At 72.7% G+C, this 46,582-nt stretch carries 35 protein-coding genes and 1 pseudogene; 10 read left to right on the plus strand and 26 right to left on the minus strand.

Annotation, left to right across the window (positions count from 1 at the left end; translation table 11 throughout):
* Positions 1-331: 331 nt before the first annotated feature.
* From D7231_RS32590 to thyX, 3 genes are all read right to left on the minus strand, one after another.
* Entirely contained in the window at positions 332-2,017 is a 1,686-nt protein-coding gene (locus tag D7231_RS32590) for a ribonuclease J (RefSeq protein WP_120759609.1), read from the minus strand.
* Between the two features lie 179 nt (positions 2,018-2,196).
* A complete protein-coding gene (gene dapA, locus D7231_RS32595) occupies positions 2,197-3,099 on the minus strand; it encodes a 4-hydroxy-tetrahydrodipicolinate synthase (RefSeq protein WP_120759675.1) in 903 nt (300 codons plus the stop codon).
* Between the two features lie 205 nt (positions 3,100-3,304).
* The gene (gene thyX / locus D7231_RS32600) at positions 3,305-4,066 is read right to left on the minus strand and encodes an FAD-dependent thymidylate synthase (RefSeq protein ID WP_120759611.1); all 762 of its coding nucleotides are present in this window, start codon (positions 4,064-4,066) and stop codon (positions 3,305-3,307) included.
* Between the two features lie 224 nt (positions 4,067-4,290).
* On the opposite strand from thyX, the gene D7231_RS32605 reads away from it, so the two are divergent.
* Entirely contained in the window at positions 4,291-4,533 is a 243-nt protein-coding gene (locus D7231_RS32605) for a hypothetical protein (RefSeq protein WP_120759614.1), read from the plus strand.
* A 125-nt stretch (positions 4,534-4,658) separates the two neighbouring features.
* Positions 4,659-5,228: a hypothetical protein gene (locus D7231_RS32610; RefSeq protein ID WP_120759617.1), complete on the plus strand. Its 570-nt coding sequence runs from the start codon at positions 4,659-4,661 to the stop codon at positions 5,226-5,228.
* Positions 5,229-5,249: 21 nt separating this feature from the next.
* Here D7231_RS32610 and D7231_RS32615 read toward each other — a convergent pair whose 3' ends face one another.
* From D7231_RS32615 to eccD, 6 genes are all read right to left on the minus strand, one after another.
* Positions 5,250-5,708 carry a tetratricopeptide repeat protein gene (locus D7231_RS32615; RefSeq protein ID WP_120759620.1) on the minus strand — a complete coding sequence of 153 codons (459 nt, stop codon included), beginning with the start codon at positions 5,706-5,708 and terminating at the stop codon, positions 5,250-5,252.
* Between the two features lie 5 nt (positions 5,709-5,713).
* Positions 5,714-6,466: a 4-hydroxy-tetrahydrodipicolinate reductase gene (dapB, locus tag D7231_RS32620; RefSeq protein ID WP_120759622.1), complete on the minus strand. Its 753-nt coding sequence runs from the start codon at positions 6,464-6,466 to the stop codon at positions 5,714-5,716.
* A 51-nt stretch (positions 6,467-6,517) separates the two neighbouring features.
* Positions 6,518-7,897 carry a M16 family metallopeptidase gene (locus tag D7231_RS32625; protein WP_120759624.1) on the minus strand — a complete coding sequence of 460 codons (1,380 nt, stop codon included), beginning with the start codon at positions 7,895-7,897 and terminating at the stop codon, positions 6,518-6,520.
* A complete protein-coding gene (locus D7231_RS32630; RefSeq protein WP_120759626.1) occupies positions 7,894-10,119 on the minus strand; it encodes a polyribonucleotide nucleotidyltransferase in 2,226 nt (741 codons plus the stop codon). The genes D7231_RS32625 and D7231_RS32630 overlap by 4 nt, the downstream gene beginning before the upstream one ends.
* A gap of 265 nt (positions 10,120-10,384) precedes the next feature.
* Positions 10,385-10,672 carry a 30S ribosomal protein S15 gene (gene rpsO / locus D7231_RS32635; RefSeq protein ID WP_045934183.1) on the minus strand — a complete coding sequence of 96 codons (288 nt, stop codon included), beginning with the start codon at positions 10,670-10,672 and terminating at the stop codon, positions 10,385-10,387.
* Positions 10,673-11,109: 437 nt separating this feature from the next.
* On the minus strand, positions 11,110-12,564 hold the full coding sequence (eccD, locus tag D7231_RS32640; RefSeq protein ID WP_120759628.1) for a type VII secretion integral membrane protein EccD: 1,455 nt from the start codon (positions 12,562-12,564) through the stop codon (positions 11,110-11,112).
* 241 nt (positions 12,565-12,805) lie between these two features.
* Here eccD and eccCa point away from each other — a divergent pair, with 241 nt between their 5' ends.
* A complete protein-coding gene (eccCa, locus tag D7231_RS32645; protein ID WP_120759630.1) occupies positions 12,806-16,762 on the plus strand; it encodes a type VII secretion protein EccCa in 3,957 nt (1,318 codons plus the stop codon).
* A 180-nt stretch (positions 16,763-16,942) separates the two neighbouring features.
* Positions 16,943-17,173 carry a DUF397 domain-containing protein gene (locus tag D7231_RS32650; RefSeq protein WP_120759633.1) on the plus strand — a complete coding sequence of 77 codons (231 nt, stop codon included), beginning with the start codon at positions 16,943-16,945 and terminating at the stop codon, positions 17,171-17,173.
* Between the two features lie 120 nt (positions 17,174-17,293).
* Here D7231_RS32650 and D7231_RS32655 read toward each other — a convergent pair whose 3' ends face one another.
* The 4 genes from D7231_RS32655 to eccB all read right to left on the minus strand — a co-directional run bounded on the left by D7231_RS32655 (position 17,294) and on the right by eccB (position 21,594).
* The gene (locus tag D7231_RS32655; protein ID WP_120759636.1) at positions 17,294-17,602 is read right to left on the minus strand and encodes a WXG100 family type VII secretion target; all 309 of its coding nucleotides are present in this window, start codon (positions 17,600-17,602) and stop codon (positions 17,294-17,296) included.
* Between the two features lie 81 nt (positions 17,603-17,683).
* On the minus strand, positions 17,684-18,073 hold the full coding sequence (locus D7231_RS32660) for a WXG100 family type VII secretion target (protein WP_120759638.1): 390 nt from the start codon (positions 18,071-18,073) through the stop codon (positions 17,684-17,686).
* 270 nt (positions 18,074-18,343) lie between these two features.
* Positions 18,344-19,783, minus strand: coding sequence for a type VII secretion-associated serine protease mycosin (mycP, locus tag D7231_RS32665; RefSeq protein WP_158673864.1), 1,440 nt, complete (start codon positions 19,781-19,783; stop codon positions 18,344-18,346).
* Between the two features lie 203 nt (positions 19,784-19,986).
* Entirely contained in the window at positions 19,987-21,594 is a 1,608-nt protein-coding gene (gene eccB / locus D7231_RS32670; protein WP_120759642.1) for a type VII secretion protein EccB, read from the minus strand.
* A 181-nt stretch (positions 21,595-21,775) separates the two neighbouring features.
* On the opposite strand from eccB, the gene eccE reads away from it, so the two are divergent.
* The 3 genes from eccE (at position 21,776) to D7231_RS32685 (ending at position 27,401) form a co-directional block, all read left to right on the plus strand.
* Positions 21,776-23,056 (plus strand): type VII secretion protein EccE, encoded by a 1,281-nt coding sequence (gene eccE, locus D7231_RS32675; RefSeq protein WP_120759644.1) that lies wholly within the window; start codon positions 21,776-21,778, stop codon positions 23,054-23,056.
* The gene (locus D7231_RS32680; protein WP_120759646.1) at positions 23,056-23,820 is read left to right on the plus strand and encodes a hypothetical protein; all 765 of its coding nucleotides are present in this window, start codon (positions 23,056-23,058) and stop codon (positions 23,818-23,820) included. The genes eccE and D7231_RS32680 overlap by 1 nt, the downstream gene beginning before the upstream one ends.
* Before the next feature lie 347 nt (positions 23,821-24,167).
* Positions 24,168-27,401 carry an SCO5717 family growth-regulating ATPase gene (locus D7231_RS32685; RefSeq protein WP_242000042.1) on the plus strand — a complete coding sequence of 1,078 codons (3,234 nt, stop codon included), beginning with the start codon at positions 24,168-24,170 and terminating at the stop codon, positions 27,399-27,401.
* A gap of 86 nt (positions 27,402-27,487) precedes the next feature.
* Here D7231_RS32685 and D7231_RS32690 read toward each other — a convergent pair whose 3' ends face one another.
* From D7231_RS32690 to rimP, 9 genes are all read right to left on the minus strand, one after another.
* Entirely contained in the window at positions 27,488-28,453 is a 966-nt protein-coding gene (locus D7231_RS32690) for a bifunctional riboflavin kinase/FAD synthetase (protein ID WP_120759648.1), read from the minus strand.
* Between the two features lie 51 nt (positions 28,454-28,504).
* Entirely contained in the window at positions 28,505-32,677 is a 4,173-nt protein-coding gene (locus tag D7231_RS32695; RefSeq protein WP_120759650.1) for a S1 family serine peptidase, read from the minus strand.
* Positions 32,678-33,080: 403 nt separating this feature from the next.
* Positions 33,081-33,983 carry a tRNA pseudouridine(55) synthase TruB gene (gene truB / locus D7231_RS32700; RefSeq protein ID WP_120759652.1) on the minus strand — a complete coding sequence of 301 codons (903 nt, stop codon included), beginning with the start codon at positions 33,981-33,983 and terminating at the stop codon, positions 33,081-33,083.
* Complete coding sequence (rbfA, locus tag D7231_RS32705; protein ID WP_120759654.1) at positions 33,980-34,435, minus strand: 30S ribosome-binding factor RbfA; 456 nt, start codon at positions 34,433-34,435, stop codon at positions 33,980-33,982. Before rbfA ends, truB begins: the two co-directional genes overlap by 4 nt.
* Positions 34,436-34,486: 51 nt before the next feature.
* Positions 34,487-34,783, minus strand: coding sequence for a DUF503 domain-containing protein (locus tag D7231_RS32710; RefSeq protein ID WP_030369830.1), 297 nt, complete (start codon positions 34,781-34,783; stop codon positions 34,487-34,489).
* A 198-nt stretch (positions 34,784-34,981) separates the two neighbouring features.
* Entirely contained in the window at positions 34,982-38,026 is a 3,045-nt protein-coding gene (infB, locus tag D7231_RS32715) for a translation initiation factor IF-2 (protein ID WP_120759656.1), read from the minus strand.
* Positions 38,027-38,222: 196 nt separating this feature from the next.
* On the minus strand, positions 38,223-38,504 hold the full coding sequence (locus tag D7231_RS32720) for a YlxR family protein (RefSeq protein WP_106676846.1): 282 nt from the start codon (positions 38,502-38,504) through the stop codon (positions 38,223-38,225).
* 118 nt (positions 38,505-38,622) lie between these two features.
* Entirely contained in the window at positions 38,623-39,624 is a 1,002-nt protein-coding gene (nusA, locus tag D7231_RS32725) for a transcription termination factor NusA (RefSeq protein ID WP_120759658.1), read from the minus strand.
* Positions 39,625-39,626: 2 nt separating this feature from the next.
* A complete protein-coding gene (rimP, locus tag D7231_RS32730) occupies positions 39,627-40,172 on the minus strand; it encodes a ribosome maturation factor RimP (protein WP_120759660.1) in 546 nt (181 codons plus the stop codon).
* Between the two features lie 169 nt (positions 40,173-40,341).
* On the opposite strand from rimP, the gene D7231_RS32735 reads away from it, so the two are divergent.
* The 3 genes from D7231_RS32735 to D7231_RS32745 are packed head-to-tail and all read left to right on the plus strand — an operon-like array spanning position 40,342 to position 42,499.
* Entirely contained in the window at positions 40,342-41,046 is a 705-nt protein-coding gene (locus tag D7231_RS32735; protein ID WP_120759662.1) for a hypothetical protein, read from the plus strand.
* Positions 41,043-41,540, plus strand: a complete 498-nt coding sequence (locus D7231_RS32740; protein WP_120759664.1) for a ferritin-like domain-containing protein — start codon at positions 41,043-41,045, stop codon at positions 41,538-41,540. The genes D7231_RS32735 and D7231_RS32740 overlap by 4 nt, the downstream gene beginning before the upstream one ends.
* A gap of 29 nt (positions 41,541-41,569) precedes the next feature.
* Positions 41,570-42,499 carry an aminoglycoside phosphotransferase family protein gene (locus tag D7231_RS32745; protein WP_120759666.1) on the plus strand — a complete coding sequence of 310 codons (930 nt, stop codon included), beginning with the start codon at positions 41,570-41,572 and terminating at the stop codon, positions 42,497-42,499.
* 314 nt (positions 42,500-42,813) lie between these two features.
* Here D7231_RS32745 and D7231_RS32750 read toward each other — a convergent pair whose 3' ends face one another.
* The 4 genes and pseudogenes from D7231_RS32750 to D7231_RS32765 all read right to left on the minus strand — a co-directional run.
* Positions 42,814-44,511 carry a proline--tRNA ligase gene (locus D7231_RS32750; RefSeq protein ID WP_120759669.1) on the minus strand — a complete coding sequence of 566 codons (1,698 nt, stop codon included), beginning with the start codon at positions 44,509-44,511 and terminating at the stop codon, positions 42,814-42,816.
* A 210-nt stretch (positions 44,512-44,721) separates the two neighbouring features.
* Complete coding sequence (locus tag D7231_RS32755; protein WP_120759671.1) at positions 44,722-45,255, minus strand: GNAT family N-acetyltransferase; 534 nt, start codon at positions 45,253-45,255, stop codon at positions 44,722-44,724.
* Between the two features lie 45 nt (positions 45,256-45,300).
* Complete coding sequence (locus D7231_RS32760) at positions 45,301-46,146, minus strand: GNAT family N-acetyltransferase (protein ID WP_120759673.1); 846 nt, start codon at positions 46,144-46,146, stop codon at positions 45,301-45,303.
* 236 nt (positions 46,147-46,382) lie between these two features.
* Positions 46,383-46,582 (minus strand): annotated as a pseudogene (locus D7231_RS32765) (flavodoxin-dependent (E)-4-hydroxy-3-methylbut-2-enyl-diphosphate synthase); the annotation flags it as partial.

The following is a 46,582-nucleotide window of genomic DNA, read 5'->3' on the forward strand; positions in this document are numbered from 1 at the left end:
TCCTTTGTACTCACCCTCTCGGGCTTTCCTCCGGGCGCTTCCCTTCGTTGTTTCCAACCTTACCAGATCCGTTTTCCGGTCCGTTTCCGGTCCGAATTCCGTTTCCGGCCCCCTGTTGGAGCGGGGTTTCGCCTTTCAGCTTTCGCTTTCCGGCGGTGATCCCGACTTTATCAGATCTCTCTGGTCGGAATTTCCACCGGCCCGGAACGATCCTTCACGTTCGTCACGAACGTTTGGGCGTTCCCGCCGCGGTGGAGCCGTAAACCTACTGGACGGCCGCGCCCGGATGCAAATCGGCAGCGGGGCGGCCGTCCGTTCGGTTGACGAAGCGTCAGACCTCGACGACGACAGGGAGGATCATCGGGCGCCGGCGGTAGGTGTCGGAGACCCACTTGCCCATCGTCCGGCGGACGAGCTGCTGGAGCTGGTGCGGCTCCACGACCCCGTCGGACGCGGACTTGCCGATCGCGTCCTCGATCTTCGGAACGACCGCCGAGAACGCGGAGTCTTCGATGCCCGAGCCCCGTGCCTGGATCTGCGGCCCGCTCACCACCTTGCCCGTCGTGCTGTCGACCACGATGAACACGGAGATGATGCCCTCGTCGCCGAGGATGCGGCGGTCCTTCAGCGAGGTCTCCGTGACGTCGCCGACCGAGAGGCCGTCCACGTACACGTAACCCGCCTGGACCTTGCCGACGATCTTCGCCGCGCCGTCGACCAGGTCGACCACGACGCCGTCCTCGGCGATCACGATGTGGTTCTTCGGGACACCCGTGAGCGCACCGAGCTCCGCATTGGCCCGCAGGTGGCGCCACTCGCCGTGCACCGGCATGAGGTTCTTGGGCTTGCAGATGTTGTAGAAGTACAGCAGCTCGCCCGCGGAGGCGTGGCCCGATACGTGGACCCGCGCGTTGCCCTTGTGGACGACGTTCGCGCCCCAGCGGGTCAGACCGTTGATCACGCGGTAGACCGCGTTCTCGTTGCCCGGGATGAGCGACGAGGCCAGGATGACGGTGTCGCCCTGGACGATCCGGATCTGGTGATCGCGGTTGGCCATCCGGGACAGGGCCGCCATCGGCTCGCCCTGGGAGCCCGTGCACACCAGCACGACCTCGTCGTCCGGCAGGTCGTCCAGCGTCTTCACGTCCACGACGAGGCCCGCGGGGATCCGCAGGTAGCCCAGGTCGCGGGCGATGCCCATGTTGCGGACCATCGAGCGGCCGACGAAGGCGACGCGGCGCCCGTACTCGTGGGCGGCGTCGAGGATCTGCTGGATGCGGTGCACGTGGCTGGCGAAGCTCGCCACGATGATGCGCTTCTGCGCGTTCGCGAACACCTGGCGCAGGACGCCGGAGATCTCGCGCTCGGGCGGCACGAAGCCGGGGACCTCGGCGTTCGTGGAGTCCACGAGCAGCAGGTCGATGCCCTCCTCGCCCAGCTTGGCGAAGGCCGGCAGGTCGGTGAGGCGACGGTCCAGCGGAAGCTGGTCCATCTTGAAGTCACCGGTGTGCACGGCCATGCCGGCGGGGGTGCGGATGGCGACAGCCAGCGCGTCCGGGATGGAGTGGTTGACCGCGATGAACTCGCAGTCGAAGGGGCCCAGGCGCTCGCGGTCGCCCTCGGCGACCTCGAGGGTGTACGGGCGGATGCGGTGCTCCTGGAGCTTGGCCTCGATGAGGGCCAGGGTCAGCTTGGAGCCGATCAGCGGGATGTCCGGCTTCTCGCGGAGCAGGTAGGGGACACCGCCGATGTGGTCCTCGTGACCGTGCGTGAGCACGATGCCGTCGATGTCGTCGAGGCGATCACGGATGGACGAGAAATCGGGCAGGATCAGGTCGATTCCGGGCTGCTCCTCCTCGGGGAAGAGCACTCCGCAGTCGACGATCAGCAGGCGGCCGCCGTATTCGAAGACCGTCATGTTGCGGCCGATCTCCCCCAGGCCGCCGAGCGGCGTGACGCGCAGGCCGCCCTCGGGCAGCTTCGGCGGGGGACCGAGTTCAGGATGCGGGTGGCTCAAAAGACTCTCCTCACCACGCACGCCACATGCCCTCAGGGCACATGGCGCGCGCGACCTTCGTGCACTTGCAGTTGTTTTCGGTCTTCAGTTGTGAAGTCCTGTGTGAAGTCCTGGCGTATTCAGTTGTGAAGTTCTTGGGCGGTCCGGTCCGGCGCGGGGGCCGGTCCGCCGGGGCGCCGTCAGCCGAGCTGGACGCCGCCCGCCGTGAGGTCGCGCTTGAGCTGCTCGGTCTCCTGCTCGGTGAGCTCGACGAGCGGCAGCCGCACGGGGCCCGCGGGCAGTCCCTGGAGGGCCAGGGCGGCCTTGGTCGTCATGACGCCCTGGGTGCGGAACAGGCCGGTGAAGACCGGGAGCAGCTTCTGGTGGATCGCCGTGGCCTTGGCGTTGTCTCCGGACAGGAAGGCGTCGGTCATCGCGCGCAGGTCCCCGGCGACGAAGTGACCCGCGACGGAGACGAAGCCGGCGGCGCCGACGGCGAGCTGCGGCAGGTTCAGCATGTCGTCGCCCGAGTACCAGGCGAGGCCCGAGCGGGCGATGGCCCAGCTCGTCGCGGACAGATCGCCCTTGGCGTCCTTGTTGGCGACGATGCGGGGGTGCTCCGCCAGCCGGACGAGCGTCTCGGTCTCGATGGGGACGCCGCTGCGGCCGGGGATGTCGTAAACCATCACCGGGAGGCCGGTCGCGTCGGCGACGGCCGTGAAGTGCCGGACCAGGCCCTCCTGCGGGGGCTTGTTGTAGTACGGCGTGACGACGAGGAGGCCGTGGGCGCCCGCCTTCTCGGCGGCGCGGGCCAGCTCGGCGCTGTGGTGGGTGTGGTTGGTGCCGGCTCCGGCGATCACGTGGGCGCGGTCTCCGACCGCCTCGACCACAGCCCGTACGAGCTGGGCTTTCTCCGCATCGCTGGTGGTAGGGGACTCGCCGGTGGTGCCGTTGACGATCAGGCCGTCATTGCCGGCGTCCACGAGGTGGGTGGCGAGCCGCTGCGCGCCGTCGAGGTCGAGAGCACCGTCAGCGGTGAAGGGCGTGACCATGGCGGTCAGGACCCGCCCGAAGGGCGTCTGCGGTGTGGAGGTCGGAGCCATGAGGGCCACGCTACTCGTTGCTCACCGTGAGGTGCCCCCTCGGGGAGTGCCAAAGGGATCCCGGCACTGCCTGCTCGGGGGTTCAAGCAGTGCCGGGTCCGTCTTTTCAGACTAGATTAAAGCCACGAAAAGCCGCAATACGGACACCTAAGCTACCGGCCCGTACGGCTTCCCTCTCCCGCCGGGGGTGGACAACCCCCTCCCGTCAGGGGGCGACGCGGCCGTTCTTGTTGAACGCGGCGTACGTGAGCGGCATGAGCTTCGCCCACTCCGCCTCCATCTTCTCGCCGACCATCTCGATCTCGCGCTGCGGGAAGGAGGGCACGGCCGCCTGCTCGTGCTGGGTGCGCAGGCCGAGGAAGTGCATCAGCGAGCGCGCGTTGCACGTGGCGTACATGGACGAGAACAGGCCGACCGGCAGCACCGAGCGCGCGACCTCGCGGGCCACGCCGGCGGCCAGCATCTCCTGGTAGGCCTCGTAGGCCTCGCGGTAGGTGTTCTCCATGACGCGCGTGGTGAGCTCGTGCTGCGCGTCGGTGCCCTCGACGAAGACGTACTTGCCGGGGCGGCCCTCCTGGACGAGCTTGCGCTCGGCGTCCGGAACGTAGAAGACGGGCTGCAGCTCGCGGTAGCGGCCGGACTCCTCGTTGTACGACCAGCCCACGCGGTGGCGCATGAACTCGCGGAAGACGAAGATCGGCGCGCTGATGAAGAACGTCATCGAGTTGTGCTCGAAGGGGCTGCCGTGGCGGTCCCGCATCAGGTAGTTGATCAGCCCCTTGGACCGCTCCGGGTCCTTGGTGATCTCTTCCAGGGACTGCTCGCCGGCGGTGGAGACACGGGCCGCCCACAGCACGTCGGAGTCGGCCGCGCTGTGCTTGACCAGCTCGACGGTCACATCGCCGCGGAACGTCGGCTCGGCGTCCTTGGCGGTCTCGGTGGCGGTCTCGGTGGGGCTGTCGGTCACCGGCGGGGTCCTTCCAGTTGCAGTGCTCGGGCGGCGACCAGCCTACGGGCCACCACTGACAGCCGGTCCGCAAGCGGCCCCCTTACGGCCCCGCCGCGGCGGGGGGAAGCTGCTCACTGGTTGAGATTTTTCACAGAAGTCGCCGAAAACGGGCACCTGGCGCCGTCTTTGATCGTCCCTATGTACGACAGCACGTTTTCGAGGTTCCTAGGAGAGCCCCCATCATGTTCCGCCGGCGAGAGCCCGTGCCGTTCGCCTTCGTCGCCGAGGCCGAGCGCTACCGCAGCAACGTCACGCCGCCGCCCCGAGAACGCGCGAGCCGCTCGCAGATAGCCGGCCGTGTGCTCGTGGGTCTGACGGTGGCGACGGGGCTGGTCGGAGCGCTGCTGTTCGGGATGCCGTCGCTGCAGCCCAGCGTGCAGGACACGCACCAGTCGCAGCGTTCCGAGGCCTCGGACGGCCGCTGACCGGCAGGTGACCACCGAGGGTGGGATCCGGCGCACCGACCCTGGTGTGCCCGGGTCCCGCCCTTTTCTATAGCCTCACCGGGCACAGCCATTCGAGCGTGCGTGCTGATGAGTGAGGAAACGTCGTGCCCCTGCCCTTTCTGACCGCCGACCGCGACGTCGAGGAGCTCGCGCCCGCCACCGCCGCGGCCGTCACGCCCGCCGGGTACGACGAGGCCCCTGCCCGCTGGCAGCGCCCGTACCGGCCCGGTCCGTGGCGCGTGGGCGTCACCGCGCTGTTGCTGCTGCTCGCCTCGTACGTCCTCTTCGCCGCGATGATCATCGCGGTGGCCGGGTCGCTGCCCGTGGCGGGCGTCTGTGTGGCCGTCGCCGTCCTGGTGATCGTGACGGCCGTCCGCCTCGTGCGGGTCGGCGTGTGGGTGGGCGAGGGCGGGTTGCGGCACGTACGGCTGCTGTCCGCGAAGACGGTGCCCTGGGCCGACGTGACGGCCGTGCGCACCGTGCGGCAGCCCGTGCGGTGGCTGGGTCTCCCCCGCACCGTGCAGGGGCGGGCGGTCGTCGTGGAGCGCGCGGGCGGTGCGCCGCTGGCGACGCTCGTCACCAGCCACGGGGCGGACTTCCTCGGCCGGCCCCAGGCCTTCGACATGGCGTGCGACGCGGTGGAGGGCTGGGCGGCGGACTTCCGCCGCGCCTAGGCCCTCCCTCCTGCGGAAGGGCTACGCGTCCACCCGTACGGGCTTGCCGTCGTGGAGGGCGATCGCCCGCTGCATGGCCTTGCGGGCGCGGGGGGTGTCCCGGGCGTCGTGGTAGGCGACGGCCAGCCGGAACCAGGCGCGCCAGTCGGACGGGGCGTCCTCGGTCTCGGCCTTGCGCTTGGCGAAGACCGCGTCCGCGGAGTCCCGGTCGATGCGGCCGCCCGGCGTCCGTACCAGCTCGTCCACCGGCAGGCCGCCCTCGGCGTCCAGCTCGCGCGCCAGGCGGTTGGCGTCGCGCGCGAACTTGGTGGTCTGGTAGAGGAACCAGGCTCCGATGAACGGCAGGACCAGCACCGCCACGCCGAAGGTGATGGTGACGGCGGTGCCCTGCTGGAGGAGCATCACCCCGCGGCTGCCGACCAGGACGAAGTAGACGACCAGGACGGCGGCCAGGGCGAAGTAGACGATTTTGGCGCGCACGGTACTCAGCCCAGGTCCAGGAAGTGTTCCAGGCCGAACGTCAGGCCCGGGGTCGCGACGACGCGCCGTGCGCCGAGCAGGATGCCCGGCATGAAGCAGCTGTGGTGCAGCGAGTCGTGCCGGATGGTGAGCGTCTCGCCGGTGTCGCCGAACAGCACCTCCTGGTGGGCCAGGAGGCCGCGGAGCCGCACCGCGTGCACGGGCACGCCGTCGACGTCGGCGCCCCGTGCGCCCTCCAGGGCCGTCGTGGTGGCGTCGGGCTGCGGGGGGCAGCCCGCCTCGCGCCGTGCGGCCGCGATGAGCTGCGCGGTGCGGGTGGCCGTGCCCGAGGGGGCGTCGGCCTTGTTCGGGTGGTGCAGCTCGACGACCTCGGCGGACTCGAAGAAACGCGCCGCCTGCCGGGCGAAGGTCATGGTCAGGACGGCCCCGATGGAGAAGTTCGGGGCGATGAGCACGCCGGTGTCGGGGGACGCCTCCAGCCAGGAGTTCAGCCGCGCGAGGCGCTCCTCGGTCCAGCCGGTGGTGCCGACGACGCCGTGGATGCCGTTGCGGACGCAGAACTCCAGGTTCTCCATGACCGAGTCGGGGTGCGTCAGCTCGACCGCGACCTGGGCTCCCGCCTCGGTCAGCGTCTCCAGCTTGTCGCCCCGGCCCAGCGCGGCCACCAGCTCCATGTCGTCGGCGGCCTCGACGGCCCGTACGGCCTCGGAGCCGATCCGGCCCCCCGCGCCGATGACCGCCACGCGCAGCTTGCTCATCGTCCCTGCTTCCTTCGAACCGATCGCCCAGCCGATTATCAGCCCGGCAACTTAAGAAACGGCCTCGTGCAGGCGTGCGGCCTGCTTGTCCTTCAGCGGGCCGATGACGGACAGCGAAGGACGCTGTCCCAGTACATCGCGGGCCACCTCGCGGACCTCGTCCGGGGTGACGGCCGCGATGCGCGCCAGCATGTCGTCGACCGACATCTGGTCGCCCCAGCACAGCTCGCTCTTGCCGATGCGGTTCATGAGCGCACCGGTGTCCTCCAGGCCGAGGACGGTGGAGCCCGCGAGCTGCCCCACGGCGCGGCTGATCTCCTCGTCCGGCAGGCCCTCCGACGCGACCTTGTCGAGCTCGTCGCGGCAGATCTTCAGCACGTCGTGGACCTGGCTCGGGCGGCAGCCGGCGTAGACGCCGAAGAGGCCGCAGTCGGCGTAGCCCGAGGTGTAGGAGTAGACGGAGTAGGCGAGGCCGCGCTTCTCCCGGACCTCCTGGAAGAGCCGGGAGCTCATGCCGCCGCCGAGGGCGGTGTTGAGCACGCCGAGCGCCCAGCGGCGGTCGTCCGTGCGCGCCAGGCCGGGCATGCCGAGGACGACGTGCGCCTGCTCGGTCTTGCGGCCGAGCACCTCCACGCGGCCGGCGGTGCGGATCGTACGGGCGCCGGAGCGCGGGGCGACGGGCGTCGCGTCCGTACGGTGCAGGGCGCCGGCCCGGTCGAAGGCGGCGCGGACCTGGCGGACGACCTTGGCGTGGTCGACGTTGCCCGCGGCGGCCACGACCAGGCGCGTGGGGTCGTAGTGCTTCTTGTAGAAGCGGGCGATCTGGTCGCGGGTGAGGGCGTTGATGGTGTCGACCGTGCCGAGCACGGGGCGGCCGAGGGGAGTGTCGCCCAGCATGGTGTGCGCGAACAGGTCGTGCACGCAGTCGCCGGGGTCGTCCTCCGTCATCGCGATCTCTTCGAGGATCACGCCGCGCTCGGCGTCGACGTCCGCCGCGTCGATCAGCGAGCCCGTGAGCATGTCGCAGACGACGTCGATGGCCAGCGGCAGGTCGGTGTCGAGCACGCGCGCGTAGTAGCACGTGTACTCCTTGGCCGTGAACGCGTTCATCTCGCCGCCGACGGCGTCGATGGCCGAGGAGATGTCCAGCGCGCTGCGCTTGGCCGTGCCCTTGAAGAGCAGGTGCTCCAGGTAGTGGGTGGCGCCGTTCAGGGCCGGGGTCTCGTCGCGGGAGCCGACGTTGGCCCAGATGCCGAAGGTCGCGGAGCGCACGGACGGCAGGGTCTCGGTGACGATGCGCAGGCCGCCCGGGAGGGTGGTGCGGCGGACCGTGCCGATGCCGTTCTCGCCCTTGAGAAGCGTTTGGGTACGGGCGACGGCCCGCCCCTCCGAGGAGGTGCGGGCCGTCTTCCGTGTACTACGGGACGTCACTTGGCGGACTCGTCCTTGGTCTCGTCGGCCTTGTCGCCGTCCTCGCCCTCGATGACCGGGATCAGCGAGAGCTTGCCGCGCTGGTCGATCTCGGCGATCTCGACCTGGACCTTCTGGCCCACGCCGAGCACGTCCTCGACGTTCTCCACGCGCTTGCCGCCGGCGAGCTTACGGATCTGCGAGATGTGCAGCAGGCCGTCCTTGCCCGGCATGAGGGAGACGAAGGCACCGAAGGTGGTGGTCTTGACGACCGTACCCAGGTAGCGCTCGCCGACCTCCGGCATGGTCGGGTTGGCGATGCCGTTGATCGTGGCGCGGGCGGCCTCGGCGGCCGGGCCGTCGGCGGCACCGATGTAGATGGTGCCGTCGTCCTCGATCGTGATCTCGGCGCCGGTGTCCTCCTGGATCTGGTTGATCATCTTGCCCTTGGGGCCGATGACCTCACCGATCTTGTCCACGGGGATCTTGACGGTGATGATCCGCGGGGCGTTCGGGGACATCTCGTCCGGCGTGTCGATGGCCTCCATCATCACGTCGAGGATGTGGAGACGGGCGTCGCGGGCCTGCTTGAGGGCCGCGGCCAGGACGGAGGCCGGGATGCCGTCCAGCTTGGTGTCGAGCTGGAGCGCGGTGACGAACTCCTTCGTGCCGGCGACCTTGAAGTCCATGTCACCGAACGCGTCCTCCGCACCGAGGATGTCGGTGAGGGCGACGTAGTGCGTCTTGCCGTCGATCTCCTCGGAGATCAGGCCCATGGCGATGCCGGCGACGGGGGCCTTCAGGGGCACACCGGCGTTCAGCAGCGACATGGTGGAGGCGCAGACCGAGCCCATGGAGGTCGAGCCGTTGGAGCCGAGCGCCTCGGAGACCTGGCGGATGGCGTACGGGAACTCCTCGCGCGTCGGCAGGACGGGCACGATGGCCCGCTCGGCCAGGGCGCCGTGGCCGATCTCGCGGCGCTTCGGCGAACCGACGCGGCCGGTCTCACCGACGGAGTACGGCGGGAAGTTGTAGTTGTGCATGTAGCGCTTGCGGGTCACCGGGGAGAGGGTGTCCAGCTGCTGCTCCATGCGGAGCATGTTGAGGGTGGTGACGCCCAGGATCTGGGTCTCGCCACGCTCGAACAGGGCGGAGCCGTGGACGCGCGGGATGGCCTCGACCTCGGCGGCGAGCGTACGGATGTCCGTAACGCCGCGGCCGTCGATGCGCTTCTTCTCCTTGATGACGCGCTCACGGACCAGGGACTTGGTCAGCGAGCGGTACGCCGCGGAGATCTCCTTCTCGCGGCCCTCGAACTCCGGCAGGAGCTTCTCGGCGGCGATCTCCTTGACGCGGTCGATCTCGGTCTCGCGCTCCTGCTTGCCGGCGATGGTGAGCGCCTTGGCGAGCTCGCCGCGGACGGCCTTGGTCAGGGCGGCCAGGACGTCGTCCTGGTAGTCCAGGAAGACCGGGAACTCGCCCTCGGGCTTGGCGGCCTTGGAGGCGAGCTCGGACTGGGCGCGGCACAGCACCTTGATGAAGGGCTTCGCGGCCTCGAGACCGGCGGCGACGACCTCCTCGGTGGGGGCGTCGGCGCCGTCCTTGACCAGCTGGATGGTCTTCTCGGTGGCCTCGGCCTCGACCATCATGATCGCGACGTCGCCGTCCTCCAGGACGCGGCCGGCCACGACCATGTCGAAGACGGCGTCCTCGAGCTCGGTGTGGGTCGGGAACGCGACCCACTGGCCCTTGATCAGGGCGACGCGGGTGGCGCCGATCGGACCGGAGAAGGGCAGGCCCGCGAGCTGCGTGGAGCAGGAGGCGGCGTTGATGGCGACCACGTCGTAGAGGTGGTCGGGGTTGAGCGCCATGACCGTCTCGACGATCTGGATCTCGTTGCGCAGGCCCTTCTTGAAGGAGGGGCGCAGCGGGCGGTCGATCAGGCGGCAGGTGAGGACGGCGTCCTCGGAGGGCCGGCCCTCACGGCGGAAGAAGGAGCCGGGGATCTTGCCGGCCGCGTACATCCGCTCCTCGACGTCCACCGTCAGGGGGAAGAAGTCGAGCTGGTCCTTGGGCTTCTTGGAAGCGGTGGTCGCCGACATCACCATGGTGTCGTCGTCCAGGTACGCCACGGCGGAACCGGCGGCCTGCTTGGCCAGGCGGCCCGTCTCGAAGCGGATGGTGCGGGTGCCGAAGGCGCCGTTGTCGATGACGGCCTCGGCGTAGTGGGTCTCGTTCTCCACCAGGGATATCTCCTCGTCTGCGTCCCGGCCCGTGTGGCGGGGACGGTGGCGGAGGAGCGTCTGTGCTGGCCGGTCTTCGATCGAAGCACCCGGATTTCCCTGATCCGGGGGCCACTACCGAGGACCGGCGGCGAGCGGAGCGCTCCTCCTCGTACGGTTCGGCACTAATGCCGTCGTGGAAACCAGACTACAAAGGTTCTGCTGTCCACGAGATACGCAAAGGGAGCGGCTCCCAGATGGTGGGAACCGCTCCCTTCACGGTGTCTTACTTGGCGCCGGCGGCACCGCGGCGGATGCCGAGGCGCTCGACCAGGGCGCGGAAGCGCGTGATGTCCTTCTTGGCCAGGTACTGCAGCAGGCGGCGACGCTGGCCGACCAGGAGCAGCAGACCACGACGGGAGTGGTGGTCGTGCTTGTGCTGCTTGAGGTGCTCGGTCAGGTCCGAGATGCGGCGGGTCAGCATGGCGACCTGGACCTCGGGGGAGCCGGTGTCGCCCTCCTTGGTGGCGAACTCGGCCATGATCTGCTTCTTCGTAGCGGCGTCGAGCGACACGCGGTACTCCTTCTGAGTGTCTTTTGGCCACCGAGTGCCCCTGGTCTCTTACTCAGGGGAGCTTCCGTTACTCGGGAGGCGGGGTCCGCTGGGCGCTGTCCCCAGAAGCCGGTGAAGGCACTCCGGAGGCGCGTACACAAACGGCCGTTGCACAGAGTACCAGGCTGGGCTAGTGGGCCGGCCGCGGGAGGGGGAGGGGGGCTCGCGGGGGGGCGAGCCTGGGCCTCATGCGGGGCTGCGGGGGGCCTCGTGCGGAGGTCCATCTGCGCCTCGTGCGGGGGGCTGCGCGGGGCCTCATGCGGGGCTGCGTGAGGCTCTCGTGCAGGCGCTTCATGCGGGGGCTGGTCGCCGCCTCATGCGGGCGCCTCATGCGGCGACGGCACAGGCCTCGTGCGGGCGCCTCGTGGCCGCCCCGTGCGGCCGCCTCATGCGGCGCCTCAGCCCGCCGAAAGGCTGCGGGCCGCCGAGTACAGGTCGAGGACCGCCAGGCACAAGGGTACGAGCGCCAGGAGCAGGGTGCTTTCGGCCAGGTCCGAGACGCGCCCCCAAAAGGGTGAAAGGCCCTTGGCGGGGACGATCAGCGCGACGGCGGTGAGCAGACCGCCACCGAGGGTGATGGCAGCGGCCAGCCAGAGCGTACGGACGTCCAGGGAGCCGCCGGTCGCTCCGGCGGGAGGCAGGAGGGAGAGGCCGAGGACGAGCAGCACGAGGGCCGCGAGGCCCGCGCCGAGGACGGCGGCGACCTGGGCGGTGTAGCGGAAGAGGCGGGCGCGCAGCAGCATCGCCAGGCCGGCGGTGAGGGCGAGGAGCCGGGGCCAGGGGCCGCCGCCCGGGGCGAAGGCCAGGACGGCCGTGGAACCGGTTACGACGGCCGCGCAGCCGCCGACGAGGCCGAGCAGCAGCTCGTGTCCGCGGCGGACCTGTGCGGCGATGCGCGGGGCGTCCACGGGGTCGGCCTGCGGGGCGCCGCCGCGGGAGGCCGTCCGGTCCGCGGTGACCGCGGAGCGCGGGGCGGCGTAGCCGATGGGGAGGCGGGCGACGCGGGCGGAGAGGCCGGGCAGGAAGGCGACGGCCCCTATGGCGACGACGGCGCAGACGGCGGCGGCATCGGCCGGGCGGGCCTCGGTGAGGACGGCGCAGAAGGCGGCCACGGTGCCGGTGGCCGCGGCGGCCAGAGCGGCGACGAAGGGGGCGTCGCCGGCCGGCATGACGGCGACGAGCACGGCGGCGGCGACGAGCACGGTCGCGCAGCCCAGCAGGAACTGCAGCCGGCCCGCCCCCTCGCCCGGGGCGGGGGCGAGGATCCCCGTTCCGGCGATCATCACGTGCGGGAGGGCGGCGAGGCCCAGGGCGACGGCGGACGCGCGGTCCGCGTACACCCGGGCCCGTACGCCCGCGAGGGCCGTCAGCAGCACGCCGGCGGCAGCGGCGACGGCACCCGGCAGGCCGTGCATGTCGTGCCGGGCCGGGTCGGCGAACCACAGGGCGAGGCCCATGAGGGCGAGCAGCAGCGCCCCGCCGACCAGGCCGCAGGCGCGCAGGAGGCCGTCGTTCCAGAGGGTGTGGTCGCGGGTGACGGCGGAGGCTACGGCGTCGCTGACGTCGTCGTGCACGGCGGGCGGCAGGGACTCCGCGAAGGGGCGCAGCGCGAGCAGGTCGCCGTCGAGGACGCGCTGGGCGGCGAGCGAGCGGGCGCTGTCGAGGACGGTGCCGTCGCGGCGTACGAGGTGGTAGCCGGTGGGGGTGCCGGCCGGCTGGGTCTGGCCGGTCAGGCGCAGGATCTCCGGGTACACGTCGGCGACGGCGATGTCGTCCGGCAGGGCGACGTCTATCCGGCTGTCGGGCGCGACGACGGTCACTCGGCAGAAGCCGGTCGCAGCGGGCGTACTCACCTATCAGGCCCCTTGATTCACTTGGTTCACGGTGCGCGGCCGTTGCTCCGAGGGCGGCTGTTCCCGCCCCGTGCGTGCCGGCCCGCGCGCGGCTGTGCGCGACTGTGCGGCCACCCTATCCGGGGGCTCCCGTACGTACGTCGATAGGATCACCGTTCCGCGCAGGGGGGCCGTCGCCGATGGGGCGACAGGCGGCACCGCGCGGAACTGTTCTTGCCGTGCGGAGGGGTTGAGGCATCCGGTGAGCCAGATCGTGGTCAGTCGTCCCCCGCGGGCCCTGCCGCCGGAGGTGCCCGGCGAGGAGGTCCTCCTGGAGGCGCCCCCGGAGCTGCCGAGGGACCGTCAGGAGGGGCTGCTGATGCAGCTGCTGCCGACGCTCGGCATGGCCTCGTCGATGGTGTACTTCTTCATGCCCGGCGCCGCCCCCATGATGAAGATCATGGGCGTGCTGATGATGTGCTCGACGCTCGGCATGACCGTCGCCATGATCGTCCGGCACCGGCAGGGCACCCAGGGGCGGACCGCGGACATGCGCCGCGACTACCTCAAGTACTTGTCGCAGACCCGGCGCACCGTGCAGCGCACGGCCAAGGCGCAGCGGGACGCGCAGTTCTACCTGCACCCCTCCCCCGACCAGCTGTGGTCGGTGGTGGCCGAGGGCACGAGGCTGTGGGAGCGGCGCGCGAGCGACGACGACTTCGCGCAGGTGCGCGTCGGGCTGGGCACGCAGCAGCTCGCGACGCCGCTGGTGGCGCCCGAGACGGCGCCGATAGACGAGTTGGAGCCGCTGACGACGGGAGCGATGCAGCAGTTCCTGGCGACGCACGGTTCGCTGGACGGCATGCCGGTGGCGCTGTCGTTGCGCGCCTTCTACCACGTGACGCTGTCGGGCGACCCGGAGTCGGTGCACGGGGCGGCGCGGGCCCTGGTGGCGCAGCTGGTGACGCTGCATTCGCCGGAGGACCTCGTGGTGGCCGTGGTCTCCGCACGGGGCGCGGCGTCGTACTGGGAGTGGACGAAGTGGCTGCCCCACGTGCAGGTGCCCGGGGCGGCGGACGGGGCCGGCATGAGGCGGCTGATCGGGGACGACCTGACGGAGCTGGAGGACCTGCTGCGGCCGCGTCTGGAGGGCCGTACGCGGTTCAGCCGGGACGGTCAGCCGGTGCTGGACCAGCCGCACGTGGTGGTCGTGCTGGACGGCGCCGCGGTGCCGGCGGACTCGGTGTTCGCGGCGCCCGAGGGGCTGCAAGGCGTGACCGTCGTCGAGGTGGTGACGGGCGATCTGGGCGAGCCGCGCGGCGGGCTGTCGGTGGTCGTGCAGCCGGGTTCGCTGCGGCTGGTGTCGCAGGTAGCTGTCTACGAGGGGGTGCCGGACACCCTCGCCATGGAGGCCGCGGAGGCGCTCGCGCGGCAGCTGGCGCCGCTGCGCATGGGCGGGGGCGGCGACGGCGACGAGCCGCTGCTGGCGAACCTGGACTTCACGGATCTGCTGGGACTGGGCGACGCGGGCTCGGTGGACGCGGCGCGCACGTGGCGGCCGCGGTCGGCGGCGGAGCGGCTGCGGGTGCCGATCGGCGTCAGCGAAGACGGCGCCCCCGTGATGCTGGACCTGAAGGAGGCCGCGCAGGACGGCATGGGGCCGCACGGGCTGTGCGTCGGCGCGACCGGCTCCGGCAAGTCCGAGCTGCTGCGCACCCTGGTGCTGGGGCTCGCGGTCACGCACAGCTCCGAGACGCTGAACTTCGTCCTGGCCGACTTCAAGGGCGGTGCGACGTTCGCGGGCATGTCGGAGATGCCGCACGTGGCCGCCGTGATCACCAACCTCGCCGACGACCTGACGCTGGTCGACCGCATGCGCGACTCGATCACGGGTGAGCTGCAGCGCCGGCAGGAGCTGCTGCGGTCGGCGGGCAGCTACGCCAACATCCACGACTACGAGAAGGCGCGGGCAGCCGGTGCCGCCCTGGAGCCGCTGGCCTCACTCGTCCTGGTGATCGACGAGTTCAGCGAGCTGTTGACGGCCAAGCCCGACTTCATCGACATGTTCATCCAGATCGGCCGCATCGGCCGGTCCCTGGGCGTACACCTGCTGCTGGCCTCGCAGCGGCTGGAGGAGGGCCGGCTGCGCGGCCTGGAGACGTACCTGTCGTACCGGATCGGCCTGCGGACGTTCTCGGCCGCGGAGTCGCGCACGGTGCTCGGCGTGCCGGACGCGTACCACCTGCCGTCGGTGCCGGGCTCGGGCTACCTGAAGTTCGGTACGGACGAGATGACGCGCTTCAAGGCGGCGTACGTCTCGGGCACGTACCGGCAGGACGCGCGCACGGGGCCCGGCACGGGGCCGCTGCCGATCGAGCGCCGCCCCGTGCTGTTCACCGCCGAACCGGTCCCGGTCACCTACACCGCCCCGGCGGCCGTGACGCCCTCGTCGCCCGCCCCGGGCGACGACGCGCTCGCGGACACGGTCCTCGACGTGATCGTGCGCCGGCTGGAGGGCCAGGGCCCGCCGGCCCACCAGGTGTGGCTGCCGCCGCTGGACCGGTCCGCGGCCCTCGACGAGCTCCTGCCTCCCCTCTCGGCCGTGCCGGGCCGCGGCCTCACGGCGCCCGAGCATCCGCGCCTCGGCCGCCTCAGCGTGCCGATCGGCCTGGTCGACAAGCCCTTCGAGCAGCGCCGGGACGTGCTGTACCGCGACTTCTCGGGCGCGGCGGGCAACATGCTCGTCGTCGGCGGCCCGCAGTCCGGCAAGTCGACGCTGATGCGGACGCTCGTGTCGGCCTTCGCGCTGACGCACACCCCGGCCGAGGTGCAGTTCTACGGGCTGGACTTCGGCGGTGGCGGCATGAGCGCGATCGAGGGCCTGCCGCACGTGGGCGGCGTGGCGTCCCGGCTCGACCCCGAGCGGGTGCGCCGTACGGTCGCCGAGGTGGCGGGCGTCCTGGCCCGCCGCGAGGAGTACTTCCGGGCGAACGGCATCGACTCGATCGGCACGTTCCGGCGGATGCGGGCGTCGGGTGAGATCACGGACCAGCCGTGGGGCGACGTGTTCCTCATCGTCGACGGGTGGGCGAGCTTCCGGCAGGAGTACGAGATGCTGGAGGGCCTCGTCTCCGACATCGCGGCGCGCGGCCTGGGCTACGGCGTCCACATCGTGGTGACCGCCTCCCGCAACATGGAGGTCCGCGCCTCCCTCAAGGACCAGCTCCTCAACCGGCTCGAACTGCGGCTCGGCGACACCATGGACTCGGAGTTCGACCGCAAGGTCGCCGCCAACGTCCCCGCCGGGGTGCCCGGCCGCGGCCAGCTCCCCGAGAAGCTCCACTTCATGGCCGCGGTGCCCCGCACCGACTCCGACAGCGACCCCGAGACCCTCACCGACGGCACCGCCGCCATGGTGCGCGCCGTCAGCGAGGCATGGGGCGGCCCCGGCGCGCCCGGAGTGCGGCTCCTGCCGCGCCGGCTGCGCGCCGACGAACTGCCCAAGGGCTTCGAGCACCCGCAGCACGGCGTGGCCTTCGGCATCGACGAGACCAACCTGGAGCCGGTCTTCGTCGACTTCGAGACGGACCCGTTCTTCCTCGTCTTCGGCGAGAGCGAGTCCGGCAAGACCGCGCTGCTGCGCCTCTTGGCCAAGCAGATCACCGAGCGGTACGGCCCCGACGAGGCGAAGATCGTGGTCGGCGACTACCGCCGGACGCTCCTCGATGTCGTCCCGAGCACGCACCTGCTGGAGTACGCGCCGATCGCCTCGGCCCTGACGGTGCACGCCGACGCCCTCAACCGCCTCATGGAGCGGCGCGCCCCGCAGCCCGACATCACGCCGCAGCAGCTGCGCGACCGCAGCTGGTGGTCGGGCCCGCGCTTCTTCGTCATCATCGACGACTACGAGCTCGTCTCCACCGGCAGCGGCAACCCGCTCTCCGTCCTCACCGAGAACCTGCCCTTCGCGCGCGACGTCGGCGTGCGCTTCATCATCGCGCGCAGCTCGGCGGGCGCGTCCCGGTCGATCTACGAGAGCTTCATGCAGCGGGTGAAGGATCTGGGCGCCCAGGGCGTGATCCTGTCCGGCGACCCGGGCGAGGGCGACCTGATCGGCGGCGTGCGGCCGCACCAGATGCCGCCGGGGCGCGGGTACTTCGTGTCGCGGAAGCGGGGCGTGCCGCTGGTGCAGGTGGGGTGGCTGCCGGAGGAAGTGTGAGGGGGCCTTATACCACTCGACCCCGCGCCAGGGGCATTCTGCGAGCACCGTCCCGGAACCAACTCTGTGGTGGATCCATCCGGAGTACGCTGCTCACGACTGTTGCCCCGGTGGACGTCAACTGGCATGGCGTCCAGGGGAATCCGGCGGAATTGCGCACCGAAAGGCGGCCCCTGCCCCATGGACGAACAAGAGAAGGACGAGCTCTACGCCCGTGACATCTCCGGTCTCGAATGGCTGAGCGCACCCGAGGCCAAGGACGACGAGGAGCGCGTCGAGATCGCCTACTTCTCCGATGGTGCAGTGGCGATGCGGTCCTCGACCGACCCCGACACCGTCCTGCGCTACACCCCGGCCGAGTGGCGGGCTTTCGTGCTGGGTGCGCGTGACGGCGAGTTCGATCTGCAGTAATGCGGTGCAGCAAACACGGGGGTGGACGGCCGGTTTCCCGGCTGCCCACCCCCGCGTGCTGTCGTGCGGCCCGTCAGCGGCTGATGTGCGTGGCTTCAGCGCCGGCTCGGGCAGTTCGCCTCAGTAGCTGATGTCGAAGAGCTGCGACGCCTTCTTGTCGGTCGCGTGGAAGTGCTCGCCGCCCTTGAGGACGAGGTCCGCGACGTGCTTGAGCGTCGCCTGGATGTGCGCGCTGCGCTTGCGGAACTCCGCGTCCACCTGGAGCATCGCCTGGTGGGCCTCGCCCTCCCAGCCGGCCGCGACCTGGTTCACGGCGGCGCGCATGGAATTCAGCTCCCGCTCGATCACGCCCGCGGCCTTCTTGATGTCATCGGACGCGGTCTGCAGGGAGCTGTAATTGACTACAAGCTCTCCACCCTGGTCTGGCATGTGTCCCCACCCTTTGTGGTGTCGTTCATCGGTCGAAAAGGAATCGGAACCGGCGGGCGTACGCGCCCGGGCCCGGCTTTTTCAGAGGTCGTCGATCGCGCTGCGCTGCTGCGTGCCGTGGTTCGCGCCGGCGCCCCCGGACGCGGCACCGCCGCCGCTGACGTCGACGCCCCGCATCTGGGCGGCGATCTCCGCGTCGGTCGCCCCGGAGGTGCGGTGCGTCAGGGCGACGGCCTCACGCACCCGGTCGATCATCCGGCGCACGCGGTCGTGGTCGTCGTTGAGGTCCATCTGCGCCTTGCGGAAGGCCGAGTGGGCATCGCCCTTCCACGAGCTGCCGCCGTCCAGCGTGGCGATGACGTTCGCCAGCTGGCGCAGGTTGGCCGAGAAATGTGAGCTGGTCGTGTCGATGGCGTCCGTGAAGGTCTTGAACGCCTGGTCACTGACCTTCTGCTTGCCGTTCTCCGACATGTTCCGCCTTTCCCCCGAGGGGCCTGTCTTTTGATGTGTAATTGACGCCGGACGCGGACGCCGACAGCGCAGGACCGGACGATGCCGGAGCCGGTGCACGTGCCGGGCGCGGTTCCCGCGATCGGCTCGCCGGCCGTCCGGTCGTCACCCCGTGCCTTCCCCCTGGAGCGCCCGCGAAGGGCGCCCATGTCACTCTAGCCACTCGCGACGCGTGCCCCAACCACATACATATCAGGCCTGTTTGACAGTCGTGGCATACCGTCACAGACCTCATGAGCCGCGCAGCCCCCTGCGCCGCCGGTGCTCCCGTCCCACGACGGCCGCCCCCGCGATCGCCGCGACGAGCACGGCCGCCCCGCCGAGCACGTACGTGGCGAGGCGCTCCTTGCGCTGCTGCGGGGTCTCGCCCACGGCCAGCGGGGCCACGTCGGGGGCCCGTACGTTGCGCGCCTGGGGCTTGGCCGGGGTGACGCGGTCGAGCGGGTGGGCGTCCTCCGTGAGGGCGCGGACGGGGTCGACGACGCCCCAGCCGATGTAGCGGTCGTGGCCGTTGGTGGCGCGTTCCGCGGTCTGCTCAATCTGGGCGACGACCTGGTGCTGCTTCCAGTCGGGGTGCTTGGCGCGGATGAGGGCGGCGACACCGGCCACGTACGGGGCGGAGAAGCTGGTGCCGTTGTCGACGCACTGGCCGCCGAGGGGGACGGTGGAGACCATCTCGACGCCGGGCGCGGCGACGCCCACGAACTCGCCGGGCTGCGAGAAGGACGCGCGCTCGTTATTGCGGTCGGACGCGCCGACCGCGAGGACGCCCTTGTACGCGGCGGGGTAGGTCTCCTTGACCTCGCCGCCGAGGCCGTCGTTGCCCGCCGAGGCGACCACGACGACGTCCTTCTCCAGGGCGTCCTTGACGGCGAGTTCGAGGTCGGAGTCGGGAAGGAGGGCCTTCGTCGTGTCCTGGGAGATGTTGATGACGCGCGCTCCGGCGGCGACGGCCAGGCCGATGCCCTGGGCGAGGGTGCGGGAGGTGCCCGTGCCCTTCTCGTCGTTCTGGCGGATCGGGATGATGACCGACTCCGGGGCGATGCCGACGAAGCCGCTGCCGGGGGCCGGGCGGGCCGCGATGATGCCCGCGACCTTGGTGCCGTGGCCCACGAGGTCGAGGGTCGGATCGGGCTTCGGCTTCTCGGGCTCCTTCTCCGGCGGCTTCTCCGGGCTCTTCTCGGGGCTCTTGGAGGGGCTCGGCTCCGGGGACTTCTCCGGCTTCCCGGACGCGTTCTTGCCGCCCCCCGAGGGGCTGGCCGACGGGCCCGGCGACGGCGTGCCCTTGTCCTTCTTCCCATCCTTCGCGCCTGCGGAGTGGCTGGGGGACGGTCCCGGCGCGGGCGCACGGGGCCCGTCCTTCGCGTCCGCCCTCACGCCCGTCGCGTCCTTGGCGCCGCCGGCCGTGGTGCTGCCGTCCTTGGCCGCCTCCGGCATGCCGGTGAGCAGGTCGGCCCCGCTCTCGGCGTCGACGGCGCCCTTCAGCTGCGGGTTCTTGACGTCGACGCCCGTGTCGATGACGGCCACGCGGACCGGCCGGCCGGAGCTGTCCCGGCCCTTGGTGTCCTGCCAGAGGCGGTCGAGGAGGATCCGCTGGAGGGACCAGGGAGTGCCCTTGATGGGCTTGGCGGGGTAGGTGCACTCGCCGCTGCCGTCAAGGTTCACCGACATGGATGAGGCCTCATGCGGGGGCGGGGCGTCGTGCGCGGGTGGGGCCTCATGCGGGGCCTCATGCGGGGCCCCATGCGGGGGTACGGCGTCGTGCGCGGCGGCATGGGGCAGCGCCGCTGCGGCGGAGGCGGCCGTCACGCCCATGGTGAGCGCCGCTGACAGGGCGAGGGCGAGTGATGTCGTCGTTCGTGGCATCGGCTGTCTCACGATCCCTGCGGCTGCCTGGCGCTGTTGGTGTCCAGCCGCGGCCCCGTAGGCAGGAACTGCGACCAGTTCGCGGGCACGGGCAGGGGGTCGACCTTTCCGTAGCCGAGCCTGGTGCGTGCCTGGTCGGACTCGGTGGGGCCGGCGGCTCCGGTGGTGCCCGCCGCCTCGTGCGGCGCCTCAGGCGAGCCGTCCGGGCCCGCCGACGGGGTGGCCTTCTCGCCGATCTTCGACTTGCCCGCACCGCTGTCGCTGTTGGACTGGACCGCGTAGCGCAGCCCCGTGTCGGTGACGAGGAAGACCGATCCGCTGTTGGTCTGGCGCCCCGTGACCTGCCGGTAGAGGAGCCCGGAGCCCGGGGTGACGTACGCGCTGGTGGCTCCGTCCGGGATCGTCGCCGGGTACTCGGTGCCCGCCCAGGTGGCGAGTTCGGTGGCGCCGCCCGCGGACATGCCCCCGAAGATGCTGCACACGGTGTCCTTGTTGTCGTCGCCGGCACCTGTGAAGTTCGCCTGCCGGGGCACCGTGGCGGGCCAGTGGTACTGCCCGTAGAACTCGTCCTCCGCCGGGGTGAAGGCCGCCGCGCTCACCCGCTCCGGCACACCTGCCTGACCGAGCGCCGCCAGCTTCTTGCTGTTGAGGAGCAGCTTGGCGACGAGCGGCGAGACGCGCTGGACCTTGCCGCGGAGCACCACGTAGTTCTGGGTGCCGCTGCCGGTGGGCGCTTCGAGGACGGTGCCGACGCGGTCGGCCTTGCCCGGCAGGGTGCCGACGCCGGCGTCCGCGCCGATGTCGCCGCCGGTCTCCGGGAAGACGATGGGCGCGCCGTCGTGCAGGGTGTCCAGCCAGTCCTTGGTGACGGGCTGGGCCTTGGCCCCGTCGTTGAAGACGGAGCGGAGCAGCAGGTTGTGGTCGGAGGCGTCGGCGGACCGCCAGTCCTCACCGCCGAGCAAGTACTTGGTGCCCTGGGGGTCGACGAGGTAGCGAGCCCCGTCCGGCCCCTGCACGTACAGGGCCTGGTTGCCGCGCAGACGCTGTTCGCCGGTGAGCTTCTTCAGCTTCGGGTCGCGCCCCGCGAAGAGGAAAACAGCCTTCTGGGTGGTCCGCCCCGTGCCGCCGGGCTGCTCGCAGACGGCCCACTGCTTCTGCTTGCCCGCCTCGTCGGCGCCGGGCATGCGGTCGGGGGCGTACGGGATGCCGAGCGTGGGGCCGCGCGGGATGTGGCCGTTGTCGAGCTCCTCCTCCTTCACCTTGATGACGGTGGACTTCTCCGGGGTCAGGAGCAGTTTCGCGGAGGCGAAGTTGAGGACGGGGTGCAGCTGTTTCTTGCCCTCCGTCGTCAGGACGACGTAGCGGGTGGTGGACTGGCTGCCGACGATGACGTGTGCGGCCTCGTCGTCCCAGCCCTTGGGGGCGGTCGGCCGGAACATGCCCCATGCCCCGAAGCCGGCGACCAGCACCGCGCCGGCCACGAGGCCGGGCAGGACCGCGCGCAGGGGGCGGGGGGCTCCCTCTTCCGTCCCGCTGGGCGAAGGCTGGAGGAAGGCCGCGATCGTGCGCTTCCTCGCGAAGATGTAGGCATTGAGCTCATCCCGCCGTGATGCCATGTGTAGCCGCTCTCTCCTCTGGTCGTCGGCGTCGGTCGACAGGCGCTGCGCTTGGTCGGGTTGTCGTACCGGCCCCTACTATGCCGGTAGGGATCAGCGCGCCTGTCAGGGCATGCCGCTGATCGGATTCCCGGCCGGCCCACGGAGGCGGCCGAAAACGGCTGAGGGGGCTGTGACGGGCATGGGTGCCGCAACGCAAGTGCGGGCGCGGGGGAATGCCGCGCACGGGGCGACCGCCGTCGCCCCGCGGGCCGCGGCACGGGGCGGGGGCACGGGGCCGGTGCGGCTGCAACAGCTGGTGCTGATCGAGGTCGCCGCGGGCCTCGTGCTGCTCGGGTGGGCATCCGGCCCGCTGCTGCTCGCGCCGGCCGCCGTGGTGGCCGTGGTGCTGGTGCTGCTCGCGCTGGTCCCGCTGGGTCAGCGGCCGGTGGCCGAGTCGCTGCTGGCCTCGCTGTCGCTGCGGGCCCGCGTCCGCAGCGCTGCACCGGCGGACGCGGGTACGGACCCGGCGATCGCTCCGGTCGTCGAATGCGAACCGGCCCTGCGGACAAGCACGTTCACGGACCGCGGGCAGCGTGCGGTCGGCCTGGTGGGGGACGGCACGTTCGTGACGGCCGTGCTGCGCATCGACGCCGTGGACGCCCCGCTGCGCCCCGTGCGGGCCGAGAAGGCGCTGCCGCTGGCCCTGTTGCGGGACGCCCTGGACGTCGACGGCATCAGGCTGGAGTCCGTACAGGTGCTGCAAAGCACCCTGCCGGCCCCGGCGCCGCACCTGCCCTCGGAGGCACTGGCCGCGCGGAACTACGCGCCGCTCCAGGCCCTGTCCGGGGCTCCGGCCGTACGGACGACGTGGGTGGCGCTCAAGCTCGACCCCGAGCTGTGCCCGGAGGCCGTCGAGGCGCGCGGCGGGGGCGAGGAGGGCGTACGCCGCTGCGTGCTGCGCGCGGCGGACCAGCTGGCGAGCCGGCTGCAGGGGGCCGGCTTCCGGGCGGTGCTGCTGTCCGAGGAGGACCTGACGGCCGCGCTGTCCACGGCGGCGAACATCAACCCTGTGGCCTCCGCGCAGGCCGCGCGGTCCGCCACGCCCGCACGGCGCACGCTGGAGAGCTCCCGGGCGCTGCGGTGCGACGACCGCTGGCACACGACGTACTGGCTGGCGCGCTGGCCGCAGCTCGGGCCCGGGGCCACCCCGCTGCCGCAGCTCGCCGCACACCTCACCGCGCTGCCCGCTCTGTCGACGACGCTGAGCCTGACGCTGGGGCGCGGTGGTCTGCGCAACGGGCGTCATGCCCCGACACTGACCGCGCACATCCGGGTGACGGGGCGCAGCTCCGACGAACTGGCCGCGACGCGGCGGGATCTGGAGCGCGCGGCGCGCGCCGCGCGGACCGGCCTCGTGCGGCTCGACCACGAGCAGGTGCCCGGCATGCTCGCCACTCTGCCCCTGGGAGGCACGCGCTGATGGCCATCACTACGCCCTCCTCCCCCGCGGCTACGGGTTCGACCTCCGGCGCCCGTACGGGGTGGCTCCGTGCCGGGCGCGGGCTGCTCGGGCCGCGCCGCGGCCGGCACGAGCTCGCTGCCGAGGAGTTCGAAGCGCTGGCGCTGCCCGTCGGTGACGACGGTGTGGTCATCGGCACCGACCCGCATGAGGCGCCCGCGGTCCTCGGGGTGGCCCGCCCCGTGCCGTTCGACGCCGTCCTGATCGGCGGCGCCTGGACGGCTCAGGTGATCGCCCTGCGTACGGTCGGCACCGGGGCCCGGATCGCGGTGGAGACCGGCCGCCGCCGGCTGTGGACCGGGCTCGCCCAGGCCGCCAACGGCGGGCAGCCATGCGTGACGCTGCACGACGTCGGCCGAGTGCCGCCGCAGGGCCCGTCGGTGCACAGCCCGGTGCTGGTCGTACGTGACTGCGGCGCACGGCCGCCCCGGGGCCGGGTCGTGGCCGCGCCTTGGCAGTCGGTCCTGACGCTGCTCCCCTACGTGGGGCCGGACGCACCGCGCCTGCTCGGCGGTGTCGACCTCGTCGGCATCCAGCGGGTCTCGCCGGAGGAGGCGGAACTGCTCGGCCGGATCCTGGGGCTGCCCCAGGCCGACGTCGAGGCACTGCCCACGCTTCCGGAGACGGTGACGCTCTGGTGCGCCCGGGGGGCGTGGACGTACGTCGACGTGCGGGCGAGCGAGGCCGAGACGAGGCTGCTGGGAGCCCCGCGCCGCATGGACTGACCGGCCTCCGCACGGATCAGCCCTTGCTGAACCTGCCCTTGCCGAAGACGAGAAGCAGTTTGATGCCGTCGCTGCCCTCCGAGTTGCTGCCCAACAGGCGCGTGGCTCCCGTGCTCTCACCGGTCCGGTTGGTCCGGCACGGGGCCGCAGGTGACGCACGGGGCGGCCGGTGGGGTGGGGGCGGGCCTGCCCCGGCGGTGCGTATGGCGATTAGGCTGGGTGGGAGTACGGACGGGGGACCTCCACGGCATCCCCCGTCGCAACGGGGGACACCCGGGCGGTCGGACGACGGGAACGGTCGGGCCCGACAGGCATTTCATGGGCGCTAGACCACACCAGGAGGCAATGTGAGCAGCGATCGGGACGAGATCCGCGCAGGCGGGTCCGCAGCCGGCGAGGACCGGTCCGACGCCGGTCACGAGCAGGAAACCGACACCACGGGCGAGTTCACCATCGACTACACGCCCCCTGCCTGGTACACGCAAAACGCCTCTTCCGCCGTGACGCCGACGGCGGGCCAGGGCAGCGCCGAGGGTGACGCACAGCCGGTCCTGCCGCCCCCGCCTTCGGGTGAACCGCTGCGGATGCCGCCTTCGGCGGCCGAGAACCGGAACGACCTCGCGGAGCCCCCTGCCGAAGCCCCCTTCATCTCCCCCGCTCCTTCCGCGGGAGGCGGAGCCAACAGCCCTGCCACGATGCCGTTCTCCGCAGCGGCGCCGCAGGAGGAAGCCGCGGCGGTGCCGAACGCCGGGGCGGTGTCCGGTGCGGAGAGCCCGGCATCCGGAGGCCTCACTGGCGCGGCGCCCGCCGCGGTTGGCGTCTCCGCCTCGGGTGACGCCGGCTTGACGGGCCCGCACGGGGCCGACGCCGAAGCCGGCGCGGGGCAGGCGCATGAGGCGGACGCCATGCAGGCGCATGGGGCGGACGCGGGACAGGCGCATGAGGCGGGCGCGGGTCACGACACGCCGGCCCGATCCGAGTCCGGTGCGAACCCCTCGGCGGACGGCAGCACTTCCTCCGTCGGCAGTGCTGCCGGCGAGGAGAGCTCAGAGGCGGCTTCGGCCGCGCCTTCTGCCGGTTCCCCGGCTGCCGAAGGCACGGAGCCCGCCTCCGAGGCCGAGCACCCCGCCGTCTCACGCCCCGAGGGCACCATGCGGTTCTCTGCCGCCGCTCTGCGGGACAGGGTTGCCGACGAGGCGGGCGGGCAGCCGGCAGAAGCGGGACAGGAGGCGGCGCAGGGGACGTGGGCCCCGCCGTCGGTCCCGCAGGCCGCGCTGCCCCCGCTGCCCCCGGACTTCGCCCCGGCGGCTCCGGCCCCCGCCCCGAACGCGCAGCAGCCGTCCGACGCCCCTGCGCCGCCTCAGGCGGCCCCGCAGGGCTTCCCGCCCGCCCCGGGCCCGTACGCCGCGCCCCAGGCCCTCCAGGGCGGTTCCGGCGCGCCTGCCCCCGCAGAGGCCCAGGCGGCCGCGCACGGGGCCGGTGGCGCCCCCGTACCGCCGCACGGAGCAGCGCCCGTTGCATACCCGCCGGTGCCGCCGCTCCCGCAGCCGGACGCCCAGGCCGCGCCGGTGCCGCCTGCGCTCAACGCCCCTGCACCGCAGGACGGCTACGGATACCCGCGCCCCGACGCGCACGGCGCCCCCGTGCCGCCGCCCTTCGACGCCCAGCAGCCTCCCGCGGCTCCTGCACCGGCTCCGTATGCGGCCGCTCCGGCACCGCAGGACGGCTACGGGTACCCGCGGCCTGAGGCGCACGGGGCGCCCGCACCGGCGCCTCAGGCCTACCCTCTGGCGGCGCCCCATGCGCAGCCGCAGCAGGCCGCCGTCACGCCTCCCGCGCAGAACACGGCCGCCCCGACACCGCAGGGCCTCACCGCCCCGCGTGAGGCCCCCATGCCGCCCGCCCTGCCCGTGCCGAACGCCCAGGCGCCGCAGGACGGCTACGGATACCCGCGGCCCGACGCCCGAGCACCGCAGGACGGCTACGGGTACCCGAGGCCCGACGTCCCCGCGCCCCATGCGGCGCCTCATGCCCCCGTGCCCCCTGCGCTCGACGGTGCCCCGCATGCCGCCGCGCACGGTGCCCTCGTGCCGCCGCCCCTCGACGCCCAGCAGCCCCCCGCGGCGCCGGCACCGGTGCCCCACGCCGACGCGCAGCAACTCCCCCATGCCCAGAACGGCTTCAGCGGCTCGCCCGCGCTGCCGCCGGCCGTGCAGGCACAGCCGGGCCCCACGGGCGCGCATGAGGCGGCGGCAGCACCCGCTCCCGCCCCCTACCCGTACACCCAGGCGCCATACGCTGACGGCGGCCTCCCGCCTGCCCCGGACGGGGCGCAGGGCGGGCTGCCCAACGACCCGCGCGCCGGGGGCTGGCCCACGGTGACGCCGGAGCAGCGGCAGCGTTCCGTGCACGGGGCCCCGCTCGGGTTCACCGCCTCCATGGAGCTGTCCTCGGAACGGCTGCTGCGCAGCAAGCCGAAGCCGAAGAAGCAGATGGCCACGCCCCGCTTCAAGTTCGGCGGCAAGAAGGAGGAGGCGGAGCGGCAGCGCAAGCTGGAGCTGATCCGTACGCCCGTCCTCTCCTGCTACCGGATCGCCGTGATCAGCCTCAAGGGCGGCGTCGGCAAGACGACCACGACCACCGCGCTCGGCGCGACGCTCGCCAGCGAGCGCCAGGACAAGATCCTCGCGATCGACGCCAACCCCGACGCGGGCACGCTGGGCCGCCGCGTGCGGCGCGAGACGGGCGCGACGATTCGTGACCTCGTCTCGGCGATCCCCAGCCTGCACAGCTACATGGACATCCGCCGGTACACCTCGCAGGCGCCGTCCGGCCTGGAGATCATCGCCAACGACGTGGACCCGGCGGTCTCCACGACCTTCAACGACGAGGACTACCGGCGGGCGATAGACCTGCTGGGCCGGCAGTACCCGGTCATCCTCACCGACTCGGGCACCGGTCTGCTCTACAGCGCCATGCGCGGCGTCCTCGACCTCGCCGACCAGCTGATCATCGTCTCCACGCCGTCCGTCGACGGCGCGAGCAGCGCCAGCACCACGCTCGACTGGCTCCATGCGCACGGCTACGCCGATCTCGTCTCGCGCAGCGTCACGGTCATCTCCGGGGTCCGCGAAACCGGCAAGATGATCAAGGTCGAGGACATCGTGTCGCACTTCGAGCAGCGGTGCCGCGGCGTGGTCGTCGTCCCGTTCGACGAGCACCTGGCGACCGGCGCCGAGGTCGACCTGGAGATGATGCGGCCGAAGACGCGTGAGGCGTACTTCAACCTCTCGGCCATGGTCGCGGAGGACTTCACCCGGGCCCAGCAGCAGCGCGGCGTATGGGGCGGGGAGCCCGCACCGCAGCAGCAGCCGCAGCAGGCGCCCCCCATGGGGCAGATGCCCGCCGCCCCGTACGCCCCGGAGCAGGCCCAGCAGCCCGGCCAGCCGCCCGCCTCCCCGTACCACCCCTACGGCCCGCAAGGCCCGTACGGGGGCGCACAGCCGCCCCAGCAGCCGGGCCCGTACCCGCAGCAGGGGCAGCCCGGCGGGCCGGGCGGTTACGGCTACCCGCAGCAGTAGCACCGCACGGAGCGGAGCACGAGGAGGGCCCCATGCGGCAACCGCCGCATGGGGCCCTCCTCACGTCTCCAGGAGAACGCCGGCCGTCAGGCGGCGTCCTTCTCCTTCTCGTGCGCGGCCACCATGTCCCGCGCCCGCTTCACGTCGCCCGCCATGCACAGCAGCAGCGCCTCGATCGACTCGAACTTCTCCATGCCGCGCAGGTAGGCCAGGAAGTCCACGGCCGCATGGAGCCCATACAGGTCGAGGTCGGTCCGGTCGATGGCGTACGCCTCGACGGTGCGCTCCGTCGCGTCGAACTGCACGTTCGTGCCGACGGAGATCGCCGCCGGCATCGACTCGCCGCCCACGGTCAGCCAGCCGGCGTAGACGCCGTCGGCGGGGATCGCGGTGTGCGGCAGGGTCTCCACGTTGGCGGTCGGGTAGCCGAGTTCACGGCCGCGCTGCGCGCCGCGCACCACGACGCCCTCGACGCGGTGCGGGCGGCCCAGGATCTCCATCGCGCCCGCGACGTCGCCTTCGGCGACCAGACGGCGGGTCAGGGTGGAGGAGAACGGCTCCCCGCCGCCCGCCTCGCCGCTCACGTGGAGGTCGATGACCTCGACGTCATAGTCGTAGGTGGCGCCGAGCTCCGCGAGGAAGTCGACGGTGCCCGCCGCCCGGTGGCCGAAGCGGAAGTTGGGCCCCTCCACGACGAGCTTGGCGTGCAGCTTGTCGACCAGCACCTTCACCACGAACTCGGCGGGCGAGAGCTTCGAGAACTCCGCCGTGAACGGCAGGATCAGCACCGCGTCCACGCCCAGCCCCGCCATGAGCTCCGCACGGCGGTGGTGCGGCGCCAGCAGCGGCGGGTGGCTGCCCGGCCGGACGACCTCGCTCGGATGCGGGTCGAAGGTCACCACGACCGAGGGCACGCCGAGCTCGCGCGCCCGCTCCACGGCCCGCCCGATGATCAGCTGGTGCCCGCGGTGCACACCGTCGTACGAGCCGATGGTGACGACGCTGCGCCCCCAGTCCTGGGGGATGTCCTCCAAGCCACGCCAGCGCTGCACTGTGCCCGCTCCTCGCCCGAACCCGAACTTTTGTCTGTCGATTACGCAGGACTAAGAGTGCCATGCCGGTTCTCGGCGCCCCGCATCGGCCGGTCCTGTGACTGTCAGGTCCGGGGAGCCGGCCCGCCCCGAGGGCTCCGCGGCGCCCTCCTCCCCCGCCCAGGCGGTGAGCTTGATGCGGGCCCGGGGGCCCACCACGACGGCCCACTGCGCGGGCGCGGAGCGCAGCCAGCGGAGCACCTGCTCCCCGAAGACGGGGATCTCGCGGGCCAGCTGCACCATGCGGCGGTCGAAGCACGCCGCCCCCTCGGGGCTGCGTGCCATCAGCAGGCCGGTGCGGTGCACGAGGTCGCGGGTACGGGCCTCGGTGCGCTCGGCAGCGCCCGCGGCCACCGCGCGCAGGAGGGCGTCCAGCACGGTGACGTCGCGCTCGAAGGGCCCGTACTGCTCGCGCTCCAGCAGGACCTCCAGCAGTTCCTGCCGCAGGGGCCGCGAAAGCGGCGTGCCGGGGAAGGCCAGGACGGGGGCCAGGGCGCGGCGCACCTGGGGCGGGCGGCTGCTGAGCAGGTGGACGACGAGCGGGAAGAGCACAGAGCGGGCCGCGGGGCCCTCTTCGAGCCGGCGGTCCACGAAGGCCGCGGCGAGCTCCGCGCCCTCAGGGTGGTGCTCGACGTACTCCTGCACGAGGGCCGCGGCCCTCCGGGCGAGCGCCGGGGTGGTGACCCCGGCGAGGGTGCGCAGCACGTCTCCGGGGCCGTCGCCGCGTACGTAGAGCCGGGCGCGGTAGGCGGCGAGGACGGGTTCGGGGTGGGTGGCCAGGGCGGGGGCGAGGGCGCCGGCCGGGAGGTGCGGGTCGCAGGCCGCGAAGAGGTCGAGGGCCCGCTGGAGATGCTTGGAGCGGGTCTCCCGGTCGCGGACGAGCAGGGCGAGCGCCGTGCCGTGCAGGGCGCCCTCCGCGGGGCGGGCCAGCAGGGCGAGCGCGGCGTAGCGCAGCAGCTCGCGGTCGGCTGCGGTGGTCACGTGCGGCGCGGCCTTGAGGGCGTACGCGGCCGCCGCCACGTGCCGCTCGATGCGGTCGTCGTGGGCCCACCGGTCCACGGCGCGGCAGATGGCGGACGGCTCGTCCTCGGCAAGGGCGGCGAGGAGTTCGTCGGCGCGGGGGTGGGCGGCGTCCACGAGGGCCTCGGCGAGGTCGTCGACGGCGCGGTGCCGGTGGGTGTGGAGCAGGACCTGGGCGGCGGTGGAGACCGTGAGCCTGAGGTGATCGCCGTACGGGGCGGCTTGCAGGGGGCGTTCGTCGGAGAACCAGCGGCACAGCAGGGCCTGCGCGGCGCACGGCTCCTCGGCGAGGACGGTCATGACCGCGGGCAGGAAGCGGTCCGTGTGCGGCGGCTGGGGCGTCTGCTGGGGCTGCACGGGGCCCGGCGCGGAGCTCTCCAGGGCATGGGGCTGGTACGGGCTCTGGCCGGGGGGCGGCGCGTCGGCGGGCAGCAGCAGCCGCAGCAGGTCGAGCCGCTCGGCGAGCCCGAGGGGCAGCCGGAGCCAGAACCAGGGACCGAATTCGGCGAGCCCGCCCAGGGAGCCCGTGGCCCCGCTGTCGAAGCCGCCGAGGGCCAGGGAGCGCCCCGTGAGGCGCTCCGCGAGGAGCCGGAGGGCGCCCAGGTACGGGGTGGCGTCAGGCACGCGCAGGAGGGTCTCGCCGAGGAGGTGGGCCGCCCACCATGCGGGGTCGGGCAGCGCGGGGCGGCTGCTGTCGTCCAGGGCAGTGAGCTGCCCGGACGGCGGGAGCGCGGCTACGGCGTCCACCAGGGCACCCAGGCGGCGGGCGAGGGCGTCGGGGCCGGAGCGCCGCCCCAGGAGGAGGAGCGCCTGGAGCACGGGGCCGATGCGGTGGCGGGGCACGGGCAGCGGCTTGCGGGCCTTCTGCCGGGCCGCACGGCGGCTGCGGCGGCGCGCGGCCGTGGAGCGCGAGGCGCGGCTGGATCCGGGGGGCGGCGGCACGTGGCCCTCCGGCGCGGGCCCCCCGCCCGGCCGGGACGGCAGGGCGTCGTGTTCGCCCGAGCCGTCCTCGGACTCGTACCAGCGGTGGACGAGGGTGTGCAGGGCCGCGTCGAGGTCGAGGTGGGCGCCCTGCAGCCAGTCGGCGAACTCCTCGTGCGCGAAGCGGTAGCCGGTGCCCGCCGGGACGAGCAGGCCCTCCGTGAGGACGGCGGAGGCCCAGCCGTTGCGCCACGGGAAGAGCTCTTCGAAGGCCTCGCGCTCCAGCTCGCCCTGCCCGGGGCCGAGGCACCGGCGGGCCGCCTCATGCACCTGGCCGGCCACCCGCGCGGCGAGCCGGCGCACCGCCGTGCCGCGCAGCGCGGGGCGGCGCCCGGCGGCCAGCCGGACGGCGATGCGCAGGCAGACGAGGTCCAGGTAGGCGGAGAAGACGTCCCAGCGGTCGGGGGGCCGCGCCCCGTCCTCGCAGGCCCGGCCGCCGGGCGCGGTGCCGTCCGGAAGGGCCGCCCGCACCTCGGAGAGCAGCCGGAGAGCGAGTGGGTGGGCGGCGTCCGTGTGGTGGATGGCGTCGGGCGGGATGCCGTACAGGGCGCGGGCCCGCTCGGCCTGCACGGGGCCGAGGTCGGTCAGGCTCACGCACGGCGGGAGGCTGCGCGGAGTGGCGGAAGCCGCCGACACGTGGAGCGCCGTGCGCGGGAAGAGGTCGCCGGCTGTCTCCCAGTGCTCGGGGCGGCAGGCGACGACGAGCCGCGCGGACGTCTCCTCCAGCCACTCGGCGGTCGCCGCGGTCCAGACCGGCAGTGCGTGCGCGAGGACGGGCGGGACCTCCTCAGGGCCGTCGAGGACGACGAGGAGGGGCCGCCCCACGCGGTGCCCCAGGGCGGCCACGGCCTCGGGGCTGGCCTCGGCGGGGTCGCCCACCGTGCCGGCGGCGCCTGCGGAGGCCGTGACGATCCGGGCGGCGGCCGCGAGGGCACGCGCGACCGCGTCCCGCAGGCTGGTGTCGCCCTCCTCCAGGTCCGCGCCGCGCAGCCAGAGGGTGGGGGCCGGTTCGGCGCCCCGTGCGCGCCGCGCGGCGAGGGAGAGGAGCTCGGTCGTACGACCCGTCCCGGGGCCGCCGACGAGCCCGAGGACGGCCGGTGCGGGGCTGTCCGCGGCCTCCGAGTCGTCCGGGGCATGGGGCGCGGGGAGATCCGGCGGGTCGTCGGGGTTCCGGGCGCCGGGCAGGTCGCCGATCCAGCGCCCGCCGGGGCCGCCGCCCGGGGTGCCCCGCCAGGAGCTCGGCGGGACGGTCACCACCAGGGCGCCCGGTGCCCCCGTGCCGGCCGCGGCGGGCCCCGGTTCGTCGGGCGGCGGCTCGGGGGCGGGCGGCCGCTCGGCGTCCTCAGGCATCCACTCGGCGGTGTCCGCGGGCGCATCGGCGTCGGCACCTTCCGTGCCGGCGGTTTCCTCGTCCGCCTCGTCCGGTTCCAGGAAGCGAGTGAACTCGCGGGCGATCTCCGGGCGCTCCACGGGGTCGCGCCAGTCGCGTGCCGTGATGATCGGGCCGAGGGAGGTCGCCGTGAGCTGGAGGGCCCCCGCGAGGTTGAGGTCGGGGCCGAAGGCGGGGACCGTGGCCGCGTTCCGCTCCAGGAGGACGGCCAGGGGGCCGTCCGGGGAGGCCGCGGCCGCCGCACGGAGCGGGATCGCGAAACCTCCGGACCGGCGTTCCGCATGGAGCGCGGTACCGAGGACGGCGACGACCGTGCCCGTGCGGGCGTCCAGGACCGGCCCTCCGGTGGCCTCCTCGCCGAGCCTGAGGCCGTCACGCTCGCCCAGGGAGAGCTCGACCGCGGCGTCGAGCAGGTGGAAGCGGTCCGTGGCCGTGTAGGTGACGAGCGCCTCTCCGATGACCTGGGCGCGCTGCCAGTGGCCCGCCCGCAGCCGGACGCCCGCCCCGTCCTCGATCCGCTCCGCGGCCGCCACGGGCAGCGGGGCCACTCCGAGCCCCTCCGTACGCACCAGTGCCAGGTCGCAGCCCGGGAGGGACGTCACCGCGTCGGCGCCCACCAGGCACGTACGGTCGCCCGGGGCCAGCAGCACGAGGCGCGCGAGGCCGTCGACGGCCTCATGGCTGGTGATCATCGTGCCGCGGTCGTCGGCGATGAAGCCCGTACCGCGCGGCCTCCCGGCGAGGTCTCTGATGCGTACCAGGAACTCGTCCGCATCGGTCCGCCGACCGCTCATCCGCCGAACCTCCCCGCCGTGCACTTACCCCCGACCGTAGGCAGGGGATGATCGGCAGGACCAGATCACAGCGGGAACGCGCCCCCTTCCACTCCCGCCGTTCACTCCGAGCGCCTGCCCATTGGGGTGAATTGTGGGTGCGGTGTGGATAGACAGCTGTGAGGAGGGGGATCGTGGGGCGGGAGCGCCGGATGGCAGTCTCCCGCCCCACGGTAGTGGGGCCCCGGGGCATGCGAACGCTCCAGCGGGCACGCGAACGGCCGGGGAAAGCACGCAAACGGCCGAGGCAGGTACGCGAGCGCCCGGGAGTACGCGAACGCCCCTGGTGGATATGCGAACGCCCCGGCACATGCCGGGGCGGAACGCTTGGGGCGGGCCGGCCGAAAGGCACCGGCCCCCGGAGCTAGCCGAAGACCGCCAGGCTCTTCGCCCGGCCGCCCTGGTTCTCCAGCAGGACCAGGAAACGCCCGTCCGGGCCGAAGGCCGCGATCGGCCCCGTCGTCTCGAAGAGCGGGATCCGTATCCGCACGCCGTTGGCGAGCAGGCGCGCCTGCTCCTCCGTGACGTCCCAGCGCTGGAAGGCCGCGGCCGCCGCCTCGGCGACGGGCATGACCGTCAGCTCCTCCTGGAGCTGGTCCAGCGTGCGGGCGTCGCCCAGACCGTACGGACCGACGCGCGTGCGCCGCAGGGCCGTCAGGTGGCCTCCCACGCCCGTGTCGGCCCCCAGGTCGCGAGCGAGGGCCCGCACGTACGTACCGGAGGAGCAGACGACGGAGACCAGCACGTCCTGCACGGGGGTGCCGTCAGCGGCCTCGCCCGGGTGCACGGCGTGCACCGTGAAGGACGAGACGGTCACCGGGCGGGCGGGGATCTCGAAGTCCTCGCCCTCGCGGGCCCGCTTGTACGACCGCTTGCCGTCGATCTTGATCGCGCTGACCTTCGACGGCACCTGCATGATGGCGCCCGTGAGCTTGGCGACACCGGCGTCGATCGCCTCACGCGTGACGCCCGAGGCGTCCGCCGAGGACATGATCTCGCCCTCGGCGTCGTCCGTCACGGTGTTCTGCCCCAGGCGGATCGTCGCGACGTACTCCTTCTCGGTCAGCGCGAGGTGACCGAGAAGCTTGGTCGCCCGCTCGATGCCGAGCACGAGGACGCCCGTCGCCATCGGGTCGAGCGTCCCCGCGTGGCCCACGCGCCGCGTCCGCGCGATGCCGCGCATCTTCGCGACGACGTCGTGCGAGGTGAAGCCGGCCGGCTTGTCGACGATGATGAGGCCGTCCGGCGGGGTCTCCTTGTGCTTCATTCGCCGGCAGCGTCCTTGTCGTCCTCGTCCTCGCCCGGCTTGCGGTACGGGTCGGCCTCGCCCGCGTACGCCGCGCCCGAGGACGCCTCGCGCACCTGGGCGTCGGAGGCGCGCGCCCGGTCGAGGAGGTCCTCGATGGTGCGGGCGTTCTCCGGCAGGGCGTCCGCCACGAACGTCAGGGTCGGCGTGAACTTGATGCCGGCGGCGCGGCCGACCTCCGAGCGCAGGATGCCCTTGGCGCTCTCCAGGCCGGCGGCCGCGCTGGCACGCTCCTCGTCGTCCCCGTAGACCGTGTAGAAGACCGTAGCCTCCCGCAGGTCGCCGGTGACCCGGGTGTCCGTGATGGTCACATGCGAGCCGAGCCGCGGGTCCTTGATTCCGCGCTGCAGCTTCTGGGCGATCACCTCGCGGATGAGGTCCGCCAGCCTTTTCGCACGCGCGTTGTCGGCCACTGGTCCGTCTCCTTCTTCTTGTCCATTGTGCTTGTGGCGCCGGTGACGCGCTCAGTCGTCGTGGTCGCCGTGGAACCGCCGCCTGACCGAGAGCAGCTCCACTTCGGGACGTGCGGCGACCCAGCGCTCGCAGCGGTCCAGTAGGTCGGTGAGGTGCCCCGCGTCCCCGGAGACCGCCGCCACGCCGATCGTCGCCCGGCGGTAGAGGTCCTGGTCGCCGACCTCCGCCACGCTCACCGCGTACTTGCGGTGGAGCTCGGCGACGATCGGGCGGACGACGGAGCGCTTCTCCTTCAGCGACCGTACGTCGCCGAGGAGGAGGTCGAAGGACAGAGTCCCTGCATACATGCGTGACGGGTGAGGCCCACCCGGGAGGCGTGAGGTGTACCTGCCGGTACGTGTCGGTGTACGAGCTCTTCGAACCGTACACGCAACGGCCGGGGCCGATCGACGGAATATGCTCCGCCGACCGGCCCCGGGGTCGATCCCGCCCGTCGCCCGACCACCATCCCTGGTGGACCGCGCTTCGCGCGGGCAGCTACACGATCAGCCGCGCGGCTTCTCGCGCATCTCGTACGTCGCGATGACGTCGTCGATCTTGATGTCGTTGAAGTTTCCGAGGTTGATACCGCCCTCGAAGCCCTCGCGGATCTCAGTGACGTCGTCCTTGAAGCGACGCAGACCGACGATGTTGAGCTCCTCCGCGATGACCTTGCCGTCGCGGATGAGGCGCGCCTTGGTGTTGCGCTTGACCTCGCCGGAGCGGATGAGAACACCCGCGATGTTGCCCAGCTTGGACGAGCGGAAGATCTCGCGGATCTCCGCCGTACCCAGCTCGACCTCTTCGTACTCCGGCTTCAGCATGCCCTTGAGGGCCGCCTCGATCTCCTCGATCGCCTGGTAGATGACCGAGTAGTACCGGACGTCGACGCCCTCGCGCTCGGCCATCTGCGTGGCACGGCCCTCGGCGCGGACGTTGAAGCCGATGACGATGGCGTCGGAGCCGGTCGCCAGGTTGATGTCGGACTCGGTGACCGCACCGACACCGCGGTGCAGGATCCGGATCTCGACCTCTTCGCCGACGTCGAGCTGGAGCAGCGAGGACTCGAGAGCCTCCACCGAACCGGACGCGTCGCCCTTGATGATGATGTTGAGGTCCTGCACCAGGCCGGCCTTGAGCACCTTGTCGAGGTCCTCGAGGGACACCCGGCGGGTGCGCTTGGCGAAGGCGGCGTTGCGCTCACGCGCAGCGCGCTTCTCGGCGATCTGGCGAGCCGTGCGGTCCTCGTCGACGACGAGGAAGTTGTCGCCGGCGCCCGGGACGTTGGTCAGACCGAGGACGAGGACCGGGGTCGACGGACCCGCCTCTTCCACGTTCTGGCCCTTGTCGTCGAGCATGGCGCGGACACGGCCGTAGGCGTCACCGGCGACCATCGTGTCACCGACGCGGAGGGTACCGCGCTGGACGAGCACGGTGGCCACGGCGCCGCGGCCACGGTCGAGGTGGGCCTCGATCGCGATGCCCTGCGCGTCCTGCTCCGCGTTGGCGCGCAGGTCGAGCGCGGCGTCGGCGGTGAGGACGACGGCCTCGAGCAGCTTGTCGATGTTCAGACCCTGCTTGGCGGAGATGTCGACGAACATCGTGTCGCCGCCGTACTCCTCGGCCACCAGACCGAACTCGGTGAGCTGACCGCGCACCTTCGTCGGGTCGGCGCCCTCGACGTCGATCTTGTTGACCGCGACCACGATCGGCACGTCGGCCGCCTTGGCGTGGTTCAGGGCCTCGATCGTCTGCGGCATGACACCGTCGTTGGCCGCCACCACGAGGATCGCGATGTCGGTCGACTTCGCACCACGGGCACGCATGGCGGTGAACGCCTCGTGACCCGGGGTGTCGATGAAGGTGATCTTGCGCTCTTCGTCGTTGACGTCGGTGGAGACCTGGTAGGCACCGATGTGCTGGGTGATGCCACCGGCCTCGCCCGCGACCACGTTGGTCTTGCGGATGGCGTCGAGCAGTCGCGTCTTACCGTGGTCGACGTGACCCATGACGGTCACGACCGGCGGACGCGCGACGAGCATCTCCTCGCCGCCCTCGTTCTCACCGAACTCGATGTCGAACGACTCGAGCAGCTCGCGGTCCTCCTCCTCGGGGCTCACGATCTGAACGGTGTAGTTCATCTCGCCGCCGAGGAGCTGCAGCGTCTCGTCCGAGACGGACTGCGTGGCCGTGACCATCTCGCCGAGGTTCATCATCACGGCGACGAGCGACGCCGGGTTGGCGCCGATCTTCTCCGCGAAGTCGGTGAGGGAGGCACCGCGCGACAGGCGGATGGACTCGCCGTTGCCGCGGGGCAGCATCACGCCGCCGACGGACGGGGCCTGCATGGCCTCGTACTCCTGGCGCCGCTGACGCTTGGACTTGCGGCCACGACGCGCCGGACCGCCGGGACGGCCGAAGGCGCCCTGCGTGCCGCCACGGGCACCCGGACCGCCGGGACGGCCACCGAAGCCGGGACGACCGCCACCGAAGCCGCCGCCACCGCCGCCGGGGCCACCGCCACCGGGACGACCGGCGAAGCCGCCGCCGCCACCGGGACGACCGCCGCCACCGGGACCGGCCGGACGACCGGCGAAGCCCGGACGGGCACCGCCGCCACCGGGACGACCGGCACCGCCGCCGGGACCGCGACCGCCGCCACCGGGGCCCGGACGCGGGCCGGCAGCCGGACGCTGCGGCATCATGCCCGGGTTCGGGCGGTTACCGGAGGGGGCACCACCGGGACGCGGGGCGCCACCGGGGGCACCCTGCGGACGGGGCATGCCGCCCGGGGTCGGACGAGCGCCGCCCGGACCCTGCGGACGGGGAGCACCGCCGGGACCACCCTGCGGACGCGGAGCGCCCGGGGCACCCTGACCACCGGGGCGCGGAGCGCCACCGGGACGGGGGGCCTGCGGACGGGCCATGCCCGTGGAGCCACCGGAGGTGAAGGGGTTGTTGCCCGGACGGGGACCGGCCGGACGGGCGCCACCGGGACGCGGGGCACGCTCGCCCGCACCACCGGGACGCGGACCGCGCTCGGGACGACCGCCGTCACGCTGACCGGCGGGGCCGGGGCGGGCGCCGCCGGGACGCGGGCCGGGCGTCGCGCCGGGGCGCGGCGCGGAGGGACCCTGGGCCGGCGGCGCGGAGAACTCCGCGGCGGGCACAGGGGTGACCGGGGCCGGCTTGGCCGGAGCCGCCGGGGCAGGCTTGGGACCCGGACGCGGGCCGGGAGCCGGCGCGGCCGGGGACGGCGGCTTGGGGGCAGCTGCCTCCGCCGCCGGCTTGGGGGCGGCGGGACGGGGCGCACCCGGAGTGGGGGCACCCGGCTTGGGGGCCGCGGCCTTGCGCGGCGCCGCGGGCTTCGCACCGGGCTTGCCGGCGCCGCCGGGACCCTGCAGTGCGTCTGTCAACTTGCGGACAACCGGCGCCTCGATCGTCGAGGACGCCGAACGGACGAATTCACCAAGTTCTTGGAGCTTGGCCATGACGACCTTGCTCTCCACTCCGAACTCCTTGGCGAGTTCGTATACCCGGACCTTAGCCACTTCGCTCCTTCTAGGTCCGGGGTGTCCACCGGACCGTCGCTACTTCATGGGCGTACTCATCGCGTACTCATCGAGTGCTCATCGCAATCTCGACCTACTTCCAACTCGCGAGGTACCTGACCGCACGGTTACCCGTGCCGTGCTTCTTACAGTGGGGCCACCCCGCGCAGGTGCGGGGCCGATCTACTGCCGTTCTCTACTGCTGTTCGATCTGTTCGATGCACCGGCGGAGCTCCGCCGTATCGAGCGGCCCCGGGCTTTTGAAGGCCCTGGGAAACGCCCGGCGGCGGACCGCCAGGTCGAGACAGACCAGTGTGGGGTGCACGGAGGCACCCCGGCCGGGCAGCGTACCGCGAAGGTCGGGGACGCAGGCGCCCTCGATCATCACGATCCGCAGCAGATCGCCCTTGGCCGCTCGCTCCCGGCATCCCACACAGGTTCGCTCAGGGCATGCGCGGGCATGCGTCCGGCCAGACACTCTTCAGTCTACCTCCCCGCGCCCACCCCACCCCTGGGGGGCAGCGATCGGGCACGTATGCGTTTCGGCCACGATGCCGGGGCCCGCACGGATGCGGACCCCGGTGTCGTGAACGTGATCAGGCTCGGCCGGATTCCCGGTCGGGCTGCTCGGTGTCCGGGCGGATGTCGATGCGCCACCCGGTCAGGCGGGCGGCCAGGCGGGCGTTCTGCCCTTCCTTGCCGATCGCCAGGGAGAGCTGGTAGTCGGGCACCGTCACCCGGGCGGAGCGCGCGGCGAGATCCACGATCTCGACCTTGCTCACCCGTGCGGGGGACAGGGCGTGGGCCACCAGCTCGGCGGGGTCGTCCGACCAGTCGACGATGTCGATCTTCTCGCCGTGCAGCTCCGCCATGACGTTGCGGACCCGGCCGCCCATGGGGCCGATGCAGGCGCCCTTGGCGTTGAGGCCGGAGCGCGTGGAGCGGACCGCGATCTTGGTGCGGTGGCCGGCCTCACGCGCGATGGCGGCGATCTCCACGGAGCCGTCGGCGATCTCCGGCACCTCGAGGGCGAAGAGCTTCTTGACCAGATTCGGGTGGGTGCGCGAGAGCGTGACGGACGGGCCGCGCACGCCCTTCGCCACCCGTACGACGTACGTGCGCAGGCGCGTGCCGTGCTTGTACTCCTCGCCGGGGACCTGCTCCTGCACCGGCAGGATGGCCTCCAGCTTGCCGATGTCCACCAGGACGTTCTTCGGGTCCTTGCCCTGCTGGACGATGCCCGCGACGACGTCGCCCTCGCGGCCCGCGAACTCACCGAAAGTGATCTCGTCCTCGGCGTCGCGCAGACGCTGGAGGATGACCTGCTTGGCGGTGGTCGCGGCGATCCGGCCGAAGCCGGAAGGCGTGTCGTCGAACTCGCGGGGCTCCTCGCCCTCGGCGAGGTCCTGCGGGTCCTCCTTGGCCCACACCGTCACGTGACCGGTCGACCGGTCCAGCTCCACGCGGGCGCGGCGGCGGCTTCCCTCGGTGCGGTGGTAGGCGATGAGGAGGGCCGACTCGATCGCCTCGACCAGCAGGTCGAAAGAGATCTCCTTCTCTCGCACCAGACCCCGCAGGGCACTCATGTCGATGTCCACGGCTACGCCTCCTCTTGGCTCTCGTCGGTTACGTCGGCGGCCTGTGCCGCCGCGTCCGCGGTCTTCTCCGCGGCCTTGCGGTTGAACTCGATCTCCACGCGCGCCTTCGCGATCCCGTCGAAGGCCAGTCGCCGCGAGGTGGGCTTGCGGCCCTTCACCCCGGGGACCTCCAGGTCCAGCCCCTCGTCGTCCACCGCGACGATGCGGGCCACGAGCTCGCCGCCCTCGGTGAGCTGCGCCTTGATCAGGCGGCCGGTGGCACGCACGTAGTGACGGTGCTCGGTCAGGGGACGGTCGGCACCGGGAGAGGTGACTTCCAGAACGTACGGGGCGCCGCCCATGGCGTCCGTCTCGTCGAGCTTCTCGGAGACGGCGCGGCTGACTTCCGCGCACTCGTCCAGTTCGACGCCGGCATCGGAGTCCACCACGATGCGCAGCACACGCCGCTTGCCCGCCGTGGTCACCTCGATCTCTTCCAGATCCAGCTCCCGCGCGCTCACGAGAGGGGCCAGCAGCTCGCGCAGCCGCTCGCTCTGGGTGGTGCTCATCCGGGTGACTCCTCGGCCGCGTGTGCTGTTGTGGGAAAGTCGCGTGTCAGGTCAAAGCCTATCTGTTCCGGCAGCCGACTGACGATTCGGTGCCTCGTCCACGGCCTTCGAGTGGCGCGCCGGTACGCTCACGTGCGGTGATCATGACCCTACCGGCGGAAAGAGGAACGTGGCGTTCACGACGACGACGCGGGGCCCGGCCGGCCCGCACCGACGCAGGGTACTGGCGGGAGGCGCGGCGGCTGTGCTGAGCGCGGCCGGCGGGGGGCTGCTGACCGGTTGCTCCGGCGGCACGGGGGCGTCTTCCGACGCCTCAGGCCGCTCGGGTGAGGAGCGGCTGCGGGCAGCCGAGGGGCGCGCCTCGATGGAACTGCTGGCGCGTTACGACGCCACGATCGCCGTGCACGGGGCGCTCGCGGAGCGGCTGCGTCCGCTACGCGGCGAGGTGGCGCGCCATGCGGAGGCGTTCGGCGCGACGGCGGGGGCGGGGGCGGGGGTGTCGGGCGTGCCGCGGGGGGCGTCGGGTGAGGCGGGGCGCGGGGCGAGCGCGGAGGCTTCGGCGCATGAGGCGGGTGCTTCGCCGGGGCATGAGGCGGACGTTGAGGCTGCGCATGAGGCGGGGCATGAGGCCGGGCATGAGGCGGGCGCTGCTTCTTCTGACCGCTCGCCGGCTGGTTCGTCCTCATCGCCCCGTGCGGACGGCGTGCCGGGCGATGAGAAGGCTGCACTGGCGGCCCTGGCCGACGCCGAGCGGCGCACGGCGGATAACCGCACCAAGGCTCTCGGCTCCGCCTCGCCCGAACTCGCCCGGCTGCTCGCCTCCGTGGCCGCCGCCGGAGCGGCCCACGCGTACCTGCTCGGGAGCGACTCATGACAGAGACGGCAAGCCCCCGTGCGCCGAAGGACCCCGCCGTGCGGAAGACGCTGCGGGCCGCGCAGGCCGCGCTCGCGGCCGAACACGCCGCCGTGTACGGCTACGGGGTCGTCGGCGCGCGTGTCGCGCAGGAGCGGGCGGCGGAGGCGCGTGAGGCGTACGACGCGCACCGCGCGAGGCGGGACGCGATGAGCCGCACCGTACGGGATCTGGGCGGCGTGCCGGAGGCTGCGGCCGCCGGGTACGCGCTGCCGTTCGCCGTCACCGACGCGGACGGCGCCGTACGGCTCGCGGCGGAGCTGGAGGCACGCGTCGCGGCCGTGTACGCCGATCTCGTGGGTGCCGCCGGCGATGCCCTACGGGGCGAGGCCGCCGGTGCGCTGCGGGAGGCGGCAGTGCGCGCCGTGCGCTGGCGCGGCGGCGGCGTAGCCTTCCCTGGGCTCACGGAGCGGAACGCTCCGGACCGGCCCAGCGGTTCACCGGACCGCACCTGACCAGCAAGGACGAAAAGGACAGCACAGGGATGAGCAACGCCGACGACCGCTTCGCACCACCGGAGCGGCTGGTGCGGGCCCTGGGCTCCGAGCCGGCGGACGAGGCTGCCCGCGAGTGGCTCGCGTCGCTGCCGGAGCGGGTGCGCGACGTCGCGGAGCGCTGGGAGCTGACACCCGAGCGGGTGCACCAGCCCGGCGGGCGGAGCAGCGTCGTGGTCCTCGTGCACAGGGCGGACGGCACGGGCGCCGTGCTCAAGCTGGAGAAGCCGGGCGGGGACGTCGCGCTGGAGCAGGCGGCGCTCGCGCACTGGAACGGCCTGGGGGCGGTCCGGGTGCTGCGTGCCGAGCCTGAGGCGGGTGCGCTCCTCCTGGAGCGGCTGCGGCCCGGCGTGAGCCTGCGGTCCCTTGCGGAGCAGAAGGCGGTCCTGGAGGCGACCGCAACGCTGCAGCGGCTGTGGGTGCGGCCCGCGGAGGATCATCCCTTCACGACGGTGGCCGACCACACGGCACGGCTGGCGGACGCCCTGCGGAAGCGGTCCGAGGAACCGTGGGCCGCCGACGTGCGGGCCGTCGTCGACGAAGCCCTGGAACTGCGGGCCGCGCTGACGGCCGACTCCGGCGAGGCGCCGTCCCTGCTCCACGGCGACTACCAGCAGGGCAAGGTGCTGGCGGGCGACCGGGCCCCGTGGCTGGCCGTCGGCCCCAGGCCGCTGGTGGGCGAGCGCGCCTACGACCTGGCCTGGCTCGCCCTGGACCGCGTCGACACCCTGATGGCCTCCCCCGGTGCCGCGGCCATCGTCCGCCGGCGCGTGGCAAAGCTGGCCGACGCCCTGGACGTCGACAACGACCGGCTGCGGGGCTGGGTCCTCTTCCGTGCGGCCGAAGCAGGCGTCAGGGAACTCGCCAGCGGCGGGCGCGCACGGGGCGAACTCCTTCTGGAGTTCGCGGGGCTGCTCTGACGGCGCATGAGGCGCGGGGCGTGGGGCGGCCTGAGGCGGCGGCCGGGTGAGGCGCTTCGGCCTCATGCCCCGCCTCGTGCGCCGCGCCTCATGCCTCATAGCCCGCGCCCCATGCCCGACGCCTCATGCCCATGCTCCGCGCCCCATGCGGCACATACGGCGCCCCTTGCGAGGAGAAGCACCTCACCGGGCGGGCGCCTCATACGAGCGGGCGGGCGGCCGCGCCCACACCGTCACAGCTGCGGCCTCATGCGGCTCCCGCCGGCCGCCCCATGCGGTCGGGTCACGAGGCCCCGACCGCCTCCGACGGAACGTCAGCGCAGCGCGCTGAGGCGCTCGATCGCCTCGGCGACCGGCAGTTCCTCGCGGGTGCCGGTGCGGCGGTCCTTCAGCTCGACGACGCCCTGGGGCGCGCCGCGGCCGACCACCAGGATGGTCGGGACGCCGATCAGCTCGGCGTCGGTGAACTTGACGCCCGGGGAGACGCCGTTGCGGTCGTCGACGAGGACCCGGACGCCCGCCGAACCCAGCTTGTCCGCGAGCTCCAGGGCGAGTTCGGTCTGCACGGCCTTGCCCGCCGCGACGATGTGGACGTCGGCGGGCGCGACCTCGCGGGGCCAGCACAGGCCGGCCTCGTCGTGCGTCTGCTCCGCGAGGGCCGCCACGGCGCGCGAGACGCCGATGCCGTACGAGCCCATGGTGACGCGGACCGGCTTGCCGTTCTGCCCCAGGACGTCGAGGTTGAACGCGTCGGCGTACTTGCGGCCCAGCTGGAAGATGTGGCCGATCTCGATCGCCCGCCCGATCTCCAGGCCCGCCCCGCAAGCCGGGCAGGGGTCGCCCGGCTCGACCACGACGACGTCGAGGTACTGGTCGACCTCGAAGTCCCGTCCGCAGACCACGTTGCGGGCGTGCTTGCCGGACTTGTTGGCGCCGGTGATCCACGCGGTGCCGGGCGCCACGCGCGGGTCGGCGATGTAGCGCAGCCCCAGGCCCTGCGGGCCGACGTAGCCCCGTACGAGGTCGGGCCGGCCCACGAAGTCCTCGGCCGTGACCAGTTCGACGACGGCGGGCGCCAGGTGCTCCCCCAGCTTGCCGAGGTCGACCTCGCGGTTGCCGGGCACGCCGACGACGGTGATCTCGCCGTCGACCTTGACGAGGAGGTTCTTCAGGGTCGCGGAGGCCGGTACGCCGAGGTGGGCCGCGAGCGTCTCGATGGTCGGCGTGTCCGGGGTGTCGAGCTCCTCGACGGGGCCGTGGCCGGCGGGGTCCGCGGGGCTCACGCTGACGGTCACCGCTTCGGTGTTGGCGGCGTAGTCGCACTGGGGGCAGTCCACGAAGGTGTCCTCACCCGCCGCGGCGGGCGCCAGGAACTCCTCGGACGCCGAGCCGCCCATGGCGCCGGAGACGGCCGAGACGACGCGGTAGTCGAGGCCCAGGCGCTCGAAGATGCGGGTGTACGCCTGGCGGTGCAGGCGGTAGGACTCGGCGAGGCCTTCGTCGGTGGTGTCGAACGAGTAGGAGTCCTTCATCTGGAACTCGCGCCCGCGCAGCACGCCGGAGCGGGGACGCGCCTCGTCCCGGTACTTGGTCTGGACCTGGTAGAGGATCACGGGCAGGTCCTTGTAGGACGTGCACTGGTCCTTGACGGTGAGGGTGAAGATCTCCTCGTGTGTGGGGCCCAGCAGGTACTCGGCACCCTTGCGGTCCTTGAGGCGGAAGAGGAGGTCGCCGTACTCCTCCCAGCGCCCGCTCGCCTCGTACGGCTCCTTGGGCAGCAGCGCCGGCAGCAGGACCTCCTGGCCCCCGATGGCGTCCATCTCCTCACGCACCACGCGCGAGACGTTGTCCAGCACCTTCTTGCCGAGCGGCAGCCAGGTCCAGACACCGGCGGACGTGCGGCGGACGTAGCCGGCGCGGACCAGCAGCTTGTGGCTGGCGGTCTCCGCGTCGGCAGGGTCGTCGCGCAGCGTCTTCAGCAGCGTCGTGGACATGCGCTGGACATGGGCCATGGTCGGTCTCTCCTGGCAGGGCGTAGGGAATTGCCAGGAGCCTAGCGGGAGCCGAGGGCGCCCCTGAAACGAGTTCCCGGTGACGGCGGCCTCGGCCCGCCTCATGCGCGGTCGTCGGACACCCCGACAGAGCCGCATGAGGCGCGCCCGCCGGACCGTAGGGCACCCCTACGACCGGAGCAGCGGTGCCCGCCTGCCTCCGCCTGCCCGTCACCCCAGGAGCGGCAGCGGCGCCCCCATCACCACGTACGGGCTGGGCGCGCTGGGGAAGTGCACGGGGCGCGCCAGGTCGCGGTACCCGAGCTTGCGGTAGAGGGCGCGGGCGGGGGATTCGGCGTCGATGGCCGAGAGGATCGAGCGGGGCTCCGCGGCGCTGTCGGTGATCGTGGTGATGAGGGACCGCCCGATGCCCCGTTTCTGGAAATCGGGGTGCACATGCAGCTCGGTGATGACGAAGGAGTCGTCGAGCCAGCCGTCGGTGCCGGTGGCGCACAGATACGGTTCGACGACGCCCGACCACCAGTGGCCGCGATCGTTCGGCATGCCGTAGACGAAGCCGACGAGCCGCCCGCTGCCGGTGGTCGCGCCGAGGGCGCGGGAGCCGCGGGAGGCGAGGTGGCGCAGCACGATGTGGCGCCGGACGGCGATCTCTTCCTCCGTGAGCCCGAAGGCCAGTGCCTGCACGGCCAGGGCGTCGTCGACCCGCGCGGCGAGGTCGAGCGGCCCGACCACGATGTCATCCATGCGGGGAGGCTACCCGCCCGTACCCCGCGCACGGGGCCGGGCGGCTCAGAACAGCACGCTCATGAACGCGCCGGTCTCCTCGAAGCCCACACGGCGGTAGGAGGCCCGTGCGGCGGTGTTGTAGTCGTTCACGTAGAGGCTGACGACCGGCGACACCTCGGTGAGGGCGTAGCGCAGGACGGCCGCCATGCCGGTGACGGACAGGCCGCGGCCGCGGTACTCGGGGGCGACCCAGACGCCCTGGATCTGGCAGGCCTGGGGCGTAGCGGCGCCGATCTCCGCCTTGAAGACGACACGGCCGTCCTCGATGCGGGCGAAGGAGCGGCCGGAGCCCACGAGCTCGGCGACCCGGGCCTGGTAGAGGAGGCCGCCGTCGCCGGCGAGCGGGGAAACGCCGACCTCTTCGGTGAACATGGCCACGCAAGCCGGCATGATCACTTCCATCTCGTCCTTGCGGATGCGGCGGACGAGGGGGTCGGGCTCGACGTCGGCGGGCATGGAGCGGGTGACCATGAGGGGCTGATGGGCGCGGACCTCCCGCGCGGGGCCCCAGTGGGGTTCGAGGAGCGACCAGAGCGCGGCGGTGGCCTCCGCGGGGCCCACGATGGACGAGCAGCGGCGCCCCGCGCGGCGTGCGCGGTCGGCGAAGGCCCGGACGGCCTCGGGGCCCGCGCAGATGGGGACGAGGTTGGCGCCGGCGTAGCAGAGGGATTCGAGGCGCCCGTCGGCGTACCAGCCCCACATCTCGCCGCCGAGCCGCCAGGGGTCGAGGCCCGCGACCTGGACGCGGGCGGCGACGAAGGCGTTGGCGACGGGGTCGCGGCCGAGGACGGCGAGGGCGGCCTCGATGTCGCCGGGCTCCAGGACCTTGCTGGTGGTCGTCGTCAGCACGTGTGGATTTGCCTCACCGTCACGGGGCCCGAGGCCATGGGAAACAGGTCTTGGAACTGTACCTCCAGGCCCCGGGACGCACCCCCCTCGCGGCCCGCACGGGGCGGGAAACAGCGGTGCCCCGCTCCGTACGGGACGGAGGCGGGGCACTGCCTCATGCGCGCCGCATGAGGCGGCTCACGCAGGGCCGCATGAGGCGGCTCGTGCAGGGGTGCACGGGGCCGCGGGAGCAGAGGTCAGCCGGCGATGCTGATCTTGGGCTCGCCGGACGCGACGCCGTCCTTCTCCATCTGCTCGGCGATCTTCATGGCTTCCTCGATGAGGGTCTCCACGATCTTCGACTCCGGCACGGTCTTGATGACCTCGCCCTTGACGAAGATCTGGCCCTTGCCGTTGCCGGAGGCGACACCCAGGTCGGCCTCACGCGCCTCACCGG

Origin of the sequence: Streptomyces klenkii, assembly GCF_003626645.1 — a bacterium.
Lineage (GTDB): Bacteria > Actinomycetota > Actinomycetes > Streptomycetales > Streptomycetaceae > Streptomyces > Streptomyces klenkii.

Bases quoted from the DNA above. Each gene is read 5' to 3' on its own strand.
- D7231_RS32680 (WP_120759646.1), top strand. From the start codon at position 23,056: ATGGCCATCACTACGCCCTCCTCCCCCGCGGCTACGGGTTCGACCTCC.
- D7231_RS32660 (WP_120759638.1), bottom strand. From the start codon at position 18,073: ATGTCGGAGAACGGCAAGCAGAAGGTCAGTGACCAGGCGTTCAAGACC.
- D7231_RS32745 (WP_120759666.1), top strand. From the start codon at position 41,570: ATGAGCAACGCCGACGACCGCTTCGCACCACCGGAGCGGCTGGTGCGG.
- eccB (WP_120759642.1), bottom strand. From the start codon at position 21,594: ATGGCATCACGGCGGGATGAGCTCAATGCCTACATCTTCGCGAGGAAG.
- dapA (WP_120759675.1), bottom strand. From the start codon at position 3,099: ATGGCTCCGACCTCCACACCGCAGACGCCCTTCGGGCGGGTCCTGACC.
- D7231_RS32655 (WP_120759636.1), bottom strand. From the start codon at position 17,602: ATGCCAGACCAGGGTGGAGAGCTTGTAGTCAATTACAGCTCCCTGCAG.
- D7231_RS32755 (WP_120759671.1), bottom strand. From the start codon at position 45,255: ATGGATGACATCGTGGTCGGGCCGCTCGACCTCGCCGCGCGGGTCGAC.
- mycP (WP_158673864.1), bottom strand. From the start codon at position 19,783: ATGTCGGTGAACCTTGACGGCAGCGGCGAGTGCACCTACCCCGCCAAG.
- rimP (WP_120759660.1), bottom strand. From the start codon at position 40,172: ATGAGCACCACCCAGAGCGAGCGGCTGCGCGAGCTGCTGGCCCCTCTC.
- D7231_RS32750 (WP_120759669.1), bottom strand. From the start codon at position 44,511: ATGGCCCATGTCCAGCGCATGTCCACGACGCTGCTGAAGACGCTGCGC.
- D7231_RS32740 (WP_120759664.1), top strand. From the start codon at position 41,043: ATGACAGAGACGGCAAGCCCCCGTGCGCCGAAGGACCCCGCCGTGCGG.
- dapB (WP_120759622.1), bottom strand. From the start codon at position 6,466: ATGAGCAAGCTGCGCGTGGCGGTCATCGGCGCGGGGGGCCGGATCGGC.
- D7231_RS32710 (WP_030369830.1), bottom strand. From the start codon at position 34,783: ATGTATGCAGGGACTCTGTCCTTCGACCTCCTCCTCGGCGACGTACGG.
- D7231_RS32650 (WP_120759633.1), top strand. From the start codon at position 16,943: ATGGACGAACAAGAGAAGGACGAGCTCTACGCCCGTGACATCTCCGGT.
- D7231_RS32695 (WP_120759650.1), bottom strand. From the start codon at position 32,677: ATGAGCGGTCGGCGGACCGATGCGGACGAGTTCCTGGTACGCATCAGA.
- eccE (WP_120759644.1), top strand. From the start codon at position 21,776: ATGGGTGCCGCAACGCAAGTGCGGGCGCGGGGGAATGCCGCGCACGGG.
- D7231_RS32605 (WP_120759614.1), top strand. From the start codon at position 4,291: ATGTTCCGCCGGCGAGAGCCCGTGCCGTTCGCCTTCGTCGCCGAGGCC.
- truB (WP_120759652.1), bottom strand. From the start codon at position 33,983: ATGAAGCACAAGGAGACCCCGCCGGACGGCCTCATCATCGTCGACAAG.